The 55935-nt window shown below is 66.9% G+C and carries 50 protein-coding genes, 2 tRNA genes and 4 pseudogenes; 28 read left to right on the top strand and 28 right to left on the bottom strand.

The window, feature by feature from the left end; all coding sequences use genetic code 11:
- The first annotated feature begins 423 nt into the window (after positions 1-423).
- Both umuD and FFS56_RS10065 read left to right on the top strand, forming a co-directional pair.
- A complete protein-coding gene (gene umuD, locus FFS56_RS10070; protein ID WP_233437381.1) occupies positions 424-831 on the top strand; it encodes a translesion error-prone DNA polymerase V autoproteolytic subunit in 408 nt (135 codons plus the stop codon).
- 6 nt (positions 832-837) lie between these two features.
- Positions 838-1032: pseudogene (locus FFS56_RS10065) on the top strand (DNA polymerase V subunit UmuC); the annotation flags it as partial.
- Positions 1033-1086: 54 nt separating this feature from the next.
- Here the strand turns inward: FFS56_RS10065 and merB are convergent.
- Entirely contained in the window at positions 1087-1752 is a 666-nt protein-coding gene (merB, locus tag FFS56_RS10060) for an organomercurial lyase MerB (protein WP_055990918.1), read from the bottom strand.
- A gap of 47 nt (positions 1753-1799) precedes the next feature.
- Positions 1800-3224 (bottom strand): mercury(II) reductase, encoded by a 1425-nt coding sequence (gene merA / locus FFS56_RS10055; protein WP_055990915.1) that lies wholly within the window; start codon positions 3222-3224, stop codon positions 1800-1802.
- Positions 3225-3333: 109 nt separating this feature from the next.
- Here merA and FFS56_RS10050 point away from each other — a divergent pair, with 109 nt between their 5' ends.
- Positions 3334-3723, top strand: coding sequence for a heavy metal-responsive transcriptional regulator (locus FFS56_RS10050; protein ID WP_019157635.1), 390 nt, complete (start codon positions 3334-3336; stop codon positions 3721-3723).
- A gap of 49 nt (positions 3724-3772) precedes the next feature.
- Here FFS56_RS10050 and FFS56_RS10045 read toward each other — a convergent pair whose 3' ends face one another.
- A complete protein-coding gene (locus tag FFS56_RS10045) occupies positions 3773-4942 on the bottom strand; it encodes a hypothetical protein (protein WP_127011790.1) in 1170 nt (389 codons plus the stop codon).
- A gap of 345 nt (positions 4943-5287) precedes the next feature.
- On the opposite strand from FFS56_RS10045, the gene FFS56_RS20790 reads away from it, so the two are divergent.
- Positions 5288-5650, top strand: a complete 363-nt coding sequence (locus FFS56_RS20790) for a helix-turn-helix domain-containing protein (protein ID WP_127011789.1) — start codon at positions 5288-5290, stop codon at positions 5648-5650.
- Between the two features lie 132 nt (positions 5651-5782).
- Here FFS56_RS20790 and FFS56_RS10035 read toward each other — a convergent pair whose 3' ends face one another.
- Positions 5783-6259, bottom strand: coding sequence for an ATP-binding protein (locus FFS56_RS10035; RefSeq protein WP_232089073.1), 477 nt, complete (start codon positions 6257-6259; stop codon positions 5783-5785).
- A gap of 197 nt (positions 6260-6456) precedes the next feature.
- Here FFS56_RS10035 and FFS56_RS10030 point away from each other — a divergent pair, with 197 nt between their 5' ends.
- Entirely contained in the window at positions 6457-6927 is a 471-nt protein-coding gene (locus FFS56_RS10030; RefSeq protein WP_127011788.1) for a hypothetical protein, read from the top strand.
- Here the strand turns inward: FFS56_RS10030 and FFS56_RS10025 are convergent.
- Positions 6899-7333, bottom strand: a pseudogene (locus tag FFS56_RS10025) (transposase); the annotation flags it as partial. The gene FFS56_RS10030 and the pseudogene FFS56_RS10025 overlap by 29 nt on opposite strands.
- Positions 7334-7713: 380 nt before the next feature.
- Positions 7714-7977: a transposase gene (locus tag FFS56_RS10015; RefSeq protein WP_164734079.1), complete on the bottom strand. Its 264-nt coding sequence runs from the start codon at positions 7975-7977 to the stop codon at positions 7714-7716.
- 715 nt (positions 7978-8692) lie between these two features.
- Here FFS56_RS10015 and dnaK point away from each other — a divergent pair.
- The 6 genes from dnaK to trxA are packed head-to-tail and all read left to right on the top strand — an operon-like array spanning position 8693 to position 15382.
- Positions 8693-10558 carry a molecular chaperone DnaK gene (gene dnaK, locus FFS56_RS10010; protein ID WP_127011787.1) on the top strand — a complete coding sequence of 622 codons (1866 nt, stop codon included), beginning with the start codon at positions 8693-8695 and terminating at the stop codon, positions 10556-10558.
- A gap of 18 nt (positions 10559-10576) precedes the next feature.
- A complete protein-coding gene (locus FFS56_RS10005; RefSeq protein ID WP_127011786.1) occupies positions 10577-11116 on the top strand; it encodes a nucleotide exchange factor GrpE in 540 nt (179 codons plus the stop codon).
- Positions 11117-11119: 3 nt separating this feature from the next.
- Complete coding sequence (locus FFS56_RS10000) at positions 11120-12007, top strand: DnaJ C-terminal domain-containing protein (protein WP_087132768.1); 888 nt, start codon at positions 11120-11122, stop codon at positions 12005-12007.
- The gene (locus FFS56_RS09995) at positions 12004-12315 is read left to right on the top strand and encodes a chaperone modulator CbpM (RefSeq protein WP_087132767.1); all 312 of its coding nucleotides are present in this window, start codon (positions 12004-12006) and stop codon (positions 12313-12315) included. The genes FFS56_RS10000 and FFS56_RS09995 overlap by 4 nt, the downstream gene beginning before the upstream one ends.
- Positions 12306-14933: an ATP-dependent chaperone ClpB gene (gene clpB / locus FFS56_RS09990; RefSeq protein ID WP_113681183.1), complete on the top strand. Its 2628-nt coding sequence runs from the start codon at positions 12306-12308 to the stop codon at positions 14931-14933. Before FFS56_RS09995 ends, clpB begins: the two co-directional genes overlap by 10 nt.
- Entirely contained in the window at positions 14930-15382 is a 453-nt protein-coding gene (gene trxA / locus FFS56_RS09985) for a thioredoxin (RefSeq protein ID WP_127011785.1), read from the top strand. Before clpB ends, trxA begins: the two co-directional genes overlap by 4 nt.
- Here trxA and FFS56_RS09980 read toward each other — a convergent pair.
- Positions 15267-15827, bottom strand: a complete 561-nt coding sequence (locus FFS56_RS09980; RefSeq protein ID WP_208644294.1) for a hypothetical protein — start codon at positions 15825-15827, stop codon at positions 15267-15269. The two genes, trxA and FFS56_RS09980, sit on opposite strands and share 116 nt — an antisense overlap.
- Before the next feature lie 415 nt (positions 15828-16242).
- Here FFS56_RS09980 and FFS56_RS09975 point away from each other — a divergent pair, with 415 nt between their 5' ends.
- From FFS56_RS09975 to FFS56_RS09960, 4 genes are all read left to right on the top strand, one after another.
- A complete protein-coding gene (locus FFS56_RS09975) occupies positions 16243-16947 on the top strand; it encodes a hypothetical protein (RefSeq protein WP_127011784.1) in 705 nt (234 codons plus the stop codon).
- Entirely contained in the window at positions 16925-17338 is a 414-nt protein-coding gene (locus FFS56_RS09970) for a phage holin family protein (protein WP_127011783.1), read from the top strand. Before FFS56_RS09975 ends, FFS56_RS09970 begins: the two co-directional genes overlap by 23 nt.
- Positions 17335-17898, top strand: coding sequence for a DUF3618 domain-containing protein (locus FFS56_RS09965; RefSeq protein ID WP_137771927.1), 564 nt, complete (start codon positions 17335-17337; stop codon positions 17896-17898). The genes FFS56_RS09970 and FFS56_RS09965 overlap by 4 nt, the downstream gene beginning before the upstream one ends.
- A gap of 62 nt (positions 17899-17960) precedes the next feature.
- Positions 17961-19055: a YihY/virulence factor BrkB family protein gene (locus FFS56_RS09960; protein WP_127011782.1), complete on the top strand. Its 1095-nt coding sequence runs from the start codon at positions 17961-17963 to the stop codon at positions 19053-19055.
- A gap of 61 nt (positions 19056-19116) precedes the next feature.
- Here FFS56_RS09960 and FFS56_RS09955 read toward each other — a convergent pair whose 3' ends face one another.
- From FFS56_RS09955 to FFS56_RS09940, 4 genes and pseudogenes are all read right to left on the bottom strand, one after another.
- Positions 19117-19833: a TetR/AcrR family transcriptional regulator C-terminal domain-containing protein gene (locus tag FFS56_RS09955; protein ID WP_171010977.1), complete on the bottom strand. Its 717-nt coding sequence runs from the start codon at positions 19831-19833 to the stop codon at positions 19117-19119.
- Positions 19834-20166: 333 nt separating this feature from the next.
- Positions 20167-20516, bottom strand: a pseudogene (locus tag FFS56_RS09950) (transposase); the annotation flags it as partial.
- Positions 20517-20857: 341 nt separating this feature from the next.
- Positions 20858-21171 (bottom strand): annotated as a pseudogene (locus FFS56_RS09945) (hypothetical protein).
- A 61-nt stretch (positions 21172-21232) separates the two neighbouring features.
- Positions 21233-21766: a DUF488 domain-containing protein gene (locus FFS56_RS09940; protein ID WP_233437380.1), complete on the bottom strand. Its 534-nt coding sequence runs from the start codon at positions 21764-21766 to the stop codon at positions 21233-21235.
- A 433-nt stretch (positions 21767-22199) separates the two neighbouring features.
- Here FFS56_RS09940 and FFS56_RS09935 point away from each other — a divergent pair, with 433 nt between their 5' ends.
- Positions 22200-23393 (top strand): alcohol dehydrogenase catalytic domain-containing protein, encoded by a 1194-nt coding sequence (locus FFS56_RS09935; protein WP_127011780.1) that lies wholly within the window; start codon positions 22200-22202, stop codon positions 23391-23393.
- An 85-nt stretch (positions 23394-23478) separates the two neighbouring features.
- On the top strand, positions 23479-23991 hold the full coding sequence (locus FFS56_RS09930) for a hypothetical protein (protein WP_127011779.1): 513 nt from the start codon (positions 23479-23481) through the stop codon (positions 23989-23991).
- A 341-nt stretch (positions 23992-24332) separates the two neighbouring features.
- Here FFS56_RS09930 and FFS56_RS09925 read toward each other — a convergent pair whose 3' ends face one another.
- Entirely contained in the window at positions 24333-25274 is a 942-nt protein-coding gene (locus FFS56_RS09925; RefSeq protein WP_127011777.1) for a helix-turn-helix domain-containing protein, read from the bottom strand.
- A gap of 107 nt (positions 25275-25381) precedes the next feature.
- Here FFS56_RS09925 and FFS56_RS09920 point away from each other — a divergent pair, with 107 nt between their 5' ends.
- The 4 genes from FFS56_RS09920 to FFS56_RS09905 all read left to right on the top strand — a co-directional run bounded on the left by FFS56_RS09920 (position 25382) and on the right by FFS56_RS09905 (position 29825).
- Entirely contained in the window at positions 25382-25693 is a 312-nt protein-coding gene (locus FFS56_RS09920) for an antibiotic biosynthesis monooxygenase (protein WP_003941073.1), read from the top strand.
- Positions 25694-26324: 631 nt separating this feature from the next.
- Positions 26325-27650, top strand: a complete 1326-nt coding sequence (locus FFS56_RS09915) for an ISL3-like element ISPfr2 family transposase (protein ID WP_127011776.1) — start codon at positions 26325-26327, stop codon at positions 27648-27650.
- An 853-nt stretch (positions 27651-28503) separates the two neighbouring features.
- Positions 28504-28704, top strand: coding sequence for a helix-turn-helix domain-containing protein (locus FFS56_RS09910; protein WP_127011775.1), 201 nt, complete (start codon positions 28504-28506; stop codon positions 28702-28704).
- Positions 28705-28952: 248 nt separating this feature from the next.
- Positions 28953-29825 (top strand): tyrosine-type recombinase/integrase, encoded by an 873-nt coding sequence (locus FFS56_RS09905; protein ID WP_127011774.1) that lies wholly within the window; start codon positions 28953-28955, stop codon positions 29823-29825.
- Positions 29826-30090: 265 nt separating this feature from the next.
- Here the strand turns inward: FFS56_RS09905 and FFS56_RS09900 are convergent.
- Positions 30091-30179: transfer RNA gene (locus tag FFS56_RS09900), tRNA-Ser, on the bottom strand.
- 159 nt (positions 30180-30338) lie between these two features.
- On the opposite strand from FFS56_RS09900, the gene FFS56_RS09895 reads away from it, so the two are divergent.
- Both FFS56_RS09895 and FFS56_RS09890 read left to right on the top strand, forming a co-directional pair.
- Positions 30339-31046, top strand: coding sequence for a potassium channel family protein (locus tag FFS56_RS09895; protein WP_127011773.1), 708 nt, complete (start codon positions 30339-30341; stop codon positions 31044-31046).
- A gap of 53 nt (positions 31047-31099) precedes the next feature.
- Positions 31100-33706, top strand: coding sequence for an alpha-L-rhamnosidase (locus FFS56_RS09890; protein WP_127011772.1), 2607 nt, complete (start codon positions 31100-31102; stop codon positions 33704-33706).
- Positions 33707-33744: 38 nt separating this feature from the next.
- Here FFS56_RS09890 and FFS56_RS09885 read toward each other — a convergent pair whose 3' ends face one another.
- The gene (locus FFS56_RS09885) at positions 33745-36030 is read right to left on the bottom strand and encodes a glycoside hydrolase family 3 C-terminal domain-containing protein (RefSeq protein ID WP_127011771.1); all 2286 of its coding nucleotides are present in this window, start codon (positions 36028-36030) and stop codon (positions 33745-33747) included.
- Between the two features lie 94 nt (positions 36031-36124).
- Between FFS56_RS09885 and FFS56_RS09880 the strand changes: the two genes are divergently transcribed.
- Positions 36125-36703 (top strand): TetR/AcrR family transcriptional regulator, encoded by a 579-nt coding sequence (locus tag FFS56_RS09880; protein WP_127011770.1) that lies wholly within the window; start codon positions 36125-36127, stop codon positions 36701-36703.
- Positions 36704-36793: 90 nt separating this feature from the next.
- On the opposite strand, the gene FFS56_RS09875 is transcribed toward FFS56_RS09880, so the two are convergent.
- The 9 genes from FFS56_RS09875 to serS all read right to left on the bottom strand — a co-directional run bounded on the left by FFS56_RS09875 (position 36794) and on the right by serS (position 46580).
- On the bottom strand, positions 36794-37741 hold the full coding sequence (locus FFS56_RS09875) for a carbohydrate ABC transporter permease (protein WP_127011769.1): 948 nt from the start codon (positions 37739-37741) through the stop codon (positions 36794-36796).
- Positions 37738-38703, bottom strand: a complete 966-nt coding sequence (locus tag FFS56_RS09870) for a sugar ABC transporter permease (RefSeq protein ID WP_171010978.1) — start codon at positions 38701-38703, stop codon at positions 37738-37740. Before FFS56_RS09870 ends, FFS56_RS09875 begins: the two co-directional genes overlap by 4 nt.
- A gap of 6 nt (positions 38704-38709) precedes the next feature.
- Positions 38710-40080, bottom strand: a complete 1371-nt coding sequence (locus FFS56_RS09865) for an extracellular solute-binding protein (protein WP_127011768.1) — start codon at positions 40078-40080, stop codon at positions 38710-38712.
- Between the two features lie 52 nt (positions 40081-40132).
- On the bottom strand, positions 40133-41764 hold the full coding sequence (locus tag FFS56_RS09860; protein WP_127012930.1) for a glycoside hydrolase family 13 protein: 1632 nt from the start codon (positions 41762-41764) through the stop codon (positions 40133-40135).
- A 181-nt stretch (positions 41765-41945) separates the two neighbouring features.
- Complete coding sequence (locus tag FFS56_RS09855) at positions 41946-42953, bottom strand: LacI family DNA-binding transcriptional regulator (protein ID WP_017204694.1); 1008 nt, start codon at positions 42951-42953, stop codon at positions 41946-41948.
- A gap of 63 nt (positions 42954-43016) precedes the next feature.
- Positions 43017-44267 (bottom strand): LCP family protein, encoded by a 1251-nt coding sequence (locus FFS56_RS09850; RefSeq protein WP_046746727.1) that lies wholly within the window; start codon positions 44265-44267, stop codon positions 43017-43019.
- A 51-nt stretch (positions 44268-44318) separates the two neighbouring features.
- Positions 44319-44403, bottom strand: a tRNA-Ser gene (locus FFS56_RS09845).
- Positions 44404-44445: 42 nt separating this feature from the next.
- A complete protein-coding gene (locus tag FFS56_RS09840) occupies positions 44446-45267 on the bottom strand; it encodes an HAD family hydrolase (protein WP_046746728.1) in 822 nt (273 codons plus the stop codon).
- Positions 45264-46580: a serine--tRNA ligase gene (serS, locus tag FFS56_RS09835; RefSeq protein WP_046746729.1), complete on the bottom strand. Its 1317-nt coding sequence runs from the start codon at positions 46578-46580 to the stop codon at positions 45264-45266. The genes FFS56_RS09840 and serS overlap by 4 nt, the downstream gene beginning before the upstream one ends.
- A 110-nt stretch (positions 46581-46690) precedes the next feature.
- Between serS and FFS56_RS09830 the strand changes: the two genes are divergently transcribed.
- A complete protein-coding gene (locus FFS56_RS09830; protein WP_046746730.1) occupies positions 46691-47071 on the top strand; it encodes a nuclear transport factor 2 family protein in 381 nt (126 codons plus the stop codon).
- Between the two features lie 34 nt (positions 47072-47105).
- Here the strand turns inward: FFS56_RS09830 and FFS56_RS09825 are convergent, their stop codons facing one another.
- On the bottom strand, positions 47106-47633 hold the full coding sequence (locus FFS56_RS09825; protein WP_127011767.1) for an RNA polymerase sigma factor: 528 nt from the start codon (positions 47631-47633) through the stop codon (positions 47106-47108).
- A gap of 76 nt (positions 47634-47709) precedes the next feature.
- Between FFS56_RS09825 and FFS56_RS09820 the strand changes: the two genes are divergently transcribed.
- The gene (locus FFS56_RS09820) at positions 47710-48708 is read left to right on the top strand and encodes a diacylglycerol kinase family protein (protein ID WP_046746732.1); all 999 of its coding nucleotides are present in this window, start codon (positions 47710-47712) and stop codon (positions 48706-48708) included.
- Between the two features lie 19 nt (positions 48709-48727).
- Here FFS56_RS09820 and FFS56_RS09815 read toward each other — a convergent pair whose 3' ends face one another.
- The 3 genes from FFS56_RS09815 to FFS56_RS20520 form a co-directional block, all read right to left on the bottom strand.
- Positions 48728-49456, bottom strand: a complete 729-nt coding sequence (locus FFS56_RS09815) for a hypothetical protein (protein WP_046746733.1) — start codon at positions 49454-49456, stop codon at positions 48728-48730.
- Between the two features lie 45 nt (positions 49457-49501).
- Complete coding sequence (cls, locus tag FFS56_RS09810) at positions 49502-50962, bottom strand: cardiolipin synthase (RefSeq protein ID WP_046746734.1); 1461 nt, start codon at positions 50960-50962, stop codon at positions 49502-49504.
- A gap of 87 nt (positions 50963-51049) precedes the next feature.
- Positions 51050-51223 carry a hypothetical protein gene (locus FFS56_RS20520; RefSeq protein ID WP_164734077.1) on the bottom strand — a complete coding sequence of 58 codons (174 nt, stop codon included), beginning with the start codon at positions 51221-51223 and terminating at the stop codon, positions 51050-51052.
- A gap of 112 nt (positions 51224-51335) precedes the next feature.
- Here FFS56_RS20520 and FFS56_RS09805 point away from each other — a divergent pair, with 112 nt between their 5' ends.
- On the top strand, positions 51336-52454 hold the full coding sequence (locus FFS56_RS09805; RefSeq protein WP_046746735.1) for a DUF4192 family protein: 1119 nt from the start codon (positions 51336-51338) through the stop codon (positions 52452-52454).
- 13 nt (positions 52455-52467) lie between these two features.
- Here the strand turns inward: FFS56_RS09805 and lysS are convergent, their stop codons facing one another.
- Entirely contained in the window at positions 52468-54000 is a 1533-nt protein-coding gene (gene lysS / locus FFS56_RS09800; RefSeq protein ID WP_127011766.1) for a lysine--tRNA ligase, read from the bottom strand.
- Positions 54001-54080: 80 nt separating this feature from the next.
- On the opposite strand from lysS, the gene FFS56_RS09795 reads away from it, so the two are divergent.
- On the top strand, positions 54081-55935 hold a 1855-nt coding region (locus FFS56_RS09795), incomplete at its 3' end, for a DUF2207 domain-containing protein (RefSeq protein ID WP_137772326.1).

Below are 55935 nucleotides of genomic sequence, written 5' to 3'. Positions count from 1 at the left end.
CAAGACCAGGAGGGGCATCCCGAAGAGAAAGGAGAACCCGATGAACACAGGCTTCCGAATCACCATCACCGTCACTGTATCCGGAATCACGGTAACGATCGAGCCCTTGTAGCTGGGCCGGAGGGGTGGGCAGAGATGCCGACCCCTCCGGCGGTCTTCTCGATCAGCCGACGCGCTCAGGGTTCGCCGCAGGGTAGCCGATCTACAGATTGGATACCCGTGTTCCCAGAAATCATCAACATCGTGGCCGACCTCCTGGCCATCGCGTTGGCGCTTCCGATGCTCTTCCCACCGAAGGACGACTCACCCGAGGCATAGCGCCTGACCTGGCAAATCTTCGAATGTCGAGCGATACGCGCATACTTGACTATCGATAGTTTGTTCACACAGTCAGGAGGCAGAATGCTTGCGACTCTGCCTCGGATGGTCGATGCGGATACGGTATCGACCATCCTCGCCGCCCCTGTCGCGGTGGCGTGCGGGTTCCCTTCACCTGCGCAGGACTACTACGAGGGCCCGATAGACCTCACAGCCATGCTCGTCGACGATCAGGCGGCGACGTTTATCGTTCGGGCATCGGGCCACTCGATGACAGGCGCCGGCATCAGCGACGGTGACGAGCTGCTGGTAGATCGTTCGAAACATGCACGCCACGGCGACATCATCGTGGCGGTTCTTGATGGAGAGCTGACGGTCAAGCGGCTTGAGCAGACGCCTACGGGCGTCATCCTGCGATCTGAGAACGCGCAGCATCCGGACATCGTTGTTCCGGAGCTCAGCGACCTCCAGGTGTGGGGGGTCGCTACGTATGTGATCCATCATCTGCGGTGATCGCTCATGCTCGCGCACGTCGACGTCAACTCCGCCTACGCCTCTTTCGAACGGGTCTTTGATCCGTCTCTGGAGGGTCGGCCGCTGGTCGTCCTGAGCAACAACGACGGCATGGTGGTCGCGGCCTCGAAGGAGGCGAAAGCTCTCGGCTTGGATCTCGGCAAACCTTGGTTCGAGCTGCGCCCGCACGCGCAGCGCTATTGGTAGCGCGCGTTATTGAGCCTCGCGCTATTGAGCCTCGATTTCGTATGCCGTTCAGCAGCAGGTCTCGGGTCCGCAGCAGTTGCTGGACGGCTCGACGCTGCGAGCGGGCTGGGGCCGCTCGAGAATCCCGGTGATCACGGTGCGACCGAGCTCGAAGGCGTCGCTGACGGGGAGGGTCTGCGCGCCGGGGTGTTCGGTGAGCCAGCTGGCAGCGTCCTGCGGGGAGGTGAAGTAGTGGACCTGGTTGCAGAACGAGGAGCGGATCGATGGCGTGTCTGCGGCATTCACGAGGGACATCACCGCGGTCGCCGGTTCGACACTGGTGACGCCGACGGTCGGGTCGACGCTCACCCGGATCGTGTCGCCGCTGGTTGGGGAGATCGACTCGATGCGGGCGGGGCGGTCCAGGAGGGCGGGGAAGATCAGGGTGTCGAACGCGCACCAGGTGTAGAGCTCTTCACCGGAGACGGTGAACCGGTGCCTGGTGGGGCGCAAGGTGAGGCCCTGGCCGATGATCCGGCCCTGGCCGTCGTACTCGGTGTCCGGCGTAGCGGCCAGGCGGGCTCGGACCTCGTCGACGGGGAGCTTTACGGCGCCCGCGAGGTCGTCGATGGTGACCGGGTCACCGTCGACGAGTAGTCGCAGCAACGGGACCAGCAGGGCTTCTTCATCGAATCGGGCGAGCCGGTCGGACAGATCGGTCGTGAGGTCAGTCATGGGCATTTTCTCCGGTTTCGTGGGTGATGAAGCGGGTTGGTCCGTGCTCAGGCGCAGCAGGACAGCATCGAGACGTCGGTGGTGAAGGCTTTCGCGACGATGCGGATGCCCTCGGCCATGGTCAGGTACGGGGCCCACGCGTCGGCGACCTCCGTGATGGTCTTACCGAGGATATGGACGCCCGCGGCGGCGAGCTCGCCGGCGTCCCGGGCGACGGCGGTGAGGCCGAGAATCTCACCGGTGTCGGCGTTGGCGACCATCTTGATGAACCCGCGGGTGTCTCGGTTCACGACCGCCCGCGGCACGTACTCCAGGGGAAGGACGCGGCAGTCGCAGCGGATCCCGGCCGCGAGGACTTCCTTCTCGGTCATCCCGACCGAGCCGATCGCGGGACTGGTGAACGTGACACGCGGCATCCGCGTGTAGTCGACGGACTCGTGTGCATCGGCGAAGGCGTTCTCGGCGACCATCGTGCCGTGCCGGGCGGCGACGTAGACGAACTCGGGATGCCCGGTCGCATCCCCGGCCGCCCACACGCGAGGATTCGAGGACTGCAGGTCGCCGGTGACTAGGACCTGCCCGGCGTCGCCGGTATTCACTCCCACTACATCCAGGTTGAGACCCTGCGTGACCGGGCGGCGTCCGAGCGCGACGAGGATCTCGTCGGCACGGAACTCCTGCTTACTGCCCAAGACTTCGGCCGTGACGACGATCTGACCGGTCGCCACGTCCCGGGCCACGCGTGTGGGAACAGCGCGGCGGACCACCCGGATGCCCTCGTCGGCGAAGACCTCCTGCAACGCTTTGGAGACCTCTGGCTCCTCCTTCGACGCCAGCCGGGACCGCACCAGGAGGGTCACCTTCGCGCCGAGCCGGGCGAACAACTGGGCCATCTCCAGTGCCACATAGCCACCGCCGAGCACCAGCAGCGAGTCCGGGACCTTGTCCAACTCCATCGCCGATGTCGAGGTCAGGAAGTCGACCCCGTCCAGCCCTTCGATCGGTGGGGCCCAGGGGCGCGCGCCCGTGGCGATCAGGTAATGCGCCGCCTCGACCGTTTCGACCCTGCCGTCCGCGGCCGTGACTTCCAGCACCGGTGCATCCGGGGTGCCGGCAAAGGCCGCATCACCCTGATGGTTCTGCCAGCCGTAGGCATCGGCCACGTCGACGTACTTCTCGCTCCGCATCGCCTCCACCAGATCCTGCTTCCCGGCGATCAGCGCCGGCATGTCCACCAGGTCCGCGGTGGCGGCGATCCCCGGGAACCGGGAACCGGCGTCGGCGGCCACATGGCGTGCCTCAGCGGCCGCGAGCAGCGCCTTGGACGGTACGCATCCGGTGTTCACACACGTGCCACCGAACGTGCCACGCTCGATCATCACCACCGACTTACCCAGCATCGTGGCGCGGATCGCGGCGGCGAACGCCCCGCCACCCGACCCGACAATCGCGAGATCAAACGTCGACTGCATCCGATTCCTCCCTGGAGTACTGAAAATCCTGCTGATACAGTCATCATGAACCTTCCAGCATGGGGGAAGGTCAAGAGGTGCGTGCAACATGCGCAGAGGAGCGAGGAACATGCGGATCGGAGAACTCGCCGACGCGGCCGGCACGACCACGAAAACGCTGCGGTTCTACGAAGACCAAGGGCTCCTACCGTCCGCCGAGCGGACACCCGCAGGCTACCGCGACTACACGGCCGATGCCCTCACTCGGATCGGCTTCATCCACCGCGGGCAAGCCGCAGGCCTCACACTCGCCCAAATCCGGCAGATCCTCGACATCCGCGACCACGGTCAAGCACCCTGCGGTCACGTCCGGGACCTGCTCGATACGAGGCTCGCCGATATCGACCAGCAGATCGCGCAGCTCAACGACCTGCGCAACACCCTCGCCGGGCTCCGCGACCACGCCGAACACGTCGAACCCGACACATGTAGTTCTGTCGACGTATGCCGATACCTATAGCCGAAGCCGACCGTCCAAGGACTCCGCTGACAGGGCGTAGGGTCATGGTTCAGAGAGTCGGCAAAGGCATGCCGACTCGTTCGATGACTGCGGTGGCGTAGGCGTTGTTGTTCGCGCCGATCGCGTTGGACCAGGCGATTGCGGAGGAGATGTCCAACCCCGTCAGGCGACTGAGAACGACTGGTGGGAGTTCCTGCGCGAGGGCGATCAACGCGCTGGTGCGTGCTAGTCGTGGAGGGATGCCGACGGCGCGGAGCCGGCTGTTGAGCGTGTCGGGTGCCATATGATGGCCGGCGCGGGCTCCCGGATAGACCCACTCCTGTTCGATGCTCTCCACGAACATCCGGGGCGCGGTGCGATTGCTGGCCGCTCCGGCGGCGGCCGGGGCGAGCTCGGCAGGGAGCACGAGAGGTTCCGTCCCGAGACGGACGATCACGGCCTGATCGGTGACGGCGACGTCCTCCGCACGCAGCTGGACGATCTTCGCTGCGCGGACGCCGAACATGAGCATCAGCCCCGCGGCGAACTTCGTATGCGGATCGATGGACGCGTCGGAGGTGACGTCGGCGAACAATCGCCAGCGTTCGTCGTCGCTCAGCGCCTGCGGATTCAGGCCTCCGGACGACGGGCGTGGGGCCGCGAGCTGGCGGGAACTTCCGTCCCGTCCCGCCCATGTCAGGAAATGGTGCAGGAACGGGCGGGGGCCGCCGACGAGCCATTCATCGACGTCTGCCTGGGCGAGTGATGCGAGCGAGCCGCTGCGACCGTGAACCCACGCCAGGAGCTCGATGATCCCCATAATCTCGATCCGTCGCCAGGACAGCTGTCCTGAGCGGGAGGGCATCGTGTTCCGTCGCAACGCGCGAAGGTGCCGCCAGCGCGCATACTGGGTGACGGTGCGTCGCTCGCTCGGGTCGGGGATCTCGGCAAGTGCATCAGGGAGCCAGAGTTCGAACCGGGCGAGCAGCTCGTCCCGCGGTGGCAGCAGCCCATGATCGATGAGCACGGACCGGACTGCTCGGGTCTGGAACTCGGATCCGGCCTCGTCGAGGTAGGCGTGGGTGCACAGGCGCGGATCGGCGAGAACCCGGGTGATCAGGGTGCAGGCGACGGTACCGCGCTCGAAGGCGTAGATAATCTTCGAGGGAGCACCCTGGAACCACCGCTCGCGCAGGTGAGCGATCCGAGCGTCGGAGGCTGCGAGGTCGTCGGGGATCATCTCGCGGATCATTTGGTCGGCGCGACAGTGCGGGCAGAGCTTCGCGATCAACCGGGTCACGGTCCCGCAACTCGTGCAGGGGCGGAACGACTCTGGCTGGCGGGGGTAGCAGAGCGGGCAGAACGGACGGCCCTCGATCCGACCATTCACGAGCCGGTCGTCGCCGCAGCTCGTGCAGGTCTCGATAATCGGCGGGACGCAGGCCCAGCAGAGGTAGCCGGAGCCATCTTCGGCGCGTCGGTGGCGCAACCGGACCTCCCCGCAGCTCACGCAGGGTTGGCGAGGGTCGGTCTCAACCCACCAACGCACCACGAGGGTAGATGATGCGTTGTCGTGGAGGCTGGGATGAGTGTGGTGACGTCGCTGCCAGCGGCAGTACAGGACGTCGTGTGGCAGGCATGGGGCGAGGGCGAGTCACTGCGGCGGATCGCCGATCGGGCCGGCGTCCCGTCGCATCACGTGCGCCGGTACTTGCTGCGTCATGGTGGGGTGCGACCCGCGTTGCCGAGACGCTCCCCACGGCATCTGAGTCCAGGTGAGCGGGAAGAGATCTCGCGTGGGATCGCTGCTGGTCTTTCTGCCCGGGCGATCGCCGAAGGGTTGGGGCGGTCGGCGTCGACGGTCTCGCGCGAGATCGCCCGCAACGGCGGCTCGAGAATTGCGCCGGTCGATGAGCAGATCCGACGCAGGCGTGCGAGCTGTAGCTGAGGAATGAAGCCGGGGCAGGCAATGAGAATCGGCGACTGTGATGTGTCTCTGCGAGACCGCCCACCGGGGATACCCCTTCGAGTCAGGAGGGCGACCAGCGTGGGCGTGGCGCCGGTCTGGGCGCAGCCACGATCACATCGGGCTTGTCACGTGGACGATCCTGAGTGGGCCTTCTTCAGGTGTGGGCGTCTCGAACCCGTCGATGTACGCGATCGCTCGCTCGCGCGACACAGCGATGTCGTCCGGGCCGGAGTTCTCGCGCTGGGCCAACCTGTCCAGGAGGATCGACCGCCTGGTGTCCAGGTAGTAGACGACCGGGACGACGCCGAGGGGGGCGCAGAGCCGCCTGAACTCATCGCGCGAGGCACGGGACCAGAACGAGGAGTCCACGACGACGCCCTTCCCCTGCTTCACACAGTCGACGAGCTTGTCCTGGAGCGTTCCGTTGACGACCTGGCGCGCGTCGTCGCCGATCGGGTGGGTCCGGTGCCCGAGGGCCCACGCCTCGCCGTCGAACGAGACCCTGACATAGCCCCGGGCCTCCAGGCCACGCGCGTAGGTCGACTTCCCCGATCCAGCCGGACCGCACATGAGGATGACCTGGTCCACGTAGCCAACCCTATGCGGGCTCAACGCAGGTGAGGGACGAAGGCGGTGACGCCCGGGTAGGAGTCGAGGCCTGCATGATCACCTACGGCCGGCATCACCCGGAAATCCGCTTGACCATACCGCCGTGCCGTAAGCCGATCCCCTACCGAGACACCCCGCGCACGCCCACGCGGCGAGCCTGTGAGTTGGGGCGTTAAATGTCGCGCTCCTTTCGGCGTTACCTGTCATCGGAAATTTCAGGCGAGCTGATCTTTCCGCTATCCGCCCTCGTGCTGAAGGCCATGGGAGGGCCGGCATTCTTGCCCAAGAAGCACCCCTCCAACGCGCTCGCTATGCAGAGCGCGTTCACCGTGCCGCTCGGGCTGCTCGTGGCGATCGCCCTCGGCACCCTCGCGCCCTCATTGTTCTTCCCGGCCTCGCTCATCATCGTGGGCGCTCACTACCTCACGTTCATCTCGCTTTACGGGATGCGCCTGTATGGCGTCCTGGCCGGTGTCCTTGTCGCAGTCGGCGCGGCAGCGATCTTCGTCGTCCCGACGCTGCGGGACGCCAGTGGTTGGATCGGTGCTGCGGTGCTCCTCGTCTCAGCGATTCCTCTCTTCATCAGCCACCGGGCCGAGGAGGCAGCATCTGTGAGCGTTACGAGGCAAGTGTTCGAATCCAGCTGATCGCGGCGTGGATGAGGACGGCTGCGCGGTAGATGACCGCGTGCTTGTCGTAGCGGGTGGCGAGCCCTCGCCATTGCTTGGTGTGGCAGAATCGGCGCTCGATCACGTTCCGGTTCCTGTAGTCGGCGGCGTCGAGTCCGACCGGGCGGCCGCCTCGTGACCCGCCACGCTTGCGATGACCCTTCTGGTCGTCGGGCTCGGGGATCGCGGCCTTGATTCCACGGGAGCGCAGATGGCCGCGGATCGCGCGGGACGAGTACGCCTTGTCGGCGCGGACCGCCTCGGGTCGGGTGCGCGGCCTACCGGTGTCGCGGCCGACGCGCAGGTGCGCCATCAGCGGCAGGAACATCGGCGAGTCCCCGGCCTGCCCGGGCGTGATCAGCGTGACCAGAGGGAGTCCGTTGCCGCGCGTCGACGACGATCTCGGCGGTGATCCGGTCGCTGATCGACCAGCCGACGATGCGGCGGCTGAACGCGTCGATGACGGCGGCGCAGTAGACCTATCCGTCTCTCGAGCGGTGCTGTGTGATGTCGCAGAACCAGAGCCGGTTGGGCGCGTCAGCGCGGAACTGCCGCTTCACGAGGTCCTCGTGCGTGGCGGTGTCGGGCTTCCAGCCGCGCCGCTTCCGGCGGTGCGAGACTCCGGCCAGCCTGCCCAGTCGCATCAGCCGCGCGAGACGCGCTTGCGGCTGACGTGAACGCCGAGTCCGAGCCGGAGCTCGGCGAGCACCCGCGGAGCACCGTAGGTTTCCCGCGAGTCAGAGTGGATCCGGCGGATCGTGGTCGTCAGTTCCGCATCCGCGATCGCGCGCCGTGACGGCGGCCGGCTCGCCCATTCACCCGGTTCCGGCGCCGCAACTCGACGAGCTCCTTGTGCTCGTCGGTGGTGACCCCGGCCTTGCGGCCGGAGTCGACAGCGTCACGGTTCATCCAGTTCCGAAGGCAGGATTCGCTGATCCCGAGGTCACGCGCGGTCTGCGCATCGGGATTGCCCTGAGCAACAAGATCGAGGGCTCGACGCCGGAACTCCGGCGGGTGGGCAGCAGGCATGTCACGGACTCCTTCCGAGACGATCATCGCCTCAAAGTCGGTGTCCGGAAAAGCGGGTCAGGCTCCGTTCGTCAGGCAAATGTCTTGCGAAATGTCTACGTGGGGTCCATGCTGGCGCCAGAACGAGTTTCGTTCGCGCCTCTGCTTGGACCACATCGTCCTGGTGGGTTCTACACCTCCGACCGTCGAACAAACATCGGCAGTGGAGTTATAGCGACTCAGCGTAAATGGGAGGGGGTGGTGAGATGGTGACCTCATGTGCGGACCTGCGCATCGCTCAGCAGATGGATCCGCGCTCGATGTGGGTCGATCTGTCCCGAGAGGGCGACGAGTACGTTCCTGAGGCGAACCTGCCAGGCATCGACTCGGAGTCCATCGAGCTGGGTGGGCGGCCAGCCGCTCACCATCCGCGCGGTCAGCGGCCCAGTCCGGGACCGCCGGCGCGAAGTGGTTCACCGCCGAACGGCCCCCACGGGCAATTCATGCGGCTGCTGGGACTGGCGCCCGGCATCGACAGCGACAGCGTCACCGCCAGCTGCGACCTGGGCGTCCTGCGGGTGGTGATGCCCATCGAGCAGCCCGCCGTCAGGAAAGATCCCCCTGAAGCAGCCTGCTTCCTGACTCTGGGCACTCAGCCCTGCGCCTGCGCCGATCCTGGCGCGCTCTTTGACGACCCCTGCAACGTGTCTCACGCGACAAGAAAGGAACAACCATCATGGCCAAGGCAGTAGGAATCGATCTGGGAACCACGAACTCCGTTATCGCCGTCTGGGAGGCCGGCGAGGAGAAGGTCATCCCGAACGTGGAGGGAGCCCGCACTACCCCGTCGGTGGTCGCTTTCACCGAGGACGGTGAACGGCTGGTGGGGCAGCTTGCCCGCCGGCAGAGCATCCTCAACCCGAAGGGCACCATCTCGTCCGCCAAGCGGTTCATCGGCCGGTCCTTCGACGAGATCAAGGAGGAAGCCAACGCCGTCGGCTTCGACGTCGTGGAAGGCCCCAACGGCGAAGCACGGTTCAACATCCGCGGCAAGCAGTACGCGCCGGAGGAGATCAGCGCCCAGGTGCTGCGCAAGCTCGTCGACGACGCCAGCAAGTTCCTCGGCGAGAAGGTGACCGAGGCCGTCATCACCGTTCCCGCCTACTTCAACGACGCCCAACGCACCGCGACCAAGGACGCCGGACGCATCGCCGGGCTCGAGGTGCTGCGCATCATCAACGAGCCCACCGCCGCCGCACTGGCGTACGGAATGGACAAGAAGAACCACGAGACCATCCTGGTTTTCGACCTCGGTGGCGGCACGTTCGATGTCAGCCTCCTCGACGTGGGCGACGGGGTCGTCGAAGTGCGATCCACCGCGGGTGACACTCACCTGGGCGGCGACGACTTCGACCGCCGGCTGGTGGACTACTTTGCCGACGAGTTCAAGAACGAGAACGGCATCGACCTGCGCAACGACCCGCAGGCGCTGCAGCGACTGTTCGAGGCGGCCGAGAAGGCGAAGGTCGAGCTCAGCTCGGTGTCCCAGACCCAGGTCAGCCTGCCCTTCATCACCGCCGACGCCAGCGGACCCAGGCACCTCACCATGACCGTGAAGCGGTCCAAGTTCGAAGACCTCACCGCTGACCTCGTTGAGCGGTGCCTCGGTCCGGTGCGTCAGGCGATGGCCGACGCGAAGGTCAGCGAGAACGATATCGACGAGGTCATCCTCGTGGGCGGTTCCACCCGCATCCCCGCTGTCCAAGCGCTCGTCAAGCGGCTCACCGGCGGCAAGGAGCCGAACATGACGGTGAACCCCGATGAGGTGGTCGCTGTGGGCGCCGCCATCCAGGCGGGCGTCCTCAAGGGCGACGTCGACGACGTGCTGCTGCTGGATGTCACCCCGCTGTCGCTGGGTGTGGAGACCCGCGGTGGCGTGATGACGAAGATCATCGAACGCAACACCACCATCCCCGCCCGACGCAGCGAGGTGTTCTCCACGGCCGAAGACAACCAGCCGTCGGTGGAGATCGTCGTCCTGCAGGGCGAGCGGGAGAACGCCGCAGACAACCGGGTGCTGGGCCGGTTCCAGCTCACCGGCATCCGCCCCGCTCCTCGCGGTGAAGCGCAGGTGGAGGTCACCTTCGACATCGACGCGAACGGCATCCTGCACGTGACGGCGAAGGACAAGGACACCGGCACCGAGCAGGGCATCACCATCAGCGACACCTCGAATCTGGACCAGGGCGAGATCGACCGGATGATTAAGGAAGCCGAGCAGCACCGTGCTGACGACCAGGCGCTGCGCCAGGCCGTGGACGCCCGCAACGAGCTGGACTCCGCCGCCTACCAGGTCGAGCGGGTACTGCGTGAGCTCGGCGACGCTGCACCGGAGCACGAGCGTGCCCGCGCGGAGCTGCTCATCACGCAGGCCCGCGAGGCAGTGCAGAACAACGTCGGCGAGCAGGAAGCGAAAGAGCGCACCGGCGAGCTGCTGCAGGTTGCGCAGTCCCTTGCTGCGGCCCGCGCGAACGCCAGCCACGCTGAGCAGCCCGCTCAGGACGACGAAGACGACGTCGTCGACGCCGAATTCGACAAGTAGCACGGAGGGAGGATCGCGATGGTCGAGGAGCAGAACGAGGACACGCGGGCCGTGGACCTGCTGAACGACGACCTCACCGACGTGTCCCCGGAGGAGATCCGCGCCGCGCAAGCAGCGGTCGCCGCCCAGTTGGAGACGGCCGAGGACCGGTGGCGCCGGGCGGCGGCGGACTACGACAACCTCCGCAAACGGATGGCGCGCGAGATCCAGACGGTCCGCGAGCAGGAGCGGCGGCACACCGCCAAAGCCTTCTTGCCCGTCGTCGACGGGCTGGACCGGGCGCTCAGCTTCGGGGTGGACCTTGACGGGGGCGTTCTGGGTGGCATGCAGGCCATCCGGGCGCAGGCCGCTGATGCGTTGCGCGCACTCGGGTACCCCGAGATTGTCATCGACGGTGCGGAGTTCGACCCGCAGCTGCACGAGGCGGTCTCGGTGGTCGAGGATGCCAGCGTCCCGCCGCGCAGCATCCTCGCCGTCACTCGCCCCGGGTTCGGAACGCCTGAGCGGATGCTGCGACCGGCTGCGGTCGTGGTCACCCGCAGGCCGGATGAGGAGTAGGAGATGGCGGAGGATCTCTACAGCGCGCTCGGGGTCTCCCGGTCGGCGGATCAGAAGGAGATCCGCCGCGCCTACCGGGAGAAGGCCCGCAAGTTCCACCCGGACGTCAACAAGACCCCGGGGGCGGAGGAGACCTTCAAACGGATCAGTGAAGCCCACGATGTGCTGTCGGACCCGGAAACCCGCTCACAGTACGACCGGTTCGGTGAGAACTTCCGGCAGTACGCCGCCGCGGACGCGGCTCGCTCCTCCGAGCAGCCGCGCCGCAGCGGGGGCACCCGATACACGTGGAGCGGGGGCGGCGCGCAGAGCTCGAACTGGGAGGACCTCTTCGGGGGCGGCTTCGGTGGTTTCGGTCGCGGCGCCGACCACACCGCGGAGCTGGAGATCACCGTCGAGGAGGCCTACCGGGGCGGGCGTCGCACCGTGCAGGTCGCGTCCCCGTACGGCGGCGCGCAGGAGTACACCATCGACATCCCAGCGGGCGCTGTCGACGGGCAGCGGCTGCGGATCTCGGGCGCAGGCGGAGCGGGCGCCGACGGACAGGACGGGGACCTGCTGGTCACGCTGCGCGTGAAGGACAGTAAGCGGTACCGGCTCAGCGGCGCGGACATCGAAACGGACCTTCCCATCTCACCGTGGGAGGCGGCGCTGGGCGCGGATGTCAGCGTGCCCACCCCCGGCGGCCCGGTCACCGTGCACGTTCCGCCCGGCTCGTCCACTGGCAGGCGGCTCCGCCTGCGCGGGCAGGGGATGCCCCGCAGAGGACAGCCGGGAGACCTGTATGCGCGGGTGAAGGTCGTCGTTCCGCGCACTCTCAGCAAGAAGGAGAAGGAGCTGTTCGAACAGCTCCGCGACGAATCGTCGTTTGATGCCAGGAGAGGATCATGACCTCACATCACCTGCCCGTCCGTGTCGCCCGGGCCGACCTGGCGGCGACCGCCGTGGCCGCAGGTATCCACCCGGATACGCTGCGGAAGTTCGTCGAGCTGGGGCTGGTCACCGCCCACGTCGACACCAGCGGCCGGCTGTGGTTCGCCGGTACCGTCCCCGCCCGCGTGCACACCATCGTGCGTCTGCACTCCGATCTTGCCGTGAACTACGCCGGCATCGCACTCGTGCTCGACCTGCTCGCCCGCATCGAGCAGCTCGAGCAGCACCGGACCATCCGACTCGAAGGAGACACCCCATGGACATGAACTCACTCACTCAGAAGTCGCAGGAAGCGCTCACCTCGGCCCAGAGCATCGCGGTCCTGGCCGGTCAGATCGAAACGGACGAGGAGCATCTCCTGCTCGCACTGCTCCAGCAGGAGGAGGGGCTGGTTCCCCGACTTCTGCAGACAGCGGGTGCTGACGTGGAAGCGGTACGCGCCGACGTCGAAGCGGAGATCGCCCGCAAGCCCAGCGTCTCCGGGTCCTCCCCGCAGACCGGTCAGGTGTATCTGAGCCGCAGCCTCACCTCCACCCTGGAACGGGCGGAGCGGGAGGCAAAGCGGCTGAAAGACTCCTACATCTCCGTGGAGCATCTCGTTCTGGCCCTCGCCGACGACTCCTCCAACCGTGCCGCGTCCCGCGTGCTGCGCGGGCACGGTGTCACCCGGGAGAGCTTCCTCAGCGCGCTCACCAAGATCCGCGGCAACCAGCACGTCAACTCCGCCACCCCCGAGCAGACGTACGAGGCGTTGGAGAAGTACGGCCGTGACCTGGTCGCTGACGCCCGGTTGGGCAAGCTTGACCCGGTCATCGGGCGTGATGCGGAGATCCGCCGGGTCATCCAGATCCTCTCCCGCAAGACCAAGAACAACCCCGTCCTCATCGGCGAGCCCGGTGTCGGAAAGACCGCCATCGTGGAGGGCCTTGCCCAGCGGATCTTGCGTGAGGACGTGCCCGAGGGCCTTCGCGACAAGACCGTGTTCTCGCTGGACCTGTCTGCCCTGGTCGCCGGCGCGAAGTACCGGGGCGAGTTCGAGGAGCGAATGAAGGCAGTCCTGGCAGAGGTGAAGGCAGGGGAGGGACGCATCCTGCTGTTCATCGACGAGCTCCACACTCTGGTGGGGGCGGGAGCCACCGAGGGGGCAATGGACGCCGGCAACATGCTTAAGCCGATGCTCGCCCGCGGGGAGCTGCACCTCATCGGTGCCACCACCCTCGATGAGTACCGCAAGCACATCGAGAAGGACGCTGCCCTGGAACGCCGGTTCCAGACGGTGATGGTCGAGGAGCCTGACGTGGAGGACGCGATCTCCATCCTCCGCGGCCTGCGCGAACGACTGGAGATCTTCCACGGTGTCCGCATCCAGGACAGCGCATTGGTCGCTGCCGCCGTGCTGTCCCACCGGTACATCTCCGACCGGTTCCTGCCCGACAAGGCCATCGACCTCATCGACGAAGCCTGCGCGCGACTGCGAACCGAGATCGACTCAATGCCCGCTGAGCTCGACGAGCTGACCCGGCGGGTGACCCGCCTGGAGATCGAGGAAGCGGCGCTGTCGAAGGAAACGGACCCTGCCAGCAAGAAACGGCTGGAGGAGCTGCGCCGGGAACTGACCGATCTGAAGGCGGAGGCGGACTCCAAGCGCGCCCAGTGGGAGGCGGAGCGTCAAGCGATCCGCAAGGTCCAGGAGCTGCGCGGTGAGCTGGAGCGGCTGCGGCGGGAGGCGGAGGAAGCTGAGCGCTCCTACGACCTCAACCGTGCCGCTGAACTGCGGTACGGGGCTATCGCTGACGCGGAACGACGCCTGCGCGCCGAGGAGGAGCGTCTCACCTCCAAACAAGGCGGGCAGCGGCTGCTGCGGGAGGTGGTCACCGAGGACGAGATCGCCGAGATCGTCGCAGCGTGGACGGGGATCCCCGTGGCCCGGCTGCAGGAAGGTGAACGCAACAAGATCCTCACCCTGGACGCCACCCTCAAGGAGCGGGTGGTCGGTCAGGATGAGGCCATCACGCTCGTCAGCGACGCGATTATCCGTGCCCGCTCCGGCATCCGCGACCCGCGCCGACCCATCGGCTCCTTCATCTTCCTCGGCCCCACCGGTGTGGGAAAGACCGAACTGGCCAAAGCGCTCGCGCAAGCACTGTTCGACAGCGAGTCGGCGATGGTCCGGCTGGACATGAGCGAGTACCAGGAACGTCACACCGTCAGCAGGCTGGTCGGTGCACCTCCCGGGTATGTCGGGTATGACGAGGGAGGGCAGCTGACCGAGGCGGTGCGCCGCCACCCGTACAGCGTGGTCCTTTTCGACGAGATCGAGAAAGCGCACCCGGACGTGTTCAACACGCTGCTGCAGGTCCTTGACGACGGCCGCATCACCGACAGTCAGGGACGCACCGTCGACTTCCGCAACACCATCGTCATCATGACCTCCAACATCGGTGCCCATCACCTGTTGGGCTCCGATGGGGGCGCGATCCCCGACGACGTGCGAAACAGTGTGCTCGGTGAGTTGCGCGCCCACTTCCGTCCCGAGTTCCTCAACCGGGTGGACGACATCGTGGTGTTCTCGCCGCTGGGTCGTGAACAGATCCGGGACATTGTGGAGCTGCAGTTCACCGACCTGCGCTCCCGGCTGGCCGAGCGTCAGATCCGCATCGAGCTGACGCCCGCGGCACGCCAACTCATCGCCGACCGCGGCTACGACCCCGTGTACGGTGCGCGTCCGCTGCGACGCTACATCAGCCATGAGATCGAGACCCGACTGGGTCGTGCGCTGCTGAGCGGGGAGGTGATGGACGGGTCGACGGTCACGCTGGACGTGCACGACGGCGACCTCGTCTTCAACATCGCAGCGCCCGTCGAAGAGGAGGACACGGCGTGAGCGCGATTGTGACCTGCCCCAACTGCGGGAAGAAGAACCGTGTCCCCGCCGCCGCGTCGGGGTACCCGCGCTGCGGCGTCTGCAAGAGCGCCGTGCCGTGGATCGTCGATGCGGGCGATGCGGACTTCGCCGAGGTGGTCGAGAAGGCCCCGCAAGTGGTGCTCGTGGACTTGTGGGCGACCTGGTGCGGACCGTGCCGGATGGTCAGCCCTGCCCTCGAGAAGGTCGCCACGGAACGTGCCGGCAAGCTCAAGCTGGTGAAAGTGGACGTGGACGCCGCGCCGGAGACGGCCCGCAAGTTCTCCGTCCAGGCGGTGCCGACTCTGCTCATCCTCAACCAGGGGAACGTGCTCTCCCGCCAATCCGGAGCCGCCCCGCTGAACGTGCTGCTGCGCTGGGTGGACGAGGCGCTGCAGAAGAAGGCTGACTCGGCCGGTGCTGCTCGATGAGATATGTCGACCCACACGTCGCGCCGAGGATTGCGCCGAGGAGAGTGACCACGGCAGCGCCGAGGGCGGTGAGGATTCCGGTGAGGGTGGCGGTTTCGGGGGTGACCGGGATACGGGGGAAGCTCTGCAGGTTGGCGAGGATGTCCCACTGGGAGCCGGCGATCGCGGTGACGATCGCGAGGATGATCGCGATGACGATGGCCCACAGCCAGACAGCGATTCCCTGCTTGACTCCGCTGAACCGTGCCATTCGCCCGGCGACGTAGCCGCCCGCGAAATAGGAGATCAGCAGCACGAGCCCTATGGCGATCGCGCTGACGATACCGACGGTGCCCGCGTTCTCGGCGGCAGCGTCTGCGGCTTCGTCCGGCGTGGTGCCGTTGCCGAAACCGATGGCAGCCCCGACCGCTGCGACCAGGGCGGTCAAGAGCACTGTGGTGCCCATTGCCGTGAGCCAGCCGAAGAAGGCGGAACCAAATTTGAACCCGCCGAATTCGGCCTTCTCGCGTTCGTGGACGTCGGTGCGGAGAGTGTGATCGGCGTCAACAGGGACAGCTGCATGGGGGGGAGTCCTCGTCGTACACCGGCGCGCCGGGCTCCCGATACTCGTTCGAGTCGTTGCTGGTCATACGGAGAAAGTAGGCCGACGACGTGTGAGCAGGGAGGTGGTTGTCCTCCCGGAGATAGAGGCGTACTGTATGCGACCTTACATAGTAAGGCTCCGGCTCTGGCGTTGTTCGAGATCCGGCGGGCCGTGTACACCGTAAGGCTGCTCGGTGCAAGGGTCCTGATGAAGTCGGGTGCGGGGGTCTACAACAGGATTCACCGATCGGTTTGATCGGTCCGCGAGAGGAGCACTAATGTCGGACAACTATGAGACGACCAGCCCGAGCGGCTCGGACGTACGATCCCCGGATTCCTCAGGCAAGGTGGACGCTGCCAAGCAGGAAGCCTCTGACCTGAAAGACACGGCCACGTCGCAGGCGAAGGATGTTCTGGGTACGGCCAAGGATGAAGCGGCTTCTGTCGTCGGGGAGGCGAAGACTCAGGCGAAGGATCTGTACGCGCAGACCCAGCGGGAGCTGTCGGAGCAGGCCAACACGCAGCAGCAGCGCCTCGCGGGAGGTCTTCGCTCGGTCAGCGACGAACTCGGTTCCATGGCCACTAACTCCGACGGCAGCGGCGTCGCCAGCGATCTGGTCCAGCAAGTCTCGGGTCGCCTGTCCGCAGCCGCGACGTGGCTCGGTGACCGCGATCCCGGTTCCGTGCTCACGGAAGTCAAGCGTTATGCCCGCCGCAAGCCGGGCACGTTCATCCTCGCCGCAGCGATCGGCGGAATCGTCGTCGGCCGCCTCACTCGCGCTCTCGCCGCGAACGCGTCGGACGAGAAAAACGCCTCATCGGCACCAGTGTCGCCGCCGCAGCAGGTGCACCCGGACCCCTCGGTACCTGTCCCTGTCGTGAACGACCTCGGCGCGGGCGGCACCCCCGTCTACACACAGACGGCTTCTAGCCGTCCGGATCTTCTCGGGGAGGGCGGCTATGACCGACCCAACGCCGTCTGAGGCGAAGGCCGCGTCGACGTCTATCGGAGATCTGCTGGGCGAGGTCTCCCGTGACATTTCGACGCTCATGCGCCAAGAGGTCACGCTCGCCAAAGCGGAGTTGAAGGACTCGGCAACCAAGTCCGCCAAGGGCGCAGGCCTCATGGGTGCCGCCGGCTACGGAGGGCTGATGGCGGTGTTCTTCTTGTCTGTCGCACTGTGGTGGGCACTGGGAACCCTGATTGGCGGAGGCTGGTCTGGCGTCGTCGTCGCCGTTCTCTGGGCGATTATCGCCGCGATCCTGTTCCTGGTGGGACGGACTCAGTTCAAGCAAGTCAAGGGCGCCCCGCAAACCGTGGACACCCTCAAAGAGATCCCCGAAACGCTGAAGAGAAATGAGGAGAACCGATGAGCGATTCACCCGATGAGATCCGCGCCGACATCGAGCGGACCCGCCAAGACCTCGGCATGGATGTGGACGCGCTGGCCGACAAGGTCTCGCCGTCGAAGATCGTGGACCGGCAGATCGACAAGGTCCGCGGAGTTTTCGGCTCCGTGCGGGAGCGTGTGATGGGCGCCGCAGACGACGCCGGCTCCTCACTGTCGGGCGCTGGATCTCACGTCGGCGACGTGAAGGACCGCGCCGTGGCCAAAGCGGAAGGCAATCCGCTCGCGGTCGGATTGATCGCTTTCGGTGCCGGTCTGGTCGTCGCCTCGCTGATCCCTGCATCGTCGAAAGAGAAGGATCTCGCTGCCACGGTGAAGGAGCAGGCGCAGCCGCTGGTGGACGAGGTCACAGACGTCGCGAAGGAAGTCGGCGAGCATCTGAAAGAGCCCGTGCAGGCCTCCGTCGAATCTGTGAAGGAATCGGCGCAGGACTCCGTCTCCACGGTCAAGGATGAAGCTCAGAACGCCGCCGGTGAAGTGAAAGACCAGGCTCAGCACGCTCGCGAGAACATCTCCGACAACTGACCTACACGGATCGGGCGGGCCCGTCATCAGACGGGCCCGCCCCCCACGATGAAGGACTCGCGATGAGCAGCAAAGCCCCCTCCACCGAACGCAACGCCCCGGACCCCGAATCCACCAGCAAGCCCGACTCCCCGGACGATCTGCACAAGAGGTCCTGGAAGTACGTGTTGCGGAAAACGATCCGCGAGTTCTCTTCCGATCAATGCACCGACATCGCCGCGTCGCTGACGTACTACGCGGTGCTGTCGCTCTTCCCGGGCCTGATTGCGATCTTCTCTCTACTGGGTGTTGTCGGGCAGGGAAAAGCCGCCAGCGACGCAGTGCTGGGCATCATCGAGCAGGTCGCTCCCGGTGACACGGTCGACACGATCCGTGGGCCGATCGAGCAGATCGCCGAGTCTCCGGGTGCCGGTTTCGCTCTCATCACCGGTATCCTGCTGGCCATCTGGTCGGCATCCGGCTACGTGGGCGCGTTCAGCCGTGCGATGAACCGGATCTATGAGATCGAGGAGGGCCGGCCGTTTTGGAAGCTGAAGCCCGCCCAGCTGCTGGTCACCATCATCATCATCGTGCTGCTCGTTCTCGCCGCGATCATCCTCGTCGTCTCCGGCGACGTCACCAAAGCGATCGGCGATGCCCTCGGCATCGGCGACGTTCCCCAAACGATCTGGTCCATCGCCAAGTGGCCTCTGCTCGCCTTCATCGTGGTGTTGGTCGTCGCGATCCTCTACTACGCCACCCCGAACGCGAAGCAGCCCAAGTTCCGGTGGATCAGCATCGGCGCCCTCCTCGCGATCATTGTCCTCGCTCTGGCCACTCTCGCATTCGGGTTCTACGTCGGGAACTTTTCCAACTACGACCGCACCTACGGCTCTCTCGCCGGCATCATCATCTTCCTGCTCTGGCTGTGGATCGCGAATCTTGCCCTGCTCTTTGGTGCGGAATTCGACGCCGAGCTCGAGCGCGGACGCCAGCTGCAGGCCGGAATCGCTGCGGAGGAGGACATCCAGCTCCCTCCCCGCGACACCCGCAAGAGCGATAAGGCCGCCGAGAAGGAACAGAAGGACATTGAGCAGGGCCGCCAGCTCCGCGAACAAGCGGACGCGAACGACGCGGACGCCCACGACACGGATCAGGGTGAGCCCGGAAAACAGTAACCCATCACCGGACCCGCGGCGCGGAGGCGGAAGATGCGACCGCACTCGTGGAGCCGCAGGGCTATTGGGTCATGTCTCGGTTGAGGCGGTCGAGAAGAACCTCGAGCGACACCTCGAATTCCTCATCGGAGCGGTCCTCGCTGAGCAAGGACCGCAACCTCCGCACCTCCGGTGCATCGTGCAAACCGACCTGGCCGTCGCGCTCGGGGATGTCCGCGTCCCCTTCATCCAGAGGCTCTTCCACAGGACCGGTTTGGGCCCCGCGCACCGCGGACTCCAGGAGGAGCTGGCCGAGCAGAAAGCTGCTGAACGCGCGGTACGCGTCGACCGCTTGAGCGTCGGTGAAGCCATGACCCAGAAGGGTGCGGAGGAACATGTCCACGACTTCGACGCTGCGCAACGGGGGACGCAGCCACGGGGCGGCAGGATGCCGTGTAGCGACCAGAGGGAACGCGTGAGGATGATCGATCGCGATCTGCCGCACCTTGTGGGCAACGTCCTGCAGGAACCCTTGCCAATGCTCGGCTAGCTCGTCATCCAGGTTTGAGGTCAGCCTGCCGAGGAGCAGAGCGATCACACCCTCCAGGAGATCCTCTCGCCCATGCACGTATCGGTATAGGGACATTGCCTCGACACCCAACTCTTGGGCGAGGGAGCGCATCGACAACCCCTGGGCGCCCGAACGGTCAATCTGTTCCAACGCCGTCTCGACGATGAGTTCACGGCTCAGGCGGCCAGCTGCTGACCGTGAGCGTTTCTTGCTCAGTTCCTTCGACATAACGCATCTCTTCCCGTCGGCTCAAGTGACCCGCTGCGTGTGACTGCGGATGAGACCGGCATACGCCCACGTTAACCCCGCTTCACGGCAGGAGGGCGATATCTGCCCGGACTTGTGAGCGGGTTGCTGACCTCACTCGTCACCCCAGATATGTAGGGGATTCCCTACGTCGAGCTGACTTCGGTGCACGGATCTTGGGGTCGGCGCGGTCGCTACAGCAGCAGAAGCCAGAGAAGAGCTGCAAGGTTCGCGAGGGCAGTCGCTGCCGGGCCAATCGTCTTGATTCGATCGCGAATGATCGCGCCAATTCCTGCATCCGCTGCTTGGACAGCGGTCCTTGTGTTCGTCGATGAAGTCGACTATCGCTTGTGTGGCCGGTCGAGTTCGGCCGCGAAGAAAGCCGAAGCCGCCTTCAAGATCTCGTTCGCCCGCCGCAACTCGGCGTTCTCCCGCTTGAGGCGCTTGATCTCCACTGTCGCGTCAGTCGTCACACCGGGCCGGTCGCCCGCGTCGACCTGCTCCCGGCGGATCCAGGTGCGGATCGTTTCCGGCGACCCGATCCCGAGCATCTGCGCGACCGCAGTCATCGCGGCATACTCGCTCGGATAATCGGATCGCACCTCGGCGACCATACGGACAGCGCGCTCACGAAGCTCGCGCGGATACTTACTGGGACGTCCCATAAGACAGATCCTTCCAAGGAATCCTGTCTCCGGACACACCGGGGCGAGTCACTGCGGTAAGTTGCCTGTAGCAAACGCCGCGCCGCTGCAGTTAAGCCGCCATGCCCACCTTTTGGTGGACATGGATGGTAACGTTTGGTTAGTAGCTGGGGCTACTTGCGGAGCGTCTGGGGCGCTACGCCACACGCAACGAGGCGATGTCACGTTTCTGTGACGAGCCCTCTCGGAGCCTCGGTTCTGGGGAACTCATCGTTTCGAGAGGGCTGCCCCTCGGCTCGAGAGTTTTCGACGCGCAATACGCAAGGCGGGCCCGCGTAGTGTCGTTCCCACTCGAGTGGGGGTCATCCTGTGGGTGTTTCCAGGACTTCCTCGAGGAACGTGATTCCTCCGGAGCTGTTGGCTGACTCCATCAGCGCGTGGATCCATTGCAGGTTGAGTTGCGGGGTTCGAGCTCATCGAAGGTGAATTGCAGTGGGATCGACGGGTGTAGCCAGATGGTGCTGCGCCCTTCAGGGTCCCCTTCTGGATGGCGCCAGGACAGGGTGAAGGACTCGTTGCGGCGGAGCTTGGTGGCGACGATCACTTTGAGGTGTGCGAGGGCACGCTCCTCGATGTGGATCGGCGCTTCCGACCCGCCGTAGTGCAGTGTGCCCATGGTGGACGACATCCATTCTCGGAATGACAACTCGGTCACATCGGCGAGAGGCTCGCTATGCCTACGGTTGCCCTTCCAGGTTAGTGGGCGGGTACCAGACCCGTTTGCCCTCCACCGATGCGAACGACGTGAGTGTGTGGGGTTTGGTGGAGGTGGCGCTCATGATGTCCTTCACAGAAATGTGGCGAACGAGCAGCGCGTCCGCGATGAGAGACCGGTGGCAGCGCCACGGGACCGCTTCCGCGCACATGATGGCCACAGTCTTCTCTTTTGCTCGATCGATCAGGCGTTCTATTCCGCGCGTGAAGGGCTCGGTTTGCATGTAGTCGGCGTAGCTGCGGAAGCTTTTGTTGCGCCAGGCGCCGTTGATGCTCTCGACGTTCACGGGGGTGTGGCGGAGACCGCCGAGTTCTTCCATCCGCGCGTACTGCAGGCCTGCGTCCGTCAAGCTCTGTTCGAGCGCCTGCGCGCCGAATTGCGGGTTATGTCGGGAGCCGGGAACCGTTCGGACATCGATGAGTTGTTGCACGCCGTTGTTTTCGAGCAGCGTTATGAACTCCTCGATCGGGTGTGTGGAGTGACCGATGGTGAACACTGTCGGGGGTTGCATCCTGCTCCTGAACGGTTGCGAGCGGTCGGTTGCGACCGGGGAACTCCTCGCACCCAAGGGGTCCGCCGGTCAGTCGATCAGCGGCTCGCTCCCTTGCGTGGCTTGAGGAAGACGTCGGGTTCGCGCTTTTCGCGCTTGGCCGCTCGCTTTTCCTTGATCGACAGCTGCGACCTCCCCGACGAGGATCCCGAACCTGCGCGTCGGCGGCGGGTGAAGAATCAGACGAAGTCATGACCAGATCGTACTGACCGGCGCAGCTGATCCACCCGCCTTCGAGCGGCCGGCGCGAACCTGGCGCAAAACGCCCGAGTCATGACGCAAAACGCCGGACCGAGCTGAGGATACTGTGCCAGTGTGAGGTGCAGCCCGCTGCGCCCACGTCAGGAGCAGAAGCGGGCCAATCAGCGAGGAGAAGGACATGCCAGAAACCAACCGGGCAATCGTTTTCGACAGCCCCACCAAGCTCACCCTGGAAAGCCTGGACTTCCCGAAGCTCCAGATGCCGAACGGGACGAAGGCACCTCACGGCGTCATCGTGCGCATCGTCGCCACGAACATCTGCGGCAGCGACCTGCACATCTACCGTGGTTCGTTCCCTGTCCCGCAGGGAATGGTCATGGGGCACGAGATGACCGGTCAGGTCGTCGAGGTCGGATCCGACGTGCAGTTCATCCAGCCCGGCGACCTCGTCTCCGTGCCGTTCAACGTCGCATGCGGCCGCTGCCGGAACTGTAAGAACGGGCGCACCGACGTCTGCCAGACCGTCAACCCGCAGGTGCACTGCGGGGCGTACGGCTTCAACCTCGGCGACTTCCAGGGCGGCCAGGCCGAATACCTCTTCGTCCCCTACGCCGACTTCAACCTGCTCAAGTTCCCCGACAACGACGCAGCGATGGAGAAGATCCGCGACCTCGCGCTCCTCTCGGACGTCCTCCCCACCGCGTTCCACGGCCTCATGGAAGCCGGCGTGAAGGTCGGCTCGACGGTCTACATCGCCGGCGCCGGACCCGTCGGACGTGCAGCAGCAGCAGCAGCACGCCTCATCGGCGCCGCCGCCATCATCGTGGGCGACTACGACAAGGAACGACTCGACCTCGTCAAGCGCAACGGCTGCGAGACCATCGACCTCAGCCAGGACATCCCCCTCGCCGACCAAATCGAAGCCATCCTCGGCGTCCCCGAGGTCGACTGCGCCGTCGACTACGTCGGCTCCGAAGCCCACGGCATCGGACACGAAGCCCACGAACTGCAGCCGCAGGCCGCAATCAACCAGGTCCTTGCCGCAACCCGCGCCGGCGGCGCAACGGGCGTCATCGGCATCTACGGGCCCGACCCACTCGCCGACACCAAGGAAGGGCAGGAAGGAACGTTCCCGCTCGACTTCGGCAAGGTCTGGATCAAGTCCCCACGGGTCTCCGCCGGACAGGCACCCATCATGAGCTACAACAGGGACCTCATGATGTCCATCCTCTGGGACCGCATGCCGTACCTCAGCGACATGATGAACACGAAGGTGATCAGCCTCGACGACGCCGTCGGCGCCTACGAGACCTTCGACCAGGGTTCAGCGAACAAGTACATCATCGACCCTCACGGGCTGATCTCGGCGTAAAGCAAACCGAGCGCGGCGACCGGACCAGTCCGGCCGCCGCGCTCTGCTGAGGTGAACCGCAACGATCGAGTAGAGGAGGACCAGCGTGGACAACCAGGAACGTGCACCGCGTCACCCCGTGCGATCCTGGTCAACAAAGGACGCCCCGACCGGTGCGGTGGTCGACTACTGGCGCCAAGCACGTGAACGCGCATATGTAAAAGTGCAAACCGACCCGCTTGCGCCCAACTTCTACGGCAGCATTCGCCTTCAGACCTTTGAAGATTTCTCGATCTCGTACAAGATAGCTGGCGCGGAGACGGCACGACGCTCCCGAACACAGCTCGCCACCGGAACCGAAACGGACCACTATTTCTACTTCCTGTTCCAGACTCGCGGGTCGATCGCAGTAGAGCAGGGCGGGCGAGTAGCAACGGCTCTCCCTGGTTCCGTAGTCATCTACGACAGTGCCGAGCCGTTCGTCTTGCGCGCAGAGAAGCCATATGAGCAGGTAGTCCTCGAAGTCCGAGCTGCACAGCTCATGGAGTCGAGAGCGTTATCAAACCGGCTCTTCCCAGATGAGGGTGTAGGTCGGCCGGGCGCATCGGTCCGCAGATAGACGTCGAGATCTCCCGACGATGGATGTTCCTACGCCATCCATCCGAAAGACCTCGACGTGTCCGACGCTACCCCGCCGGCCGGCTTCGGCCGCCCTGACCTGACCGCCTTCGCGTCTCATCCCAATCGACCCTGATCGGGTCTGCTGATCCTCTCGACGAGAACGCAGCGACATCACAGCCACCCAACCCCGACCGTCCGGGAAGCCGGGACACGTCGCATGGCCTGTGCGGCGGGCGTGTCGAGTGGGTCGTCCAGAGGCGACGCAGGAGCGTCGACGCGACGTGCTGAGAGGTGGTTCCAGTCGAGCACTAGCACACCGGCTACAGGCATGGCGATAGGTCAGGAACGTCGTCGCTCCCTACGCAGGAGGGAGCGCAGAGTCTCGGCGTTCGCGTAGCCGACTCGTAGCGCGATCTCGGCGGAGGTGAGGTCCGTGGTTGCTGAGAGGTGCCGAGCTCGTTCGATGCGAAGCCGTTGGACGAAGCCGAGCGGAGTGAGGTTGAGCGCCGCACGGACTCGTCGTTCCAGGGTGCGCCGGCTGGTGCCAAGTGACTGCGCGACGAACGCGACGTTGAACGGTTCGTCCAGGCGGGCGCGCACGAAGCGTTCGAACTCGACGACGATCGGGTCCTCGTGCCGGAGATGTTCGTAGGCGACGAAGGCCGCCTGCGACGGGCGCTCGTCGATGATGAGGAGCTTGGCGACATGTTGGGCGAGGTCGGGGCTGATCGATCGCACGAGTGAGAGCGCGAGGTCGATGTGGGCGAACGCGGCGCCGGCGGTGACGAGGTTCCCGTCGGCCACGACCATGGTGTCGAGATCGAGGGCGACGGTCGGATAGCGCTTCAGGAACTCCGGCCCCAGGAACCAGCTGGTCGTCGCCCGCCGATGATGCATCCGTCCGGTCTCGGCGACGGCGAACACGCCGGTGCACGCCGCGGCGATCCGGGTGGTCGCCTCGTCGAGGCGCCCGAGCGACGCGATGACCGAACGAGCATCTCGGCTCTGGAGGGCGTCGTTGGTAGCGGCGGCCGTAAGGGTTCCAAGCGCAGGGACGACGACCACGTCGAACTCTCCGGACTCCGACAGCGGGTGGTCCACCGACAGGGTTATCGATGCCGTCGTGGTCACTCGCCGTTTCGGTCCGAGGATGGCGAGTTCGATCGGGTCGATCCGCGGGTCGACATCGCCGCGGGCTCCGTCGGCCACCCGCACGATGTCGATGATCGACGCGATAGCCGAACCGAAGCAGCCGTCGATCGCGATCAGTCCGATACGCATGACGTAAACAATAGCAATACTGCCGTATACGCCACTCCCCACCGGTCCTCGCTCGTCATACGCTGAACTCGTCCCACGAAGAACCCCGATTTCAAGGAGAGTCCCTCATGTCCACACCCGCATCACTTCCGTATGCCTTCGTCGCCAAGATCGTCGCGGCCGATGGACAGCACGACGCGCTCGCCGATCTGCTCGCCGGCGCTGTCGCACTCGCCAACGAAGAAGTAGGAACGATTGTCTGGTTCGCGGTCAGGACCCACGCCGACACCTTCTGGATCTTCGATGCATTCCCCGACGAGGCCGCTCGCGACGCCCACGCCAACGGCGCCATCGTCGCAGCCCTGATGGCCAACCAGCACCTCCTCGGCGCAGCACCCGAGATCCTGGCGGCCGACGTCCTCGCGTCCAAGCTCCCGTAGTCCGCCAACGCACGAGACGATCGCGCCCCGCCGAGCCGTCGCCAGGTCGCGACGCAACGCCATGCTGCGTTGCCGAGCGGTGCGAGGCCTATCGGCACACGGACAGGATGCCGGCCGCGAGCGCTCAGCCGGCGAGGGGTCCGTCGCAGAGGAGAGCGACGTCGGTGTCGGGCAGAGCCGTGAGGCCAGCGCATCGCGCGACCACCAGAACCGAACAGCCCCTGACCTGCATTTCCGCAGGTCAGGGCTGTTCGCCGGAGCCGCCTGTCGGAATCGAACCGACGACCTAATCACGTCGGCTTTGCGTCTATCGCTTGATGCGCCCACTGGGCGAACGAGCCGCTGACCTGCGCAAACGCCGAGCGTGGGGGACGCCGCCATCCGGTGGTGACCGACGACGACCGACCAGTACCGACCGTTTCACCGGAGCTTGCGGCGGCGTCGAAGCCGAGCAAGCTCCATTCCTTTAGCTCACCGCACCCTCCTCCTCGCCGGTCCCGTCGTCGTCGAAGACATTTCAGGGGTCTTCTCAGATGACGGTGTAGGTCGGCCGGGCGCGTCGGTCCGCAGATAGACGTCGAGATCTCCCGACGATGGAGGTTCCTACGCCATCCATCCGAAAGACCTCGACGTGTCCGACGCTATCCCGCCGGCCGGCTTCGGCCGCCCTGACCTGACCGCCTTCGCTCGACTCGACGGCCTCGGTCTGAGCGTGACCGGACAACGACTTGAACCGGATCGTGCGGTCCTCGCGTGCCGCGTGGTGGAACCAGATCAGTGGTGCCGACGGTGCGGCAGCGAAGGCGCTGCTCGTGACACCGTGATCCGACGGTTGGCCCACGAGCCGCTGGGCTGGCGACCGACCGTGCTGGAAGTTGTAGTGCGCCGCTACCGCTGTGCCGACTGCGGACACGTGTGGCGTCAAGACACCAGCGCCGCGGCGGAGCCACGTGCGAAGCTCTCGCGCACCGGGCTGCGGTGGGCGCTGGAAGGGATCGTGGTCGCACACCTCACCGTCGCCCGTGTCGCCGAGGGACTTGGGGTCGCGTGGGACACCGCCAACAACGCGGTCCTGGCTGAAGGCAAGCGGCTGCTGATCAACGACCCCACGCGGTTTGAGGGCGTGAAGGTCATTGGCGTCGATGAGCACGTCTGGCGCCACACCAGGCGTGGCGACAAGTACGTCACCGTGATCATCGACCTCACCCCGGTCCGCGATGGCGCCGGCCCAGCAAGGCTGCTGGACATGGTCGAGGGCCGGTCGAAGGCGGCGTTCAAGACTTGGCTCGCCGACCGCGACGACGCCTTCCGTGACGGGGTCGAGGTGGTCGCGATGGACGGCTTCACCGGGTTCAAGACCGCCGCTGCAGAGGAGATCTCGGACGCGGTCACGGTGATGGATCCCTTCCACGTCGTGCGCCTGGCCGGTGACGCCCTCGACAGGTGCCGGCGCCGGGTCCAACTCGCGATCCACGGGCACCGTGGGTTCAGGGACGACCCGCTCTACAAGTCGCGGCGCACGCTGCACACCGGCGCGGACCTGCTCACCGACAAGCAGAGCGACAGGCTACGCGCGCTGTTCGTTGATGACGCTCACGTCGAGGTCGAGGCGACCTGGGGTGTCTACCAGCGCATGATCGCCGCCTATCGCCACGAGGACCGGCAACGTGGGCGCGAGCTCATGGAGAAGCTGATCACCGACCTCAGCGCCGGCGTCCCCAAGGTGCTCACCGAGCTCACTACCCTGGGCCGGACCCTGAAGAAGCGAGCCGCTGACGTGCTCGCCTACTTCGAACGACCCGGCACCAGCAACGGGCCGACCGAGGCGCTCAACGGACGGCTCGAACACCTGCGCGGCTCCGCACTCGGGTTCCGCAACCTGACCAACTACATCGCCCGGAGCCTGCTCGAGACCGGCGGCTTCAGACCCCAACTCCTACACCCCCGATTGGGATGAGCCGGAAATGGTATCCAAAGACAACGGTGATGACACGGTGAGAGTCATTCTGCGCGAGGTGACGTCGGGGCCCGGTGTCGCGAGCTGTTAGCTCGTCACGTGTGCCGAGCAGCTTCCTGGATTCCAGGAGCTCATCGCGAGAGTGTCCGTGCAGACGCGCACGATAAGCTCGTCAAGCTCCTGATGCCAGTCGGTCGAGCACGCGCATCGATTAATTCAGAGCTCTCCGGCGGCTGAGAAGCTGCCAGGATTCGCGCCCCCGGCTGCTGTCGTCGTCCAGGCCAAGAGCTGCCACGCGTCTTGCAGATCGAGGTTCCGTGGGCCAAGCCGCCCACGGTCCCGCCCCGTTAAGGGGCGGAGCGATAATTTCGCTCTACGCGTCCAAGGTCTGTTCGACGAGCTCTTTCGAGATCACAACGGCGGGGCCGAGGCTTCGAATCTGCTTGACGGTCTGCGTCGGATTCAGCTGCTGAAGACGGGAAGTCGGCCACTGCCGGCACCTGAGGTGTTCGTCAGCACCGCGAAGTGAACCGCGTAGCTGGTTTGATCAAGTTTCGAATGCTGGGCGGTTCCGGCGTAAGCGCACCCTCGGTGTCACTACCGGCGATGGCTCCGAATTACCGCCAGGCCACCTCGCCGAAGGCGAATGCCGCGGATCAGCGCACTGACACACAGACACCTCCTCGAACGGGCAAACGCTGAGACCTGTTGGCTGAGACTTCCACTTCGCGTGAATCAGCTCGCACGATCGAGAGCAGACCGCAGTATGCGAGCGAGCTTCTCGCCGGGCACGGGAGCTATGCGTGCACCTTGCTGTCGCGACGAACGGAGTCGCACGAGATAGGAGAGCTCGATGAGCGCGGACCAGCACACGAACTCGCCCCGGTTGTTCCTTTCCGAGGAAGAGGCGGCAGCGCACCTCGGCATCCACCGCACCACGTTGCGTGCGCTGGCTCTGGATGGCCGCTCCCCCATCGAGCCAGTGAATCTGACCGCGCATAAGCGGATCTATCGTCTCCGCGATCTCGAACGGCTGGGCGGGGTAGCGGAGTGAGCATAGAAATTCGTCGGACGAAGGCAGGAAGGCCCTACTACTTCGTCCGCGTCAAGTCCGGTCGCCGGCTGGTGGCATCCAAAGCGTTCGACATTAAACGCGACGCAGAAACGTGGGAACGAACACAGAAGCATCTCGTTGAGACAGGCCGCCCCTTGCCTCCTCCTCGGACCTTCACCCTCGGGAAGCTTGTCACGCAATTCAAGATTGCTCGCGCGGGAGGGAACCCGCACAGTGTCGATACCGACGTGAACAACCTGAACGCGCTGCCAGCGCACCTGCTCGAACGCCCTCTCGCTTCGATCGATGCCCGCGACATCCGCGCCCATCTGCTCGATCAACTGCGCGCCGGAAAGAAGCCAGCGACCGTCGCGCGCGCAAAAACCACTCTGAGCGCCCTCTTTACCTTCGCCGCTGCTGAAGGCATTCTGCATCAACCGCATCCCGTGCGCTCTATGGCGCGGATTCCCGAGCTTGCAGCACCCGCGCTCCGTCCCGTCAGTCCACATTCCATCCCTACGTCACGGGTCGTTGCATCGGCTCTCACCGAACTCCGCGGGCGCCGGTCGGATATCGCTGACGTCTTCGAGTTCCTCGCGCTCACTGGGCTGCGCTGGGGTGAACTTCGTGCTCTCCGCACGAATGCCCTGTCGGACGTTCCGCTTCCGCAGTTGATCGTCGAGCGCTCACACTCCGATCGCTACGAGGAGAAGGCGCCGAAGTCTTGGCGCGGTGCGCGTCTGATCCCGCTTTCCCCTCGAGCGGTGGCCATCTTCCGCGAGCATGCCAACGGAAAGTCGCCCGAGTCCTACTTATTCACCAACCGCCGCGGCGAGCAGCTAAGCGTGGGCGTTGTCCGAAAGTTTCCTCTCGGCTTCCGCCGGCACGCCTTGCGCCACTACGCCGCATCCACGTGGCTGCGGCTGGGGACACCGGTGAACGAGGTCGCCGAGTACCTTGGCGACGATCCGCGCACCGTGCTTGCGGTATACGCCCATGTCCTGGGAGACGACCAGCGACGCGCGCACCTACGACGCCTCACGGCTGCCGAGGAGCATCCCTTCGAACAGCGTCACGCTCGACGCTCCCCTAACGATCGCTTTCCGGGGCTCGGCAGCTGACACTCCCCCGCCCGGCAACCACACGCGGAGCTATCGCATCGGTGCATCACTATCTGTAATCGGCACAGCCGCACCGGCTGTGTCGAACGAGAGACGTTCGCGACCTATGGGGGCGGCGAGCGGCGGATCGGGCAAGCCAGCGGAACCCGCCACCCGATCGGGGGACACCTGGGGGACACCTGGCGGTCGAAACGCGGCCATCACGCCCGGTCGAGCCAGCAGTCCCGGAACCGAGAGATCCCCGCCTGAGCGGGGATTTTCACTGCGGAGACGAGGGGATTTGAACCCCTGGTCCCCGTGAGGGGACTCCACCTTAGCAGGGTGGTGCACTCGGCCGGACTATGCGACGTCTCCAGGCATCCGGCCGGAAAGCGCGGATGCACCTAGCCATCATAACGGGTCCGGCGAGCGGACACGAACCGCGCCCGGCCGGTCGTCCCTCCTCGTCGTCACCCGCCTGGGATACTGACCGCAGATCACGGACATCGCCAGCCGCTGATCCGGAGGGACGCCATGACCGAGAAGCTGACCGCGCAAGGGACCGACTCCTTGCCTTCCAGCGGCCTGTGGACCCGACGCGCAGCAGGGTACGGGGTCGTGCTCGTGCTCCTCGTCGTCTCCTATGGACTGTGCGCGACGCAGCCGAGCACCGACCCGAGCCCGTGGGCCTTCCTGCCGATGCTGGCGACCGTCGCCGTGGTCTTCTACGTCACCGGAGCGACGCGGCTGGCGCAACGTGTGTCGTGGGTGGTGCTCTCCGCTGCCGGTCTCGCCGCGGTCATCGCCGGCGCCCTCGGGCTCGACGGCCCGCTCTTGGCCATCCCGCTCTCCGCCGCCTCGATGCTCGCGCTCCTCGTGGCGCCGTGGGTCATCATCGCCCACCAGGTCACCCGTCGCGGGCTCGACTTCGAAGCGCTCCTGGCTGCGGTCACGGCGTACATCCTCGTCGGGATGTTCTTCGCGTTCGTGTACAACCTGATGTCGCAGCTGTCTCCCACTCCGCTGTTCGGCGACGCGACCGCCGACTCCCTCGGAAACCAGCTGTTCTTCGCGTTCACAGCCCTGACGACGACGGGCTACGGCAACATCGTCCCGGTCGGAACCGGCGGGCAGGCGGTCGCGATCGCCGAGGGGATCACGGGACAGCTGTTCCTCATCACGGCTGTCGCCCGGATCATGCGGGGCGCCAGCGCCAAGCGCACCCCGGCGCCGTCCGAGTGAACCCCGCGACAGAGCATCGACACCCGACGAGCCGCAGGGGCAGGAAGAAGCACATGACCACCGTCTCCGCGCCACGCATCGAACACCACCGGGAGCCGCTCGGCATCGGCGAGAGCCGCCCGCGTCTGAGCTGGACCATCGCAGACGCCCCCGCTGACTGGCGACAGCAGTCCTATGCCGTCACGGTGGTACGCGGCAGCAGCCAGGACCGGGACGAGGAGCGCATCGAGGTGACGTCCGAAAGACAGGTCCTGGTGCCCTGGCCCTTCGACGCCCTCGACTCGCGCGAGCGCGTCGGCGTGCGCGTGGCAGTGCGGGGCGGCGACGGCAGCTGGTCCGCCGACAGCCCGGAGACCTGGCTCGAGGCCGGCCTTCTCCGGGCAGACGACTGGTCGGCGCGACCGGTGGGGGTCGACCTCGACGAGGATCCGGAGAGCGATGCCCGCCGCGCGACCCTGGTTCGACGCGGCTTCCGCGTCGAGGGCGAGATCGCCAGCGCCCGGCTCTACGCCACGGCGCACGGCCTGTACGAGGCGGAGATCAACGGGGTCCGCGTCGGCTCCGACACGCTCTCACCCGGATGGACGACCTACCGCGAACGCCTGCGGTACTACACCTACGACGTGACCGCACTGCTCCTCGACGGCGAGAACGCGCTCGGCGCCTGGCTCGGCGACGGCTGGTACCGCGGTCGTCTGGGCTGGCGCGGCGGTCATCGCAACGTCTTCGGCAGCGACCTGTCCTTCCTCGGCCAGCTGGAGCTCGACTACGTGGACGGACGGCGCGAGACGATCGCGACCGACGAATCCTGGAGGGCATCACTCTCCCCCATCCTCCGTTCCGGCATCTACGACGGCGAGGACTACGACGCACGGCACGAGCACACCGGGTGGACGACCGCGCCGTTCGACGACACCGGCTGGTTCCCTGTCGCCGTGCGCGAACGCGACCCGCGAACCCTGGTCGCCCCGACCGGCCCGCCCGTGCGGGTGACGGAGGAGGTCGCCCCGATCGCCGTGCTCACCTCACCGAGCGGCGCACGCATCCTCGATTTCGGGCAGAACCTCGTCGGCAGGGTCCGCATCCGCGTCGCGGGTTCCCGCGGTGCCACCGTGACGCTGCGCACCGCGGAGGTTCTGCAGGAGGGCGAGATCTACACGCGTCCGCTGCGCAGCGCCCGTTCGAGCGACGCCTACACGCTGGCCGGACATCAGGGCGGCGAAGAATGGGAGCCTCGGTTCACCTTCCACGGCTTCCGCTACGTAGAGGTCTCGGGGTGGCCGGGCGACCTCGACGCGGATGCCGCGGCCGGCGCACTCGTCGCCCGTGTGCTCCACACCGACCTCGAGCGCACCGGATGGTTCACGTGCTCCGATCCGCTGGTCGAGCAGCTGCACCGCAACGTGGTCTGGGGCATGCGGGGGAACTTCGTCGACATCCCCACCGACTGTCCGCAGCGCGACGAACGCGTGGGCTGGACGGGCGACGTGCAGGTGTTCGGCCCGACCGCGTCGACACTCTTCGACGTCTCGGGGATGCTGTCCGGGTGGCTCAGAGACGTCGAGGCCGATCAGCTGCCCGACGGCACGGTGCCCTGGTTCGTGCCGGTGATCCCGTCGCACAAGGTCTGGTCTCCGGCCAGGGCTGGTGCCGCCTGGGGAGACGTCGCCACGCTGCTGCCCTGGACCCTGTACGAGCGCTTCGGCGACACCGGCGTGCTGGCGACGCAGTTCGAGAGCGCACGCCGCTGGGTCGACAAGGTCGATTCGCTGGCCGGACCCGACCGACTGTGGGACGAGGGGTTCCAGCTCGGCGACTGGCTCGATCCCGCCGCTCCCCCGCAGGATCCCGGAGCCGGCCGCACGGATCGGTACCTCGTGGCCACGGCCTACTTCGCCCGATCGACCAGGGCGCTCGCGGAAATGGCCGGGGTGCTCGGGCTCCCCGCAGAGGCTGCGCGCTATGCGACTCTCGCCACCGAGGTCGCCGCCGCCTTCCGCGCGGCCTACGTGCGAGCCGACGGCACGATGACCTCGGACGCTCAGACCGCGTACGCCCTCGCCATCGTGTTCGCGTTGCTCGACGACGACACGCAGCGCGCAGCGGCAGGGGCGCGTCTCGCCGAGCTGGTGCGAGAGGCAGGCAACCGCATCGCGACGGGCTTCGTCGGCACACCGCTGGTCTGCGACGCGCTGACCATGACCGGCCATGCGGACGCCGCGTACGGCCTGCTGCTCGAGCAGGGCTGCCCGTCGTGGCTGTATCAGGTCGCGCAGGGAGCGACCACGGTCTGGGAGCGCTGGGATGCGATGCTCCCCGACGGCACGGTGAACCCCGGCACCATGACATCGTTCAACCACTACGCGCTGGGCGCCGTCGCCGATTGGCTGCACCGCAGCGTCGCAGGGCTCGCCGCCGCGGAACCGGGCTACCGCCGCATCCGCTTCGCCCCGCGCCCTGGCGGTGGGCTCACGCATGCCTCATCGACGCAGCGCACTCCCTACGGAGTCGCGTCGATCTCGTGGCGCGTCGACGGCGACCGACTGCACGTCGACGTCGTGGTCCCGGTCGGCGCGACCGCTGAGCTCGATCTGCCAGGCGCGTCCGCCGAGGAACTCGGGCACGGCTCCCACACGCGGACGGTGCGCATGCGGTCGTGACGGCCTGGCCGAATGAGACTCCGGTTGGCACCGACGGGTCAGCGGGCGGCTGAGTCCCCCGCGTTCGCTGCGGCGATGAGCTGCTCGATCTGCTCGAAGTCGACGGGAAGGCCCGGAAAACCGGCCAGGCGACCGATCGGGAACGACGCCATCATCTTCTGCATCGCCTCGTCGTTCGGCATCATCGACGCCGCTGCCGCATCGCCGCCGGACCCGCCCAGAAGACCACCGAGAGCCTGCTGGACGATCGGGCCCGCGACGGGGTGCGACATCAGGTCGCCGACCGAGGAGTTCATGGTCAGCTCCTGGCGCACCGTGTCTCCGGCGATGTCGACGGTCGCGGTGGAGCGGATGTCGCGGCTGGAGGCGGCGACGTCGACGATGTACTCGCCGCCCTCCACCACCCAGCGGTCGGCGCGGACATCCCAGTAGGCGAGGTCCTCGCGCCGCACGACCAGCTCGACCGTGCGGGTCTCCCCTGCGGCGAGCGCGACGGAGGAGAAGGCCTTGAGCTCGCGGGGTGCGCGCTGCACGATCGATGTCGCCGGAGCCACGTACACCTGCACCACCTCGCGGCCGTCGCGGTCTCCGGAGTTCGTGACGTCGACGCGCACGACGATGTCGCCGTCCGCTCCGACCTCGGCCGTCGCAGGTGCGTACTCGAACGTCGTGTACGAGAGTCCGTGGCCGAAGGGGAAGGTCACGTCGAGACCCTTCGCGTCGTACCAGCGGTAGCCCACCAGCAGGCCCTCGCCGTAGCGGACATGTCCGAACTCTCCGGGGAAGTTGCCGAACGAGGGGTTGTCCTCGAGCCGCACCGGCACGGTCTCGGTGAGCTTGCCCGAGGGGTTCACCGCCCCGTAGAGCACGTCAGCCACAGCGCTGCCGCCCGCCTGACCGAGCAGCCAGCTCTCGACGATCGCGGGTACACGGTCGGCGAAGGGGAGCGCGACCACGCCGCCGTTCGACAGCACCACCACGACACGAGGGTTCACCGCGAGCACGGCGTCGAGCACCGCAAGCTGCTCGGCGGGCAGATCGATGTGGTCGCGGTCGAAGCCCTCCGACTCCTCCGCGGCCGGGAGCCCGAGGAAGAGCACGGCCACGTCAGCCGCCTTCGCGATGTCGACGGCTTCCGCCCGCAGGTCGTCTGCAGAGCGTCCGGACGCGGCGATGGCACCACCTTCGACCGCGAAGCCCGCAGCGTAGGTGACGTGGTCGCCGCCGACGGCGCGCAGTCCGTCGAGGGCCTCGTCGATGCGCGTGGGGTTGATCAGCGAAGAGCCCGCTCCCTGGAACCGCGGCTCGGTGGCGAACGCGCCGATCACGGCGACCTTCTGGTCGTCGGCGAGCGGCAGCAGCGCACCGTCGTTCTTCAGCAGCACGATGGACCGACCAGCGGCCTCCCTGGCCAGCGCGTGGTGCGCGTCGACGTCGAGCGGGCCGGACACGGCAGGACGCCGGGCGGCCTTGCGCACGAGGTCGATCGCGCGACCGGCTGCGGTGTCGAGCACGCTCTCGGCGAGTTCGCCGGCGCGCACGGCTGCGACGAGCTGCGCATCCGTCCTCCCACCGGAGGAGGGCATCTCCAGGTCGAGTCCTGCGGCGACGCCGGCGACGCGGTCGTTCACGGCTCCCCAGTCCGAGACGACGAGGCCGTCGAAGCCCCAGTCGTCGCGGAGCACGCTGGTGAGCAGCCAGGGGTCCTCGGAGGTCCAGACACCGTTGAGCTTGTTGTACGAGCACATGACCGTCCACGGCGCAGCGTCCTTCACGACACGCTCGAATCCGCGCAGGTAGATCTCCCGCAGCGGACGCGGATCCACGTCGGAGCTCGCGCGCATGCGGTCGAACTCCTGGTTGTTCGCAGCGAAGTGCTTGAGCGAGGTGCCGACGCCCTTCGACTGGATGCCGAGGACGGACGCGGCTCCGAGCACGCCCGACACGATCGGGTCTTCCGAGAAGTACTCGAAGTTGCGGCCGCACAGCGGTGAGCGCTTGATGTTGATGCCGGGTCCGAGCACGACCGCGACGTCCTCGATCGCGGCCTCGATGCCGATCGCGGCGCCCACCCGCTCGATGATCTCGGGATCCCACGATGAGCCGATGCCGACGGCGGGCGGGAAGCACGTGGCCGGGACGCTGCTCGCGAGGCCGAGGTGATCGGTGCTGCCCGACTGCTTGCGCAGACCGTGCGGTCCGTCGGTCATCATCACCGACGGGATGCCCACGCGGTCGATCGCCTTCGTCGTCCAGAAGTCCGCACCGCTGGTGAGCGAAGCCTTCTCCTCGAGGGTCAGGTCGGAAGCCGAGTTCTCGGTCATTGTGTTCCTTTCGCGGGCGACGGCGATGTCCTTGCGAAAACCTTATGCCTTTCAGTATTAGATTTCAAACGTCATTCAGGATTAGGGTCGAGTCATGGCACGACGAGGTTCGTACGCGAAGGGTGTCGCGAGGCGCGAGGAGATCCTCGAGAGCGCCCTCGACGTGATCGGACGCAAGGGGTATCAGAACGCCTCGCTCAAGGAGATCGCCGAGGTCGTCGGTGTCACACCCGCCGCCCTCCTGCACTACTTCGGATCGAAGGAGGAGCTCTTCACCGAGGTGCTCCGCACCCGCGATGCGCATGACGGTCTCGACCCGACAGGACTCGGGGCCGACGATGCCCGCACCGCCTTCCTCGACGTGATCCGCCACAACACCGAGGTTCCCGGCATCGTGGCGTTGTTCTCGCGGCTCTCGGTGGATGCCGCCGACCCGGAGCATCCGGCCCACCAGTACTTCCTTGACCGCAGCGAGCGGCTGAGGGAGTCGATCGCCGACGGCTTCGGAGCCGACGGTCACCGCTCCCCCCTGGATCCGGATGCCCTCGCCCGCGTGATCCAGGCCGCGTCCGACGGACTTCAGCTGCAGTGGATGATCGACCCGACCGTCGACATGCCCGGCATCATGGGCGCACTCATCGACGCACTGCTTCCTCCGACTCCACCCACCTGAGTCGTCGAGACCCATCACCATCGTCGAGACCCATCGCAGGATGCGGCGCCGGCGATGGGTCTCGACGCGGAACGTGGGTCTCGACGCGTCTCACCCCTTCACGGCACCGCCGAGACCTGCCGAGCGCAGGAACACCGACTGGAAGACGAGGAACATCGCGATCGGGATCAGGGTCGCGATCGCGAGCGCGGCCAGGAACACGTCCAGTTCGGTCTGCGACTGCACGGCGGGGAGCCGCACCGACAGCGGCTGCACCGCGGGATCGGGCAGCACCAGCATGGGCCAGAGATAGTCCTTCCACGCGGCGATGATCGCGAAGACCGAGACCACCCCGAGGATCGGCTTCGACATCGGCAGCACGATCGACCAGAACAGCCGGAAGGGCCCGGCGCCATCCGTGCGCGCGGCCTCGAACACCTCGCGCGGAAGGCTGTCGAAGAACCGCTTCACCAGCAGGATATTGAAGGCGTTCGCGCCCATCGGCAGCCACACCGCGAGGTAGTTGTTGAGCAGGCTCACATCGCCCAGCAGCGGTGGACGCACGATCGTCAGGTACAGCGGCACCAGCAGCACGATCCCGGGGATGAACAGCGTCGCCAGCACCAGCGCGTTGAGGATGGGCGCGTAGGTCGGGCGCAGCACCGAGAGCGCATAGCCCGCCGTCGTCGCGATGAACAGCTGCACGAACCAGGCCCCGAGCGCGATGACCACCGTGTTGAGGAAGTACTGGTCGATGTGGATGTCGTTCCACGCGGTCGAGAGGTTCTCCCAGTCCATGCCGTTCGGCCACAGCGCGAACGGCTGCTGCAGGGTGTCCTGCGTCGGCGTGATCGCCGACTTCGCGAGCCACAGGATGGGACCGAGTCCGGCGACGACCAGCCCGACGGCGAGGAACACGTGCGTGAGCGTCATCCCGATGCGGATGCCGGGGCGCCGACGTTCGGAGTCGGAGATGACGGTGCGATCGCCCGCACTGTCAGCGGCCTTCTCCGCGGCCCTCTCTGCGGCGCGGGTCGAGAGGCGGGTGGTGAGGCTCACGTCGTGCTCCAACGGTCGGTCAGCTTGAAGTACAGCCAGGAGAGGAGGGCGAGGATGATCGCCAGCAGCACCGAGACAGCCGTGGCCTCGCCGTAGTCGCCGCCCAGGCTGTTCCGGAAGGCCTTGTCGTAGATGTACAGCAGCACGGTCTTGGTCGCTCCCGCGGGGCCACCGCCGGTGAACAGGAACGGCTCGAGGAAGACCTGAGCGGTCGCGATCACCTGCAGGATCAGCATGATGAAGAGGATGCCGCGCAGTTGCGGCAGCGTGACGTGCCAGACCTTCTTCCAGACGCCGGCACCGTCGACCTCGGCCGCGTCGTAGAGCTCCGGTGGCACACCCAGGAGCGCCGCGAGGTAGATGATGATCGATCCGCCGGCTCCGGCCCAGGTGGCTTCCAGCACGAGCGAGGGCATGGCCTGCACCGCGTCCTGGATCCACGGCTGCGGCGGAATGCCCACGAACCCGAGCACGGTGTTGAACACACCGGACGGATCGGCGCTGTAGAAGAACTTCCACAGCAGCACGGCGACGACCGGCGGGATGACGACCGGGAGATAGGCGAGCGCGGAATAGATGCCCTTGCCGCGGCGCACCTCGCTCATGAGTACGGCCATCAGCAGGGGCAGCGGGAACCCGAAGAGCAGAGCGAGCACGGCGAACCACAGCGTGTTGACCACAGCGCGGCCGAGTTCGGGGTCACCGATCACCGCGAGGTAGTTGTCGAACCCGACCCACTCGGAGACGATCAGGTTGGTCTTCTGCAGGCTCATGACCACCGACTGCACGATCGGCGACCACGAGAAGAACACGAACACGAACAGCATCGGGAGCACGAACAGGAGGTTCGCGAGCCCGCCGCCGCGGAACCAGGTGAGGGGTGAGCGGCGGCGGGAGCGGCGCACAGCGGGCGGCGGAGAATCCTCCACCGCCGCCCGCTGCTCGGGGAGCGTCATCGTCATGAAGGGTTACTCGTCGAGCTTCGCCTGCGCATCGCTCTGCGCCTGGGCAAGGAGAGCGTCGATGTCGGCGTTCTGGTCGGTCAGGACCTTCTGCACCACGGTGTCGAGCAGGGCGTAGACCTCCTGCGTCTTGACCTTCGGCTCCCCCACCGGCGTCTGATCCCAGATGCGGTCGCTGAACGGAGCCATCTGGTCTACCGGCACGTTGATGTAGTCGGCGATCCACTCCTGCGACTCGTCGTACAGCTCCCGGCTGAGCACCGGCAGCAGCGGAGTGCCGACGGCCTGGCCCGACTCGTTCAGGGTCTTCGCGTCGAGCACCGCGGCGTCCTTGTCCATGAGCTTCTGCATGTAGTACCAGTCGATCCAGGTCACTGCTGCTTCCTTGGTCGCGTCGTCGACCGTGGGGCTGATCACCGCGATGTCACCGCCGCCGAGCGTGCCTGGGTCGTCGCCTTCCATGGGCACGACGGTCATGCCGTAGATGTCCGAGTCCATGCCGAAGTCGCGCACGAGAGCGGTGTAGATGTCGGAGCCGGAGGTGTACATGCCGATGTTGCCCGCGGCGAACTCCTGGTTGATGGTCCCCCAGTCGAGGTCGACCTTCGAGCCGAAGGCGTTGTCCTCCCACTTCACGTCATGCAGGAACTGGAGGGAGGCCTTGGTCGCGTCGTTGTCGATCGTCGAGTCGGCGGTGCCATCCCCGTTGTCGGTCTGCGTGCGACCACCACGGGCCACGGTCTGCGACGTGAGCTGCCATCCACCGGTGTTGTTGATGGCCATCTGCGCGTAGCCGGCCTTGCCGGTGGCGTCCGTGATCTTCTTGGCGGCCTCGCGGATCTCGTCCCACGTCTCCGGAGGGCTGTCGGGGTCGAGCCCCGCCTGCTCGAACAGGTCGCGGTTGTAGTGCAGTGCTGCGGCGTACGCCTGCCGCGGGAAGCCGTAGATCTTGCCGTCGGCGCCGGTGACCCCGTCGAGGATGATGGGGTTGAACTTGTCCGTGTAGCCGAGCTCTTCGATCGCGTCGGTCACATCCATCAGCTGCCCGTTCTCGAGCAGGGTCTTGGAGTCGGTGAACGGCACGGTGAAGACGTCGGGCAGGCTTCCCCCGGCGAGCTGCACGGCGAACGTGGGGCCTTCCCATTCGTACTCGACACCGATGATGTCGATATCGGGGTGTTCCTTCTCGAACTGCTTCTCCTGCGCGGCGAACGCATCGTACGCGGCCGCATCCGCCCCGGGCGGGAACGTCGCGACGCGCAGCTCGAGGCGTCCGTCGGCGCCGTCCCCGTCGCCGGCGGACGTGCATCCGGCAAGGGCGCCGACCGTCGCGAGCACGGCGATGCCGGCGACCGTGGCCTTCGTTGGTGACTTCATTGTCTGTCCTTCCATGTGGTGCTGAACGGGTGGTGCAGGATCACGACGGCGCTCACTGCGAGCGCGTGGGGGTGGCGCGCAGAGCGAGCCAGGCTGTGGAGTCGGGTGGGAGCACGCCGTCGAGCGGCGCACTGGAGAGGAGGACCTCATGGTGTGCAGGCAGCGGCACGGCGACCGCCCCGAGGTTGGTGACGCTGAGCGTGCCGTCACCACGGCGGAATGAAAGGACGTCGGCGCCCAGTTCGAGCCACTCCAGGTGGTCGCCGGCGAAGTCGTCGATGCGCCGTCGCAGAGCGATCGCCGTGCGATACAGGTTGAGCGTCGAAGAGGGGTCCGCATCCTGCGCCTCGACGGTGAGCGCCGCCCAGTCGTCGGGTTGCGGCAGCCAGGGAGCGCCACCGAAGCCGTAGGGGCTCGTCGCCCCCGTCCAGGGCAGCGGCACTCGGCAGCCGTCGCGTCCCGGGTCGACCCCACCGGAGCGGAAGTGCATGGGGTCTTCGATCGCGTCGAGCGGCAGCTCGACCTCAGGAAGGCCGAGTTCGTCCCCCTGGTAGATGTAGAGACTGCCCGGCAGCGCGGCGACGAGCAGCGCGGCGGCGCGGGCCCTTCGCGCACCGCGAGCCGGGTCGGTCGGGGTGCCGAAGCGCTTGCGCTCGAAGGCGAAAGAGGAATCCGCCTGCCCGTACCGCGTGACCGGACGCGTGACGTCGTGGTTCGAGAGCACCCACGTGGCCGGGGCACCGACCGGCGCATGCTCCGCGAGGGTGCGGGTGATGGAATCGCGCATGGCACGCGCACTCCACGGCTGCGTCATGAAGCCGAAGTTGAAGGCGGTGTGCATCTCCCCCGGCCGCAGGTACCGGGCGAATCGCTCTGCATCCTCGAGCCACACCTCGCCCACGAGCACCCGCTCCCCGTCGTACTCGTCGGCGACCGCACGCCACTCGCGATAGATGTCGTGCAGCTCGTCGCGGTCGATGTGTGGATGGTCCACCGTGGGTGCCGAACCTGCGGGGAGGTCGGGAAGCGCGGGGTCCTTGACGGGAAGAGCCGCCGAGTCGATCCGGACACCCGCGACCCCGCGGTCGAACCAGAACCGCAGGACGTCTTCGTGCTCACGTCGCACATCGGGGTGGTTCCAGTTCAGGTCCGGCTGCTCGGGGGTGAACAGATGCAGGTACCACTCGCCGTCGGTGCCGTCGGGGTTCCGCGTGCGCGACCAGGTCTCGCCCTGGAAGCTCGACACCCAGTTCGTCGGGATGACGTCACCGTGCTCCCCGCGGCCGTGGTGGAACCAGAACCGTTCCCGCTCCGGACTGCCTGGACCCGCCGCCAGCGCCCGCTGGAACCACTCGTGCTGATCCGAGATGTGATTGGGCACGATGTCGACGATCGTGCGGATGCCCAGAGCGAGCGCCTCCGCGATCAGCTGCTCCGCTTCCTCCAGGGAGCCGAAACGGGGATCGATGCGGCGGTAGTCCTGCACGTCGTACCCGCCGTCGGCGAGGGGGCTCAGGTACCACGGGGTGAACCAGAGCGCGTCCACCCCGAGGCTCTTCAAGTACGGGAGCCTCGAGCGGACACCCGCGAGATCGCCGATGCCGTCGCCGTTTCCGTCCGCGAAGCTGCGCACGTACACCTGGTAGATCACGGCCGTCCGCCACCAGCCGTCGCCAGCAGGCATGGTCAGGGTGCCGGCGGGTGCCGTCGTGCGCAGAACGTCAGTGTCCACGGAACTCCTCGTCGTCGGTGGCGATGAGTCGAATGTAGCTTTCTCAATCACTTAACGCAAGAACTAAACGAGTTGTCGCAAATTTACGATGATTTGCGGGCACGACAATCAGCGCACCTTCGGGGACCCGTGGTCAGAGGGGCAGGGGCCCCGTCGAGGCGCGCAGCACCAGTTCGGGCTCGAACAGGAGCTCGTCGCTCGGCTGAGCCGTGCCGGCGATCTGAGCGAGCAGGAGGGCGATCACAGCTCGCCCCATCGACTCGATCGGCTGCCGAACCGTGGTCAGCGGCGGCTCGGTGCAGCTCATCAGCGCGGAGTCGTCGAATCCGACGATGCTCACGTCACCCGGCACCGACAGCCCGGCACGCCGCGCCGCGCGCACCGCCCCGAGCGCCATCGGGTCGCTCGCGCACACGATCGCCGTCGCACCGGCGGCGAACAGTCGTGAGGCCCCCGCCTGGCCGGACTCGAGCGAGTACATGCCGCGCACGACGAGTTCGTCCGCCAGCGGTGCGCCGAGCGATTCGAGCAGACGTCGCGCCGATTCGAGCTTGCGGCGGGACGGGATGTGATCCTCCGGCCCCAGCAGCAGGCCGATCTTCCGATGCCCGAGCTGATGCACGTGCAGCACCGCCTGTTCCGCGGCGGCGGCGTCGTCGGTCGACACCGTGGCGAACGGCAGCTCCGGCACGCGGGCATTGACGAGCACGGTCGGGAGGTTCACTTGACGCAGGCGCTCGTAGTGCTGATGCGCGGCGTCGGCCTGCGTGTAGTTCCCCCCGAGGAAGATGACGCCGGACACCTGCTGCGCGAGGAGCAGGTCGACGTAGTCCGACTCCGTCACACCTCCGGCATTCTGCGTGCAGAGCAGCGGCGTGTACCCGTTCTGGGTGAGCGCACCGCCGACGATCTCGGCGAATGCGGGGAAGATCGGATTCTGCAGCTCGGGCAGCACCAGGCCCACGAGGCGGGCGCGTTCTCCGCGCAGCTTCGTCGGCCGCTCGTAGCCGAGGACGTCGAGGGCGGTGAGGACCGCCTGGCGCGTGGCGTCCGAGACCCCCGGCTTCTCGTTGAGCACGCGACTGACCGTCGCCTCACTCACTCCGACCTTGCGGGCCACCTCGGCGAGTCGCTTCGACATGCAGCCAGTGTACGCAAGTCCTTGCAAGAAGGCGCAAGCGGTTTGCGCTCCCTCGCGGAGTCGTCAGCGAACGTTGCCGTTGGAGCAGGTCTGCTGCGCGGCGGAGTTGCCCTTGATCGAATCGGGAAGCGCCACGACGTTGTCGGGGGTCGCTGCCGGGTCCGGAGTCGCCGCCGTGTCGGTCGGCTGTTCGCCGGTCGTGGTCGGCTCCTGCACGATCACACCGTCGTTGCGGTTGTTCTCGTGCGTGATCTGCAGCTGCGCATTCTCGGCGAGCGCATCCCAGAGCGCAGAGGCTGCAGTGTAGTTGGGGACGACCTTGTTGGGGTTCGCCGAGTCGGTGCCGTTGGGGTACTGCACGAAGACGATGTCCTCGAACGGCACGGACTTGACCGCGAGCGCGATCTGCACGAGCGTCATCGGATTCGTGAGCGACTCACTCGGCTCGAGGTTCTGGATCGCGGTGTTCGCGAGCTTGAGCATCACCGGGACGTTGCCGAGCACCTCGCCGCTGATCATCTTGCGGGCCAGGCTCGACATGTACTGCTGCTGGTTGCCGATGCGGCCGAGGTCGCTGCCGTCACCGACCCCGTGACGGGTGCGCAGGAACTGGAGCGCCTGCAGCCCCTCCACCGTGTGCGTGCCCGCAGCCATGTCGAGTCCGGTGTAGCGGTCCTTGATCGGGTTGGCGAGGCAGACGTCCACGCCTCCGATGGCGTTCGTGATCTCGATCACGCCGCCGAAGGTGACGCCGGCCGCGAACTGGATCTCCTGATCGGTCAGCTCGGAGATGGTCTTCACGACGCAGTTCAGGCCGCCGTCCGTGTACGCCGTGTTCAGCGGCTGCTTGCTCATCGCAGAGGTGGCGTTGCCGTTCTTGTCCGTGCAGGACGGGATCGGGACCATCAGGTCTCGGGGGAAGCTGACCACCGTGATGCGGCGCGGCTCCTGCGAGACGTGGACGAGCAGGTTCACGTCGTTGAGCGTTCCCTCGGCGTCCGCTCCGGTGCACCGTTCGCCGAACAGGTCCTTGTACTTCTCCTCGCAGGTGTCCACCCCGGTGAGCACCATGTTGAAGCCGCCCTCGTACTCGCCGATGTCCGGCGGGATCGGGTCCTGGCCCTCGATCTCGACAGCATTCGCCGAGACCGTGCTCGTGAGGTCGTAGAAGACGTAGGCGCCGACGCCGAGGCCGCTCACCAGGACCACGGCGAGGCCGATGGCGATGAACTTCAGGAGTTGGCCGACGGTACCGGGAGTACCCAGCTGACCATGGCGCGCGATGGTGTGCCGGCGTCGGGGGTTCTGGCTCACTCGGGACCTTTCGGATTCAGCGCCGGTGCGGGGGACACCGTGCTCACAATGCGGAGGGTGTGGGATTCGAACCCACGAGACATCTCTGCCCACTGGTTTTCAAGACCAGCTCCATCGGCCGCTCGGACAACCCTCCCGGCAGGCACTTCTGCCGACCAGGCGTGAGTCTAGCCGAGTTCTATTCTCCGGCGCTGACCTGGGCGGGGGCTGGAAGCGTGTCGAGCGCTCGCGCCAGGCCACCGTCGACGACATCTGCGGTGACCTCGCCGGCTGCCTCCTTCACCACGTCCGGAGCCTGGCCCATCGCCACCGCCCGACCACCGAGCGAGCGCGCCCAGCCGAACATCCCGATGTCGTTGCGCCCGTCCCCGGCGACGAGGATGCGCCCCTCGCCGAGCCCGAGCTCGGTACGCACCTGCTCCAGAGCCGTGCCCTTGTCCACACCCTGCGGTGCGATGTCCAGCCACGCCGTCCAGCCGATCGCGTACGACACCTCGTTCAGACCGGCGTCAGCGACCAGACGGTGGAAGTCCTCTTCGTCGTGACCAGGAGAGACGACGACGATGCGCGAGACGGGAAGGGCTCCGAGCTCGTCGAAGTCGACCTGTCGACCGCCGTCGAGCGTCCAGTCGTCGAGCTGCTCCGTGAACAGCCGCTGCCCCGAAGCCAGTTCCACCATGTACCTGGCGTCGGGCAGCCGCTCTCGCAGCAGACCGAGAACCGGGGTGGGGTCGAACGTCTCCACGTTCCAACGCTCCCAGTCATCGCCCGATCGCCGCATCGTCACGGCCCCGTTGGAGCAGACGACGAAGTCAGCGGTCAGTCCGAGTTCTTCGACGTAGCGCCGCGTCGCCATCCAGCTTCGTCCGGTCGCGATCGTGACGACATGTCCGCCGTCGCGCAGGCGAGCGATCGCCTCCGGAACACCGGGGCTCATCGTCTCGTCCTGCAGCAGGATGGTCCCGTCGACGTCGAGGCCGACCAGCCAGGCGTCCGTCATCGTGCCGCCCGCCCCTCAGCGAGCGGCTCGATCACCTCGAGGCCGCCGAGATACGGGCGCAGCACCTCGGGGACGCGCACGGATCCATCCGCCTGCTGATGGGTCTCGAGCAGCGCCACGATCCAGCGCGTCGTGGCGAGCGTGCCGTTCAGCGTGGCGACGTGCTGCGTCTTCGCCGTGCCCTGCGCCGCACCCTCCGCGGCCTCCACCACCGGCCGGTACCGCACATCGAGACGTCGCGCCTGGAACGTCGTGCAGTTCGAGGTCGACGTCAGCTCGCGGAAGGCACCCTGCGTGGGGACCCAGGCCTCGATGTCGTACTTGCGGGCGGCGCTCGAACCGAGATCTCCCGCTGCGACGTCGATCACGCGGTAGGCGAGGCCGAGGGAGGTCAGCATCTCCTCCTGCAGCGCGACGAGGCGCAGGTGCTCGGCCTCCGCGTCCTCGGCCGTCGTGTAGACGAACATCTCGAGCTTGTTGAACTGGTGCACACGGATGATGCCTCGGGTGTCCTTGCCGTGCGAGCCCGCCTCACGCCGGTAGCACGTCGACCAGCCGGCGTACCGGAGGGCACCGTCCGTCAAGTCGACGATCTCGTCCTTGTGGTACCCGGCGAGCGCGACCTCGCTGGTGCCGACGAGGTACAGATCGTCGTCCTTGTCGAGGTGATAGACCTCGTCGGCGTGCTCGCCGAGGAAGCCCGTCCCCTGCATGATCTCCGGGCGCACGAGCGTCGGGGTGATCAGGGGCACGAAGCCGTTCTGCAGCGCCTTGTCGAGCGCAAGGTTCATCAGCGCGATCTCGAGACGTGCTCCGATGCCGCGCAGGAAGTAGAAGCGGGCGCCGGAGACCTTGGCACCGCGTTCCATGTCGATCGCACCGAGGAGCTCGCCCAGCTCGAGGTGGTCCTTCGGCTCGAAGTCGAAAGCGGGCACGTCTCCCACACGCCGCAGCTCGACGAAGTCGGCTTCGCCACCGGCCGGCACACCGTCGATGACGACGTTCTCGATCCGGGCGAGGGCTGCGGCCGCTGCCTCAGCCGCCTCGTTCGCGGCGTGCTGGGCCTGCTTCACTCGCTCGGCGAGGTCCTTGGCCTGCGCGACCAGGGCGGCCTTCTCCTCCTTCGGGGCTTTCGCGACCAGCTTCCCGAAGGCGTTCTGCTCTGCTCGCAGCTCCTCGAATGCGGAGAGCGCCGACCGGCGCGATCGATCGGCCTCGAGTGCGACGTCGACGGTGCTCTGGTCGTTTCCACGAGCAGTCTGCGAGCGGCGGACGATCTCCGGATTGTCGCGGAGGAGTGCGAGGTCGATCATCCACCAAGTCTACGGTGATCGTCACACCCTCTCGGATGTCACACTCTCGGCGCAGCATCGTCTTCCTCTGCAACGGCCGGCATTCCGCCGACCCTCGGAAAGGAACACCCATGAGCACTCGCGTCACCGCCCTCGATCAGCTGAACCTGGCGTTCGCCGACCGCTTCAACGCCCGTGACCTCGACGGATTGATGGCATTGAACACCCCGGAGGTGGTCTTCGTCCCCGCGCCGGGGACACCGGTCACCGGCACGGAAGCCGTGAGGGGCGCGCTCGAGCAGTTCCTCGGCCTGAACCTGCCGATCTCGATGACGGTCCGTCACGTCTTCGAGAGCGCGGGCACCGGCCTCGCGGTCGCCGACTGGACGATCACGGGCATCGCACCCGACGGGTCGGAGGTCTCCCTCGCCGGGACGACCGCCGACCTCGCGGTGTACGACGATGCGCACGGCTGGCGCTACGCGATCGACAACCCGTTCGGGACCGCCTGAGATGACGTGAGGGAGACCTGCAGGAGAGTCTCCCTCACGCCACCCCCATACCTGTGCCGCGGCAGGCCTTCAGCGCCTTGCGTGCCCGCGAGATGCGCTGCCGGGCGGCGGCGGGTTCGATTCCGAGTCGCGTCGCCACCTCCTCCGCCGAGAGCCCGTCGGCGACCGTCAACAGCAGTGGTTCCCGAAGCGTGGGTGGGAGCGCATGCACAGCCGCCATTGCTCCGTCGAGCAGGACTCGCGCCTCGACGACGGACTCGACGCTGACGTGCTCGTCCGCCGCCTCTTCCAGCGTCGCGGCGGGGCGACGGGAGCGCTGTCTGGCGAGGTCGACGGCGACGTTCCTGGCGATCACGTCGAGCCAGGCGCACATGCGCCCTGGCTGCGGGGTGTCGAGGTGAGAGATCGAGCTCCAGGCGCGCAGCAGCGCGTTCTGCGCCGCGTCGTCGGCGTCGTCGACGGGAACCCCGAGCGAGATGCTCCGTCGCCGCAGACGATCGGGGTCGCCTTCGATCATCGCGGAGAGCACGGTGCGAGCGGTGTCGTCGGAGTCATCGCGCATGTCTCCATTCTCCTCGCGCAGGGAAGGCCCGGCGCCGGATGGGCGACCCGAGTGGATCGCGGTTTAGAGTAGCGCCATGACCACGAGCGAACCCGTCCGGCGACAGGCGGCGCTCATCTACAACCCGATCAAGGTCGACGGCAAGCACCTCCGGGGCCGAGTGCGCGATCTCTCCCGGGAGGCCGGTTGGGAGCATCCCGCGTTCTACCCCACGACCGTCGAGGACGCCGGCCAGCTCGCCACGGCGCAGGCGCTGGAGCGCGGGGTGGACGTCGTGCTGGTCGCGGGAGGCGACGGCACGGTGCGCGCCGTGTCGGAGGCGATCGCGAACAGCGGGGTGCCGTTGGCGATCCTGCCCAGCGGCACCGGGAATCTGCTCGCGCGCAATCTCGGGCTCCCGCTGGGCGACCCGACCGAGATGATCCAGGCGGCGCTCGGCGACTTCCGACACCCGATCGACATCGGCTGGGCGCGACTGACTCGACAGGACGGCGAGGAGGCGCAGCATGCGTTCGTCGTCCTCGCCGGAATGGGTCTCGACGCCGACATGATCGCGAACACCCGCTCCGATCTGAAGAAATCCGTCGGGTGGATCGCGTACGTCGACGGCGCCGCCCGCTCCCTGCCTCGCGCGAAGCCGTTCCGCGCGGTCTACCAGATCGACGACGGACGCCTGCACACCCATCGCGCCTACAGCCTGCTGTTCGCGAACTGCGGCACGCTCCCTGCCGGGATATCCCTGATCCCCGAGGCATCGATCACCGACGCCGCCCTCGACGTGGCGGTCATCCAGCCGACCGGCATGCTCGGCTGGTTCGCCGTCTGGCGGAAGATCTGGTGGGACAACTCCGTGCTGCGACGCTTCCGCGCGGGACGCCGAGTCCTCGAACGGCGCGGGAAGAACGCCTCCGTCCACTACTTCCACGGGGCCGCGGCCGAGGCTGCAGCGCCCGACCCGATCCCGATCGAGCTCGACGGTGACGAATTCGGGGAAGCCGTGCGCATCACCTGCTGGGCAGACCCGGGGGCGCTTCTGCTGGCGCTGCCGACGGGCCACCCCGTGCACATCCTCTGAAGGCCCGCGGGCTTCGGATTCAGCGCACCTCGACCGTGCCTTCGAGGCCTCCGCCGACGAGGGTCAGGGTGAAGGGCGCGTCGTCATCGACCGCGTCGTCCCCGAAGGAGAGCAGCGTGGCGCGCGGAGCCATGTCCATCGTGCAGGCCTTGGTCTCATCCGTCACGAACGTCGCCGTGCCGCTGTTCCCCGACCCCTCGAGGGATTCGATCTCCGGCGGGCAGGACGACGATCCCCAGGTGAGCAGCACCAGAGCGCCGTCGCCGGACCAGCCGGCAGACGGCAGGTACTCGGTCGACGTGCCGGGCGTGCCCGTCGCGGCGGGGTCGCCGTCGAGGTCGACGTCGTCGGTGATGTCGCCATAGGTGACCTCGAGGGTGATGTCGGCTGTCGGATCCACGCCCTCGGGAAGCGCGCCGATGCTGGCCCGCGGAGCGAGGTCCTTCGTGCACGGCCGTGGCGACTCGCCCTCGGCGTCGACGAGAGTGACCGTGACGGTCTGTCCCTCGGCGCTCACCTGGTCCACCTGGGGGACGCACGTGGAGGAGCCCACCGTGACGACGGCGAACATGCGTCCGTCGTCGAGCAGCGCACCCTCGATGTCGTTCCGGTCGTCGACGCCGCCCGCGCTCGGCGCAGGGGAACTCGTCGGCGTCTCCGAACCGGGGCTCGCGGTGCAGCCGGCGACGAGGAGCGCCGCGGCGACGAGACCGACGACAGGGGCGAGAGGACGCAGCGCGGAGGTCATGCTCACAGGGTAGCCCTCGCGGACTCGCGACGGATAGCGCGACGACTACTGCAGCGCGGAGGTGAGGCGGGCGAGGTTGTCGAGCACGGTCGAGCGCAGCGGCTGCTGCATCCACTCCTCGAGCGTCAGCTCACGGCTGAGGGAGCGGTACTTGTCCTCGACCTCCCGCATCTCGGCGACGAACTCCTCGCCGCGCACCAGCATCGAGACCTCGAGGTTCAGACCGAAGGAGCGCATGTCCATGTTGCTCGACCCGACCACCGCGACCTCCTCGTCGATCGTGAGCGTCTTGGTGTGCAGGATGTAGGGCTTGCGATACATCCAGATGCGCACTCCCGCCTTGAGCAGAACCTCGTAGTAGCTGCGCTGGGCGTGATAGACCATCGCCTGGTCGCCCTCTTCCGAGACGAACAGCTCGACGTGCACGCCACGGTCGACGGCGGCCGTGACCGCGAGGAGCAGGGCTTCGTCGGGGACGAAGTAAGGGCTGACGATCATGATCTTCTTCTTCGCCGCGTAGAGCAGTGCGAGGAAGAGACGGAGGTTGTTCTCGACTTCGAACCCCGGGCCGGAGGGCACGACCTGGCAGTCGAGATCCCCGGAGCCGATGTTCGCGTGGGCGATGTCGATGCCCTCGAGCACCGTGTCGGTCTCGCTGTACCAGTCGGCGACGAAGATCGCGTTCACGCTCAACACCACGGGACCGTCGAGACGGACCATCAGGTCGACCCAGTGCAGTCCTCGCTTGATGTTCTTCTTCAGGTTGTAGGTCGAATCGGTGATGTTCTGCGACCCGAGGAACGCGATGTTGCCGTCGACGACGAGGAGCTTCCGGTGGTTGCGCAGATCGGGGCGCTGCATCTTGCCCTTGAGCGGCTGCACCGGGAGCATCAGGTGCCAGTCCGCCCCCATCGCGTTGAGTCGCGCGATGGTCTGCTTGTAGCGGGGCTTTCCGCGGTTCGCCCAGTGATCGAGCAGCACGCGGACCTCCACCCCTCGCGCGCAGACCTCTTCGAGGGCGCGGAAGAAGTTGTCGGTCGAGTCGTCCGACTGCAGGATGTAGAACTCGACGTGCACGTACTCCTGCGCGGTGCGGATGGCCTCGGCCATCTCATCGAGCGACTCCTGGTAGTCGGAGATGAGGTGGGCGCCGTTGTCGCCGGAGAGCGGGAGGGCGCCGAGCTTCTGGTTCATCTGCACGATCGGGCCGAACCATGCAGGGGCGTTCGGACGCAGGGTCCCGAAGTGCAGGTGCTCGCTGGTCTCCGCGATGTACTCGTTGATCTGATCCTGCTTGCGTCGACGCGCCCGCGGGAGGCGGGGGTTGCCGATCATGAGGAACAGGAAGACGCCGACGAAAGGGATGAAGAAGACGGCGAGCAGCCACGCCATCGCGGCGGTGGGGCGGCGGTTGCGGGGGATGACGATGATCGCAGTGACGCGGATGACGATGTCGAGCATCAGCAGGAAGGCGGCGATCCACCATGCCCAGCTATCCGCCGTCATCGTGCCCCCTCGCCACCGCAGTGACCGTCACAGCTCACGCGCATCTGAGCAGATGCACTGGCTTCACAGTAGCCGATGGGGTGGGAATCAGCCGCGTGGCGGGAGGCCCCGCGCTGCGCGCTCCTCGGCTTCGATCTGCGCGTGCACCTTGCGTTCGGTGCGGTCGAAACGGAGGATGCCTCGGACCACGAGGAAGAACACGACGCTCACTCCGACGGTCGGCAGAAGCGACCATGCCGCGGCGAGCCAGAAGTTGTCCATCCCTCCATGGTACGCGAGCCACTGTTCGTGCACACTCCGGCACTCACAGGATCTGCGTCCACAAGCCCCCTTTTCCCCTCCCGTCCGCCCCGCCGACGTGCACACTCTCGAGATGACCACAGTTCTCCGCGCCACCGATTCCGCCGCATTCCTCGGCATCGTCCCCTCTCTCGCCGGCTTCACGCCCCGTCGGAGCATCGTCCTCCTCCCGTTCCGCGGCTCGCGCACCGACGGTGCCATGCGTCTGGACCTCCCCGAGGAGAGCACCGATGTCGGTCGCTATGCCGACAACGCGGTCGGGCTCGTGGCACGGGTCTCCGGAACGGATGCGGTGGCCGTCGTCGTCTACACCGATCAGGATGCGCACCCGACGCGCGACGGCCTGGTGCTCCCGCACGCGGTGGTGATCGACGAGGTGCTCGGCTGCGCGGAGGATGCGGGTCTGCGAGTCGTCGACGCTCTGTGCGTGACGCCGTCCGGCTGGTCGAGTTACCTCGAGGAGGAACCGGAGCTCGGGTCTCTCGCGCAGATCCGCCTTCCGTCCGACCTGCCGCCGATGGAAGACGTGTCCGGAGATCAGAACGTCGGCACGGAGCTGCCGACCGTCGATCTGGCGGAGAAGGAGCGGGTCGGGCGAGCATCCGCCGACCTCGACGCGCTCCTCGATCGGCGCGGGCGCGCTCCGCGAAGCGCCAGGGAGAATCCTCAGCTCATCGCCGCACTCGTCCTGCTCGACGACGTGCCCGCGTTCCTCGAGTCGGTGCTGGCTGCACCCGACGGTCTTCCACCCTTCGCGACAGCCGCGCTGCTGTGGTGTCTGGAGAAGCCGCTGCTGCGCGACGTGGCGATCGCGCAATGGGCGACCGACCTCGCGGGAGGCATCCGCACGCTCGACGCCCAGACCGCCTTCGCCGAGTCCGGGATCATGGTTCCCGACGAAGTGGGCGACGTGTTCCTCGGACGCGGACCGACGCCCGACACCGAACGCCTGCGGTGCGCCCTCTCGGTCGCGCGCGAGGCAGCCGCCCGTGCACCCCGGCACTCGCGACCCGCCCCGCTCACCGTGGCCGCGTGGCTGTCCTGGGCGCTGGGGCGCGCCAGTCACGCGGGCCGCTACCTCGAGATGGTGCGCGAGATCGACCCTCGGTACTCGCTCGCCGCACTGTTGGAGACCATGATCGGCGGGGCCATGCTGCCGGAATGGGCGTTCCGGCGCGGCCCGATGGGATGAACGACTCCGTGGACTACTTCACCAGAGGGAAGAGGATGGTCTCCCGGATGCCCAGACCCGTGATGGCCATCAGCAGTCGGTCGATCCCCATGCCCATCCCGCCGGACGGCGGCATGCCGTGCTCGAGGGCGCGAAGGAACTCTTCATCCACGGGCATGGCCTCGACATCGCCGCGTGCTGCGAGCTTGGCCTGCTCGACGAAGCGCTCCCGCTGGATCACGGGGTCGACGAGCTCGGAGTATCCCGTCGCCAGTTCGAAGCCGCGGATGTACAGGTCCCACTTCTCCACGACGCCCGCGATCGAACGATGCTCGCGCACGAGGGGCGACGTGTCGACGGGGAAGTCCATCACGAACGTGGGGCGGACGAGGTCGCCCTTCACGAAGTGCTCCCACAACTCCTCGACGAGCTTGCCGTGGGTGGCCTGCGGTGGCAGATCCACATCGTTGGCCTCCGCGAAGGCGATGAGGTCCTCGACGGAGTCCTGCGGGGTGATGACACGACCCGAAGCGGCCGAGAGCGACTCGTACATCGAGATGCGGTCCCACTCACCGCCGAGCTCGTACTCGGTGCCGTCGGCCCAGGTCACCGTGGTGGAGCCGGCGACCGCGATCGCCGCGTTCTGCACGAGCTCCTGCGTGAGCGCGGCCATCTGGTTGTAGTCGCCGTACGCCTGATAGGCCTCGAGCATCGCGAACTCGGGGCTGTGCGTCGAGTCAGCACCCTCGTTGCGGAAGTTGCGGTTGATCTCGTAGACGCGCTCGATGCCGCCGACGACCGCGCGCTTGAGGTACAGCTCCGGCGCGATGCGCAGGTACAGCTCGGTGTCGAACGCGTTCGAGTGCGTGATGAACGGGCGGGCAGACGCTCCTCCGTGCTGCACCTGCAGCATGGGCGTCTCCACCTCGAGGTAGTCGTGGCTCGTGAACGTCGAACGCAGGCTCGCGTTCACGGCGGCCCGAGCACGGACGGTGTTGCGCGCCTGCTCCCGCACGATCAGGTCGAGGTAGCGGCTGCGCACCCGGCCCTCTTCGCTGAGCTCGGAGTACGCGTTGGGCAGCGGGAGGATCGCCTTCGCAGCGATCGTCCAGTCGTCGGCCATGATCGATAGCTCGCCGCGACGGCTCGAGATGACTTCACCGTGCACGAAGACGTGGTCACCGAGGTCGACGTACTCCTTCCAGTCCGCGAGGGATTCCTCGCCGACGTTCGCGAGCGAGATCATGGCCTGGATGCGCGACCCGTCGCCGGCCTGCAGGGTGGCGAAGCAGAGCTTGCCGGTGTTGCGGCTGAACACCACTCGACCGGCGACCCCGACGACGACGCCGGTCTCGGCACCCGCTTCGAGCTCGCCGTACTCGGCGCGCAGTGCAGGGATCGTGTGAGTGACGGGCACTCCGACGGGGAATGCCCCTCCCCCCGCGTTCGACCGCTTCTCGATCAGACGCTCGCGCTTGGCGAGCCGCACGGCCTTCTGCTCGTGGACGTCCTCGTCGGTGGAGGGGTCGGTCGATGCCGATTCGGGCGCGGGCGACGCGTCAGTCATGTGGGGGGCTCCTTGGAAGTCCCTCCCAGTTTACCGAGGCGGCGTGACGCCATCGGTCGCGTGCTGGGTAGCCTCGGAGAATGGCCCACACACGGATCCTCCGCGCGTTCGCTGCACTCCCCCTCGCCCTCGTGGCGGCCTTCACCCCGGCTGCGGCGTTCGCGACGTCAGCCGAGCACGCCGCTCACGCCGCAGCCGGTCCGATCCGCGTCGCCACGACCGATGTCGACGACTTCTCCTACAGTTCCTGGGACGCGGCGTACGAGGTCGGGCTCGATGACGACGGCCGCGCGCGGATGCGTGTGACGGAGACGCTCGTGGCACGTTTCCCCGACGCCGACCAGAATCACGGCATCGTCCGGGGGCTCGCGACCTCCTACGAAGGGGCGAGCACGGAGACGACGGTCCTGTCCGTGACCGACGGGAACGGCGCGGAGGTGCCCTACGAGACGGACGAGGAGGACGGTCTCCTCTACGTGCTCACGGGCAACGACGACGACTTCGTCCGGGGTCTCACCACGTACGTGATCGAGTACGAGATGCGCGATGTGATCCTGGCGACGAAGCCCTCTGCGGGATCGTCGGCTCCTCCCGCGGACGAGTTCTACTGGGACCTGCTGCCGCTCGACAGCACGCAGTCCATCGATCGCTTCCGTGCTGACGTCACGCTCGACTCCTCCTTGAGCGCTGCGCTCAACGGTGCCACGCGCTGCTACACCGGTCCCTCCGGCTCGAAGGACGAGTGCGAGCTGGACGGTCCGATCGCGGACGGGCGCGATGTGACGTTCCGCGTCGAATCGGGAGCCCGTCCTGCCGGCGACGGGGTGACCGTCGCCATCGGCTTCGATGCCGGTACGGTCACCCAGCCTCTCGCCCGCACCCCCGACCCCGTGGCGGACGTCACCCCGATCGTCGCCGCCGTCGGCGCGCTCGGGCTCTCGGTCGGCAGCTGGGTGGCCGTCTCGGCCTTCACCCGGAGACGCCGAAGGGCGACCGGAATCGTGGTCGCCCAGTACGACGTGCCGGATTCACTGCCTCCCCTGCTGGCCGCCGCCGTGGTGCCCGGCGCCAAGGACGTGATCCCCTCGGAGATCGTGCACCTGGCCGTCCGCGGCACGCTGCGCATCGAGGAGGGGGCGGAGGAGGAGGAGCCTCGGTTGCGTCGGCTCCCCGGAACGCGACTTCCCGACCAGCTCGACGTCGAGGCCCTGGATACCCTCTTCACCGACGCGAACGGCGAGGGTGTGGTCGACCTGCCCACCGCCGATGAGACGTTCGCCGCGCGGATGACCGCCCTGGAGCAACGCGGGACGATCGAGGCGCAGAACCGCGGGCTCACCGAGAAGGCGCGCAGTCGGGCGGCCGTGATCCTGCAGTGGTGTGCGATCGGCATCGCGGTCATCGGTCTGGCGTTCGGGATCTGGAGCGCGGCCAGCGGGCGGCTCTCCGCGATCCCCTCGCTCGTGGTGATCTCCTTCGGCGCTTTCCTGGTGCTGCTCTCCAGCATCTACGGCTTCTCGAAGCACACGGTGCTCACGGCCGAAGGCGCCCGCACCTACGAGTACCTGCGCGGCGTCGAGGAGTTCATCCGCGTCGCGGACGCCGACCGCCTGCGCATGCTGCAGTCCTACAGCGGGGCCGAACGTCGAGCAGACGGCACCGCCGACGTCATCCACATCTACGAGCGCCTCCTCCCCTACGCCATCCTCTTCGGCATGGAGGACGAATGGGGCGAGGTGCTCGAGAAGGCGTACACGCGTGCGCAGCACGGCGCCACCTGGATCGGCGACCCGACCTCGTTCGTGCTGCGCGCGCAGCTCGCCTCGTTCGTGGCCTCGTCGCACTCGGCGGCGACCTACTCGGCGCCGTCGACGGGGTCCTCGTCGAGCGCGGGCGGGTCCTTCGGCGGCGGATTCTCCGGTGGCGGGGGCGGCG

Source organism: Microbacterium sp. Beta (genome assembly GCF_005502545.1).
GTDB classification, from domain to species: Bacteria; Actinomycetota; Actinomycetes; order Actinomycetales; family Microbacteriaceae; genus Microbacterium; species Microbacterium oxydans.
Note: the sequence above shows the minus strand (reverse complement) of the source record. Positions and strands in the feature narration are given on the sequence as shown.

What these genes read in the sequence shown, in the direction of transcription:
- clpB (WP_113681183.1), top strand. Translation starts at nt 12,306, where the DNA reads ATGGACATGAACTCACTCACTCAGAAGTCGCAGGAAGCGCTCACCTCG.
- cls (WP_046746734.1), bottom strand. Translation starts at nt 50,962, where the DNA reads ATGACGGCGGATAGCTGGGCATGGTGGATCGCCGCCTTCCTGCTGATG.
- FFS56_RS20790 (WP_127011789.1), top strand. Translation starts at nt 5,288, where the DNA reads ATGAGTGTGGTGACGTCGCTGCCAGCGGCAGTACAGGACGTCGTGTGG.
- FFS56_RS09935 (WP_127011780.1), top strand. Translation starts at nt 22,200, where the DNA reads ATGCCAGAAACCAACCGGGCAATCGTTTTCGACAGCCCCACCAAGCTC.
- lysS (WP_127011766.1), bottom strand. Translation starts at nt 54,000, where the DNA reads ATGACTGACGCGTCGCCCGCGCCCGAATCGGCATCGACCGACCCCTCC.
- FFS56_RS09830 (WP_046746730.1), top strand. Translation starts at nt 46,691, where the DNA reads ATGAGCACTCGCGTCACCGCCCTCGATCAGCTGAACCTGGCGTTCGCC.
- FFS56_RS09840 (WP_046746728.1), bottom strand. Translation starts at nt 45,267, where the DNA reads ATGACGGACGCCTGGCTGGTCGGCCTCGACGTCGACGGGACCATCCTG.
- FFS56_RS10005 (WP_127011786.1), top strand. Translation starts at nt 10,577, where the DNA reads ATGGTCGAGGAGCAGAACGAGGACACGCGGGCCGTGGACCTGCTGAAC.
- FFS56_RS09960 (WP_127011782.1), top strand. Translation starts at nt 17,961, where the DNA reads ATGAGCAGCAAAGCCCCCTCCACCGAACGCAACGCCCCGGACCCCGAA.
- FFS56_RS09885 (WP_127011771.1), bottom strand. Translation starts at nt 36,030, where the DNA reads ATGACCGAGAACTCGGCTTCCGACCTGACCCTCGAGGAGAAGGCTTCG.
- FFS56_RS10050 (WP_019157635.1), top strand. Translation starts at nt 3,334, where the DNA reads ATGCGGATCGGAGAACTCGCCGACGCGGCCGGCACGACCACGAAAACG.
- FFS56_RS09980 (WP_208644294.1), bottom strand. Translation starts at nt 15,827, where the DNA reads ATGGGCACCACAGTGCTCTTGACCGCCCTGGTCGCAGCGGTCGGGGCT.
- merA (WP_055990915.1), bottom strand. Translation starts at nt 3,224, where the DNA reads ATGCAGTCGACGTTTGATCTCGCGATTGTCGGGTCGGGTGGCGGGGCG.
- FFS56_RS09825 (WP_127011767.1), bottom strand. Translation starts at nt 47,633, where the DNA reads ATGCGCGATGACTCCGACGACACCGCTCGCACCGTGCTCTCCGCGATG.
- FFS56_RS09920 (WP_003941073.1), top strand. Translation starts at nt 25,382, where the DNA reads ATGTCCACACCCGCATCACTTCCGTATGCCTTCGTCGCCAAGATCGTC.
- FFS56_RS10045 (WP_127011790.1), bottom strand. Translation starts at nt 4,942, where the DNA reads ATGATCCCCGACGACCTCGCAGCCTCCGACGCTCGGATCGCTCACCTG.
- FFS56_RS20520 (WP_164734077.1), bottom strand. Translation starts at nt 51,223, where the DNA reads ATGGACAACTTCTGGCTCGCCGCGGCATGGTCGCTTCTGCCGACCGTC.
- FFS56_RS09975 (WP_127011784.1), top strand. Translation starts at nt 16,243, where the DNA reads ATGTCGGACAACTATGAGACGACCAGCCCGAGCGGCTCGGACGTACGA.
- FFS56_RS09970 (WP_127011783.1), top strand. Translation starts at nt 16,925, where the DNA reads ATGACCGACCCAACGCCGTCTGAGGCGAAGGCCGCGTCGACGTCTATC.
- serS (WP_046746729.1), bottom strand. Translation starts at nt 46,580, where the DNA reads ATGATCGACCTCGCACTCCTCCGCGACAATCCGGAGATCGTCCGCCGC.
- FFS56_RS09860 (WP_127012930.1), bottom strand. Translation starts at nt 41,764, where the DNA reads ATGCCTGCTGGCGACGGCTGGTGGCGGACGGCCGTGATCTACCAGGTG.
- FFS56_RS09880 (WP_127011770.1), top strand. Translation starts at nt 36,125, where the DNA reads ATGGCACGACGAGGTTCGTACGCGAAGGGTGTCGCGAGGCGCGAGGAG.
- dnaK (WP_127011787.1), top strand. Translation starts at nt 8,693, where the DNA reads ATGGCCAAGGCAGTAGGAATCGATCTGGGAACCACGAACTCCGTTATC.
- FFS56_RS09965 (WP_137771927.1), top strand. Translation starts at nt 17,335, where the DNA reads ATGAGCGATTCACCCGATGAGATCCGCGCCGACATCGAGCGGACCCGC.
- FFS56_RS09925 (WP_127011777.1), bottom strand. Translation starts at nt 25,274, where the DNA reads ATGCGTATCGGACTGATCGCGATCGACGGCTGCTTCGGTTCGGCTATC.
- FFS56_RS09820 (WP_046746732.1), top strand. Translation starts at nt 47,710, where the DNA reads ATGACCACGAGCGAACCCGTCCGGCGACAGGCGGCGCTCATCTACAAC.
- FFS56_RS09895 (WP_127011773.1), top strand. Translation starts at nt 30,339, where the DNA reads ATGACCGAGAAGCTGACCGCGCAAGGGACCGACTCCTTGCCTTCCAGC.
- FFS56_RS09805 (WP_046746735.1), top strand. Translation starts at nt 51,336, where the DNA reads ATGACCACAGTTCTCCGCGCCACCGATTCCGCCGCATTCCTCGGCATC.
- merB (WP_055990918.1), bottom strand. Translation starts at nt 1,752, where the DNA reads ATGACTGACCTCACGACCGATCTGTCCGACCGGCTCGCCCGATTCGAT.
- umuD (WP_233437381.1), top strand. Translation starts at nt 424, where the DNA reads ATGGTCGATGCGGATACGGTATCGACCATCCTCGCCGCCCCTGTCGCG.
- FFS56_RS09870 (WP_171010978.1), bottom strand. Translation starts at nt 38,703, where the DNA reads ATGACGATGACGCTCCCCGAGCAGCGGGCGGCGGTGGAGGATTCTCCG.
- FFS56_RS09855 (WP_017204694.1), bottom strand. Translation starts at nt 42,953, where the DNA reads ATGTCGAAGCGACTCGCCGAGGTGGCCCGCAAGGTCGGAGTGAGTGAG.
- FFS56_RS10030 (WP_127011788.1), top strand. Translation starts at nt 6,457, where the DNA reads ATGTCGCGCTCCTTTCGGCGTTACCTGTCATCGGAAATTTCAGGCGAG.
- FFS56_RS10000 (WP_087132768.1), top strand. Translation starts at nt 11,120, where the DNA reads ATGGCGGAGGATCTCTACAGCGCGCTCGGGGTCTCCCGGTCGGCGGAT.
- FFS56_RS09955 (WP_171010977.1), bottom strand. Translation starts at nt 19,833, where the DNA reads ATGTCGAAGGAACTGAGCAAGAAACGCTCACGGTCAGCAGCTGGCCGC.
- FFS56_RS09865 (WP_127011768.1), bottom strand. Translation starts at nt 40,080, where the DNA reads ATGAAGTCACCAACGAAGGCCACGGTCGCCGGCATCGCCGTGCTCGCG.
- FFS56_RS09815 (WP_046746733.1), bottom strand. Translation starts at nt 49,456, where the DNA reads ATGACCTCCGCGCTGCGTCCTCTCGCCCCTGTCGTCGGTCTCGTCGCC.
- FFS56_RS09890 (WP_127011772.1), top strand. Translation starts at nt 31,100, where the DNA reads ATGACCACCGTCTCCGCGCCACGCATCGAACACCACCGGGAGCCGCTC.
- FFS56_RS09995 (WP_087132767.1), top strand. Translation starts at nt 12,004, where the DNA reads ATGACCTCACATCACCTGCCCGTCCGTGTCGCCCGGGCCGACCTGGCG.
- FFS56_RS09910 (WP_127011775.1), top strand. Translation starts at nt 28,504, where the DNA reads ATGAGCGCGGACCAGCACACGAACTCGCCCCGGTTGTTCCTTTCCGAG.
- FFS56_RS10015 (WP_164734079.1), bottom strand. Translation starts at nt 7,977, where the DNA reads ATGCCTGCTGCCCACCCGCCGGAGTTCCGGCGTCGAGCCCTCGATCTT.